Source organism: Piscicoccus intestinalis NBRC 104926 (assembly GCF_001515525.1).
Taxonomy (GTDB): domain Bacteria; phylum Actinomycetota; class Actinomycetes; order Actinomycetales; family Dermatophilaceae; genus Kineosphaera; species Kineosphaera intestinalis.
On record NZ_BCNQ01000015.1, the window covers coordinates 1 to 57,671 of the forward strand.

The window sequence follows — 57,671 nt, forward strand, 5'->3', positions numbered from 1 at the left end:
GCACTTCACCCCGACCTCCGCGTCCTGGCTCAACCTCGTCGAACGCTGGTTCGCCGAGCTGACCCGCCGCAAACTCCAACGCTCGACCCACCGATCCGTCGTCGACCTCGAACGCGACATCGTCGCCTGGACCCAAGGCTGGAATGAGAACCCCCGACCCTTCGTGTGGACCAAGACCGCCGACCAGATCCTCGAAACCCTCGCCGGCTACTGCCAACGAATTAACGCCTCACGACACTAGTTCGCGGGAGCGAATCGTCGCAGCGGCACTCGAGCACGCCGCCTCCCAGGGAGATGCAGACGTCAGTCTCGCCGCGTATGCGAAGGCGGCTGGGGTCACGAAACAGGGCTTGATTTATCACTTCCCGTCGAAACCTGCGCTGCGCGCCGCGACGCTCGACGCCGTGTTCTACCGCTGGGAGACGGCAATGGTCGAAACCCTGGGAAAGCCCCTGCGGGACGTCACCACGGGACAACGGATTCGCGCCCACGCGGCCGTCGCGGCACGCGGCGAAGTTGTCGCCGGGGAACGGTCGCTGTTCGCACAGCTGACGCTCACCGGAGAGGGCAACGACGACCACGCACGTTGGACAGAGCGCTGGTTCAGCCCCGATCCGGCGATGCCGTCCGTGGCGCGAGGGCGGGCACTCACCGCCTGGCTGGCCGCCAACAGCCTGTGGTCGGCACTCGCCACCGGCAAACGAGCTTTGAGCGAAGACGAAGTCACCGCAGTTCTCGAGACGATCTCGGAATTGACCACCCCGGACGCTTGAGCCATGCCGAGGTAATGGCCGATACCGCCACCACGGCGCCGGACACGTGTTTCGCTGAATTCTTCTCTGCGCTCACCACGGTCGCGCAGACGGGGACTACCGAATCTCGACCGGATCGCGCTCTCATATGGGTCTCAACGTGGATGTTGATGGTCAGCCCTGGTAGAGCCAGATCCAGTTGCCGTCGGGATCAGTGACCGCACTGGTGCGCGGCATACCTTCACCTTCCGTGGCCGGCAATTCTTCGCTTGCCCCGGCCGCCAGGGCTTGTTGGTGGGTGGCGTCGAGGTCAGGCACAAGCAGGCCGAAGGTGCTGCGGCCGGGGTGGTCGAAGTCGGTTTCGTCGACGAGGATCAGCAAGAAAAAGCCTGGTTGCCCGTAGTCGCCGAACTGAAACCCGCCGTAGTCGCCGGCGTCGGTGTGGCGAATCACCCGCTCGGCGAGTCCGAAGGCAGCCTCGTAGAAATGCTGCGCCCGGTCCTTGTCGGCGACACCGATCTTGAGTTGGACCGGCGCGGCAGTCGTCGTGATGGTCGGCATGGGTACTCCTTCAGAGGCGTAGGTAGTGCACTGGGCGATCTGCTCGTCGAGATGCCGGCGGGTGCGGACCAGACGATCAGCGTGCGTCTCAAGCAATGCTCGCGCCTGGTCCGAGGAGGGGTCCGCGACGATGTCGCGCACCTCGTGGAGAGGAACGTCGAGCCAACGAAGATCGGCGATGAGCCGCGCCATGGTGAGCAGGTTGGCCGAATAGCGGCGGTAGCCGGTAACCGGATCGACCTCGGTCGGTTTGAGCAGGCCGACCGCGTCATAGTGACGCAGCGCATGAACACTCAGCCCGGCGCGCCTGGCAAACGGCCCGACGTTGAGGAGATCGTCGCTCATTGATTCATGGTCAGGCGTCGGGTAGCCCGAGAGTCAACCCCTGCGGCCGGGAGCGCGAGCGTTGATGTCCGGTAGTCCGCACGTTTGGGCCACCGGCACCGACGAAGCTCGCCTCGGAGCAGACCGCATCGCCCTGCGCCTCACGGTCCTCGACGCACAGATGAACGCCAGCGGCATCGAGAATGACCCGGACGTCTAGCCACGACACTCGCCAGCACGGACGGCGCCGATTGCAGAACTCAAACGCTGACGTCGTCGGCTTGATGAACGACCTTCTGGTGGACGTGAAGGGACTCGAACCCCTGACCTTTCGCGTGTGAAGCGAACGCTCTAACCAACTGAGCTACACGTCCGTGCGACCGTCACCATACCTGGTCACCGGCCCGGCTCCCAAGTCGGCGACAGGGTTGGCAGACCGGCTTACAGGGCGAGGTAGGTGCGCAGGAACGCGGCCGCCTCCGGCGGCACAAATCCGGGCAGGCCGGTGACCTTGAAGAGCACCCAGAAGCAGGCGGCGACGAACAGGCCGGTGGCTGCGGCGACCGCGAGCCGCACCCCCATCGACTGGCGCATGATCCACTCGTTCCAGCGGTGCACGTGCCGGGCGACGAACCGGTGCATGCGTCGCGCCCAATGGAACTCGCTGGCGAGGATGCCGAAGCCGAGGAACACGATGAGCCAGCCCGGGCCGGGCAGCGGCACGAGCGCGAGCCCGACGATGACCACGCAGACGCCGAGCGTGCCGACGCCGATCCGGTACGCCTGATTCGTGGCGGGTCGTTCGCGCAGCCGGCGCCGCCAGGCCCAGTCGTGCCGATGGGGTCGCTCGGACGACGTCGCCCCCGACGCACTGTCCGATGCCTCCCCGGTCACCGCCTCGTCCACACCCCGGTCCCTTCGACGCCAGAGCCTCTCCGCACGCTCACGACTCACGATCCCACCCGACGCGACACGCCCGGATTCGAGCTGTCGCCATGTCCGATTCGAGTGCTTCTGACGCGCGCGTCCCGCACAACACCATTGTGTCCGGCCTGGCCAACGCCCGGGTAGATACAACAGTTCCGAGAAGGTGCTGATCAGCGACCTACACTCGCCGTCATGGGGAACATCCGCAATTTTTTTGCGGTGTTCGTGACCGGCTGCACACTAATTTCCGGGTGCAGCTCGGGGGGGATTGCGAGCACAGCTCGATCCGGGACCTCCGACGCGTCCGCGTCGGCTCAGTCCGCATCAGCCACTACCGCCTCGACGACCTCGTCCGCCCGCGGTGGGCAGGCCAGCGCGCCGGCGGGTCCGGCCACCATCACCCTGGCATTCGCCGGGGACGTCCACTTCGAACGGCAGGTCGCGGCGCTGTTGAAGGACTCCTCGCGAGTCTGGCGCAACCGGCTCCCCGAGCTGCGCGACGCCGACTTCTCCCTCGTCAACCTCGAGACCGCGATCACGACGCGCGGCCGCGCCGAACGCAAGCCGTACACCTTCCGCGCGCCGCCCAAGGCCCTCGAGGTCCTCAAGTGGGCCGGCATCGACGCGGTGAGCATGGCCAACAACCACGCCGCCGACTTCGGCGCGGCCGGGGTGCAGGACACGCTCAAGGTCAAGGCCTCCAACGTCATGCCGATCGTCGGCTTCGGCGCCGACGACACCCAGGCGTACGCGCCGCTGGAGGTCAACGTCAAGGGCGTCAAGGTCGGGGTGCTCGCCGCCTCCCAGGTCGCCGAGGAGACGGCCCGCAACTGGGCCGCCGGCCCGAACAAGCCGGGCATCGCCGTCGCCCTCGACCGCACCCGGCTGCGGGCCGCGGTGCAGGCCGCGGCCGCCAAGTACGACCTCGTCGTCGTCCAATTGCACTGGGGCACCGAGGGAACCACGTGCCCCAACGGCAACCAGGTGGAGACGGTCAAGGACCTGCGCGCCGCCGGCGCCGACGTCATCGTCGGCACCCACGCGCACCGGCCGCTGGGGTCGGGCTGGTCGGGGCGCACGTTCGTCGGATACGGCACCGGCAACTTCGTCTGGTACAACACGAGCGCGAGCTCCCGGCCCTCCGGCGTGTTGACCCTCACGGTCGACGCCAAGGCCGCGAAGGCGCGCGGCCAGGCGACCGGCTCCGCCCGGCAGACCGCCCGGAGCCTCGTCACGAGCTACACATGGTCGCCGAAATACATTTCGGGCCAAGGTGTTCCGCAGAACCCGACGGCCGGTGTGCGCAAGGGGCTCGACTCCCGCAACCGGGCGGCGATCAGCTGCTCCAAGCTGGCCCAGAAGCCCTGACGACACACCCGGCCTCACCTGGTACCAGACACCCGAATCGGCCCGGCGCACCACGCGCCGGGCCGATCCAGGTACCCGATGTCAGGTAGCCGACGGTCAGTTGCCGGCGATCCCCAGGCACTCGATGGCGCTGACCGTCACGGTGCGCGCGCCCTCGCGCGGCTCCCCCGCTTCGGCGGCGCTCCACAGCGAACCGCTGCGCACCCCGCGCAGCGCCGCGCTCAGGCTCGGTGCCGTGACCGTGTGCCACGTACCGCGGTCTTCGTGGGCCTCGGTGATGAGGACGCTGTAGCGACGTGCGGACTCGGCGGCCATGACGGACATGAGTGTCTACCCCTCCTGGGTGGTGGTTTCGTTCCCTCCGTCTCCTTGTCGGTCGGTCGCCCGGGAACGTGAGCACCGCAACCCGCGCCGACTGTGGCGCCTCTCACGTGCCATCGACTGTGACAGCACGTGGGCGCCCGCCTCGGGCCGAGCTCCCCCCTCGGTATCCGCCCCGCGAATGCCTGCCGCGACGCAGGCGAACGGGTGCGGACATGACCAAACCCCCGGACGCTTGGGCCCGGGGGTTCGCTCTCTTGTGGTGGTGGGCGATACAGGACTTGAACCTGTGACCTCTTCCGTGTCAAGGAAGCGCGCTAGCCAGACTGCGCCAATCGCCCGCGGAGAGACACCCGCTGCGCAGGTGCTCATGGAGGTGGAGACGGGATTTGAACCCGTGTAGACGGCTTTGCAGGCCGCTGCCTCGCCTCTCGGCCACTCCACCGAGGAAGTTGGTCGACCTTCTCCGGCGTGTTGTCGAGGAAGGCCTCGTTCCTCCGAGCGGACGACGGGACTCGAACCCGCGACCCTCACCTTGGCAAGGTGATGCTCTACCAACTGAGCCACGTCCGCATGTGCTGTTACCGGCGCTGCAACGGCCCCGGCGTGCTGCACGACAGTAACCGATCCCGGCACCCGGATTCAAACTCAGCGACGGCGAGTCCCAACCGACGGCCGGGCGCCGGCGCGCTCGTCGCGCGGCAGCCTCCGATCACAGCGCCTCGACCAGCGGAGACGGACTTTCGCGCACGGCCCGGACCGCCTCGTGAGGCCGACCCCGCGCGGCGGACGATAGGCTCGCGTCCTGTGACAACCCTGCAGAAACGACCCCGGCGCCGGTGAGAGGCGACGTTTTCGCCCCTCCGGCACACCCGGTGGCTCTGATGGGACGGCCACCGGCAGCCAAGGGGTCGGGCAGGTCCGTTCTGCTGCGTCGGCCCGGCCGACACGACCACAGAAGGAATCATGGATATCTGGCCTGGCAAGGCATACCCGCTCGGCTCGACCTACGACGGGGCGGGCGTGAACTTCGCCCTCTTCTCCGAGGTCGCCGACCGGGTCGAGCTCTGCCTCATCGACGATGACAACACCGAGACGCGCCTCGAACTGACCGAGGTCGACGGTTACGTCTGGCACGGCTACGTGCCCAACCTGCAGCCCGGCCAGCGTTATGGCTACCGCGTGCACGGCCCCCACGAGCCGGCCGCCGGTCACCGCTGCAACCCGCACAAGCTGCTGCTCGACCCCTACGCCAAGGCGATCGACGGGCAGGTCGACAGCGACGAGGCCCTGTTCGGCTACAAGTTCGGCGACGTGGAGTCGTTCAACGACGCCGACAGCCTCGCGCACACGATGCTCTCCGTCGTCATCAACCCCTACTTCGACTGGGGCCACGATCGCCCGCCGCGGTACGAGTACCACGAGAGCGTCATCTACGAGGCCCACGTCAAGGGCCTGACGATGACCCACCCCGATGTGCCGGAGGAGATCCGCGGCACCTACGCCGCGATCGCGCACCCGGCGATCATCGAGCACCTGACCAACCTCGGCATCACGGCCATCGAACTGCTCCCCGTGCATCAGTTCGTGCAGGACACCCACCTTCAGGAGAAGGGGCTGTCGAACTATTGGGGCTACAACACGATCGGCTTCCTCGCGCCGCACAACGGCTACGCCGCCTACGGCAGCCGCGGCCAGCAGGTGCCCGAGTTCAAGTCGATGGTCAAGACGCTGCACGCCAACGGCATCGAGGTCATCCTCGACGTCGTCTACAACCACACCGCCGAGGGCAACGAGTACGGCCCCACGATCGCGTTCCGCGGTCTCGACAACGCGGCCTACTACCGCCTCGTCGACGACGCCAAAGAGCACTACTACGACACGACGGGCACCGGCAACAGCCTGCTCATGCGCAACCCGCACGTGCTGCAGCTCATCATGGACTCCCTGCGCTACTGGGTCACCGAGATGCACGTCGACGGTTTCCGGTTCGACCTGGCCGCGACCCTGGCCCGCCAGTTCCACGAGGTCGACAAGCTGTCCGCGTTCTTCGACATCATCCAGCAGGACCCGGTGATCTCCCAGGTCAAGCTCATCGCCGAGCCCTGGGACCTCGGCGACGGCGGCTACCAGGTCGGCGGCTTCCCGCCCCTGTGGACCGAGTGGAACGGCCGTTACCGCGACACCGTGCGCGACTACTGGCGCGGGGAGGCGGCGGCGCTGTCCGAGTTCGCCTCGCGCCTGACCGGCTCCTCCGACTTGTACGCGCACTCGGGCCGGTGGCCGATCGCGTCGATCAACTTCATCATCGCCCACGACGGTTTCACGCTGCGCGACCTTGTCTCGTACAACGAGAAACACAACGATGCCAATGGCGAGGGCGGCAACGACGGTGAGAGCCACAACCGGTCGTGGAACTGTGGCGCCGAGGGGCCGACCACCGACCCGACGATTCGCGAGCTGCGGTTGCGGCAGATCCGCAACTTCCTCGCCACGCTCATGGTCAGCCAGGGCGTGCCGATGATCGCCCACGGCGACGAGTTGGGACGCACCCAGGGCGGCAACAACAACGTCTACTGCCAGGACAACGAGATCTCCTGGATCGACTGGAATCTCAGCCGCGAACAGCAGGACCTGCTGGAATTCGCGAGCCGCATCGTCGACCTGCGCAAGAATCACCCGGTGTTCCGGCGCCGCCGCTTTTTCCGCGGCAGCGCCGACCACGGCGGCATGTCCGACCTGCACGACATCGTGTGGTTGCGGGTCGACGGCACCCCGATGGTCGAGGAGGACTGGAAGACCGGGTATGCCCGCACGCTGTCGCTGTTCCTCAACGGCGAGGCGATCCAGGAGGTCGGTCCGCGGGGTCAGCGCGTGCGCGACGACCACTTCATCCTCATGTTCAACGCCCACAGCGAGACCGTCGATCACGCGATCCCGTCGATGGTCGAGGGCTTCGAGTGGGTCGAGGTGGTCAACACCGCCCTCGACACCGGGGGTCCGCACCCCGAAAGCCAGCCCCACCAGGCCGGTGACATCGTCTCGGTGACCGGCCGGTCCGTGATCATCCTGCGCAGCCAGCCGTTGCCCGAGGACGAGTTCGCCGTCGACGAGAAGGACGAGCGCGCCGAGGTCGCGGCCATCGAGAGCGCTGCCCAGCGTCCGTCCCCGGAGCGCAAGGAGCGCAGCGCCGAGCGGACCGCCCGCGCGAGCCGGGGCCGCGGCGGCGGCAAGGGCAAGTCCGCCAAGAAGGCTGCCTCCTCCGCCGCGAAGACCGGCACCTCCGAGCAGCCTTCCGCCGGAGAACCGAAGCCCGAGGAGGCTGAGGTCGACTCCGCGGAGATCGCCGTCGCCGCCGAGCCGACACCGGTGGCCGAGGCCGCCGAGCGCAGCGAGGAGGGCACCATCGACGACTCTGTCGACTCCGGTGACTCTGTCGAGGAGCCCACGGACTCCCAGGAGCACGTCGACGGAGCCGGCAGATCGGCCGAGGACGACCGCGAGGGCTGAACCACCGGGACCAGGTACGACGAGAACGGTGGATCTCACACACCAGTGTCAGATCCACCGTTCTTCGTGTCCGGGGCGGGGCTCAGGTCTCCGCGAGCCGCCGCTTCTCCTCCTCGACGTCGAAATCGGCCGGCGGCCACTGCGGGTCGAGCGCGCGCAGGTGTTCGAGCACGAGCCGCTGCACCGCCATCCGCGCGTACCACTTGCGGTCCGCGGGCACGACGTACCAGGGCGCCACGTCGGTGGAGGTGCGTTCGAGGGCCACCTGGTAGGCGACCTCGTAGTCCTCCCAGCGGGAGCGTTCGTCGACGTCGCCGGGGTTGTACTTCCAGTGCTTGTCGGGCCGCTCGAGCCGCTCCAGCAGCCGTTGCCCCTGCTCGGCCTTCGAGATGTGCAGCATCACCTTGATCATCGTGATGCCGTCCTTGGCCGCCGACGACTCGAACGTGTTGATCTGGGAGTAGCGCCGATTCCACGTCGAGGAGGGCACGAGGTTGCGCACGCGCACGATGAGCACGTCCTCGTAGTGGGAGCGGTCGAACACGCCGACCTGCCCGGGTTTGGGCAGCGCGCGTCGGATCCGCCACAGGAACGGGTGTTTCTTCTCCTCCGGCGTCGGCGCCTTGAAGGCCGTCAGATCGACGCCCTGCGGGTCCATCAGTCCGACGACGTGGCGCATGATGCCGCCCTTACCGGAGGTATCCATGCCCTGCACGACGAGCAACAGCCGCTCCTTCGAGCCGCCTCGGGCCTGGGCATACAGCCGCTCCTGCAGCGCGGAGATCTCGTCGACCCCCGCCGCCAACGCTCGCTCCCCGTCCTTCTTGGAGCCGGTGAACCCCGGGGTCGAGGCCGGGTCGAGGTCGGCGAGCACGAAGCCCTCCCCCACTCGCAACAGCTGCGAGAACGACACCCCGTCGAGGTCCGGCGCCGCGGCCGCTTCAGCCTGGACGTCGACGACGGACTCGACCGGCGCCTCGGCCGCGGCTTCGGCCGCTGCGATCTCGGCGGGAGCGGTCTGCGAGGCCACTTGGGCTGCAACCGAATCCGCAGCAGAGTCGCCCTTCTTGCCCGACTTCTTTCCGCTCTTCTTGGCGGCCTTCTTGTCGGCCTTCTTGTCGCTCTTCTTCTTCTCGGACTTCTTCTTCTCGGACTTCTTGCTCGACTTCTTCGTGCCCGAGGTCTTCTCCGACTCGGCGGGCGTGCTCGGCTCCTGGCCGGGCTGTGGTGACTCGGGCGCGGACTGCGTGGCCGAATCCTCGCGCCGGTCGTCCCGCTCGGTCGTCTCCGCTGACTTCTTGGCCATGCCACATGATGACCGATTCGCGCCGCGTTCGCCCCCTCGACGTGCGGATTCTCACCGAGCGAGGGTCGTCGCCGACCGCTGGAGGACGTCGACGAACCGCGTTCAGCGCGTGATCTCGTCGGTGACGACCCGCTCCCATCGGTGCGGGTCGACGTTCCACTCCTTGACGTGCCGGGCTTGGGTCCACTCCTCGTAGCGCACGAGGTCCTTGCGGCGCCGGGCGAGTTCTCGCGAGGGCCCGACGGGCACGAATTCGTCGTCGGCCGAATGCAACAGCAGGATGCGGTGACGCAGTTCGTCGGCGCGGTGCGGCCAGTCCGTGCGGGCCACGTCGAGCGGTTCGTGCACCCCGACGAGCCGGCGCGACCACCGGGCGCCGATGAGCCCCTGGGCCAGCTGCGCGAGCGGGGGCGGCACCCGGCGCAGGCGCGCGTGGTGGGCGATGACGTCGGCCCAGTCGATGACCGGGGAGTCGAGCACGGCGAGGCTCACGTGGCGGGCCAGCGGAGACAGGTCCAGGGTCTGCAGCACGATCGCACCGCCCATCGACCAGCCCACGAGCACGATGTCGGTGGCACCGTGCGCCATCGCGAACGACATCGCGGCCTCGGTGTCGCGCCATTCCGACAGGCCGAGGTTGTACAGCCCGTCGGGGCTGGGTGGTCCCTCGATGTCGTTGCGGTACGTCGGCACCAATGTGGTGAGGCCGAGCCGGTGCAGCGTCGGCACCGCCCGCAGGCATTCGTGCCGGGTGGCGCCGCGGCCGTGCACCAGCACCGCCCAGCGGCTGCCCCGTCCCTCCCGGGTGTCTCCCGCGCCGGGCACGAGCCACGCGGGATGGTCGCCGATCTCGCTGGGCACCACGACATGTCGCGTCGCAAGCCCGAAACTCACCTCCGGCGGGGAGGTGAACACGTAGCCGTCCCAGCGGGCCGGCCCGGGGCGAGGAATGCCCGCGTCGATGCTCTCGATGACCCGCGTGACGGTGGGCACCGGCTCGGTCGCCCGCCGGGTGGACGGCAAGCGCCCTTCGGGCGGAACCGGATCCAGGCGGTCGCTGGCGACGATGTCGCCGAGGCGAAGGTGCCCGCGGCCCTGGTCGAACCACAGGCCGTAGCGGCCGGGCACCACCGTCTCCTCGTCGGCGCGCAACGTGATCGTGCCGGAACCCACCGGATCGACGTCGAGGATCTCCTGCAACTCGGGGCGCTCGCGTTCGGGCGTGAGCAGCACGCGAGCGAGATACGCTCCCGCGCTGACCGATCCGGCCACCGATGCGAGTCCGACGCCGGCGCTGGTGATCCCCGCGATGCCGGCGACGCGAGCGACCCGGGCGGCCCCTGCCCTTCCGGCTGCGTCCATGAGCCCATGGTCGCAGGTCGAGGCGGCATCGGCGCGCACTCAGGTGACAATGGGCGGGTGCGACTGCCCATCGACCTGCCCGTCACCCCCATGCTCGCCAAGGCCACCGGCTCCGTGCCCGACGCCGACTCGGTGCCGGGTGGCCTTGCCTACGAACCGAAATGGGACGGTTTCCGGTGCATCGTGCTGCGCGACGGCGACGAGGTGGAGCTGGCCAGCCGCGGCGCCAAGCCGCTGACGCGCTACTTTCCCGAAGTCGTCGAGGCGGTGCGCGAACACCTGCCTGACCGCTGCGCGATCGACGCGGAGATCGTTGTGCGAGCGGGAGAACCGGGGGCGCAGCGGCTGCATTGGGAGGCGCTGAGCCAGCGCATCCACCCGGCCGCGAGCCGGGTCGAGAAGCTCTCGCGGGAGACGCCTGCCGAGGTCATCTGCTTCGACGTGCTCGCGCTCGGCGACGAGTCGCTCATGAACCTGCCGTTCGCGCAGCGACGCGCCCGACTGGAGTCGGCGCTCGCCGGACTCGCGCCCGACGCGCCCGTGCACCTGACCCGCACCACCGACGACACCGCGGTCGCCCGCGACTGGTTCGAGCGGTTCGAGGGGGCGGGGCTCGACGGCGTCGTCGCCAAGCCGAAAGAACGCCCCTACGAGCCCGGCAAGCGCACGATGCTCAAGGTCAAGCACAAGCGCACCGGGGAGGCGGTCGTCACCGGCTACCGGGTGCACAAGTCGGGTCAGGGAGTCGGCTCGCTGCTGCTCGGGCTCTACGGCGACGACGGGCGGCTCTTCAACGTCGGTGGGATCGCGGCCTTCACCACCAAGCGGCGCCTCGAGCTGGTCGACGAACTCGAGCCGCTCGTCGTGCGCGACGACGACGGGCAGATCGCCCACGCGGAGACCGACCGCTCCCGCTTCTCGAGCTCCAAGGACGTCAGCTACGTGCCGCTGCGACCCGAGCGCGTCGTCGAGGTCGCCTTCGACCAACTCGAGGGGTGGCGGTTCCGGCACGCGGTGACGTTCCTGCGCTGGCGCCCCGACCGGGAACCCGCCTCCTGCACCCTCGACCAGATCGAGCGCGCCCCCGCCTACGACCTCGGCGAGGTCCTCACCCGGTGAGGGCCTCCCGCCGTGGCTCGGCGGGAGGCGGGCCGGCTCCGACTCCGGCTGCGGTTCAGTAACGCTGCCGCGAGACGGCGAGCAGTTCGGCGTGCTGCGCGCTCATATCGCTCAGCACTCGTCCACCGAACGCAACATTCCAGTAGAGATCCTTGAAACCCCAGCGCCACATAGAGATTCGCTCCCTAACGGGCATGCTGAAGTGGCCGATGACGGCCAGGATGGTGATCGCCAGGAGGGCGAAGAGCAGAAAGATCACAACGCCACCTCCTTCCGAGCGACCGCGAGCCCGATGCCCGCGGACGATGACGTGACTGCCCTACTCCCACGGTAACGCCGCCCCACGCAGCGAAATGCCCGCTTCCCGATCCCCCACACTTCCCTGAGACCTGCGTGTCACGGTCGGGACTGCTGTCCGTGCCGCAGTCCCACCACGACACGCAGTTTTCGCGGACTCCGGGGTCGCTAGGTTGAGACGGTCGGCCGTCGACAACGCGGCGGCAGACGCCGAGGCGAAGGCGGGAGCAGGCATGCGCGTTCGATGGGGTATCGCGGGTCCGGGGCGTATGGCGGCGACGATGGCGCAGGCCTTCGCCGAGGTGACCAACGGCGAGTTGGTCGCCGTGGGCTCGCGCGCGAAGGAGCGGGCGCGCAGCTTCGCCGACGAGCACGGCATCCCCCGCACCCACGGCTCCTACACACAGTTGTGTGCGGACCCCGGCGTCGACGCGGTCTACATCGCGACGCCGCACCCGCAGCACACCGACATCGCGCTGACGGCGATCGCCGCGGGCAAGCCGATCCTCGTGGAGAAGGCGTTCACCAGCACGGTCGCCGACACCGAGCGCATCGTGGCGGCGGCCCGCGAGGCGGGCGTGTTCGCGATGGAGGCGATGTGGACGCGGTTCAACCCGGCGATCGAACGCGTCCGCGAACTCATCGCGCAGGGCGCGATCGGGCAGGTCCCAGCGGTGCACGGCGACCTCACCGCCTACCGCGAATTCGACTCCCAGGACCGGCTGTTCAACCCCGACCTCGGCGGCGGGGCCGTACTCGACCTCGGCGTCTATGTCATGTCGTTCGCGCAGCATTTCCTCGGCACCCCCGACACCGTGCACGTCGCCGGCGGGCGCTTTGACTCCGGCGTCGAGGGCGAGTTCTCGGTGCTGTGGGGTTACGACGACGGGCGCAGCTCGACGCTGTCGGGGTCGTTTCGCACGTACGGGCCCGGTCGGATGGCGCTGCTGGGCACGCAGGGCTGGATCGACGTGCACCCGCGGTTCCACCGCTCGCCCTCGATCACGCTGTGGCGCGGCAAGGAGCCGGAGACCATGGAGTTCGCCTCCGGGTACCAGTTCGAGGTCATCCACGTCGGCGAGTGCCTGGCCGCCGGGTTGACGCAGAGCCCGATCATGCCGCTGGACGACACCCTCGCGGTGCAGCGGCTCATGGCGGAGGCGCTGCGCCAGCTCGGCCGCTAGGGTCGGGCCATGCCCGGCTCCTTGTTGATCGTGCACGTGGACATCGCGGTCGTCCCCCACCGGGTCGACGACTTTCTCGCGGCCACGCAGGCCAATGCGACCGCCAGCCGCCAGGAGCCGGGCGTCGTGCGCTTCGATGTGCTCACCGACCGCGCCGACCCCGGCCACGTCGTGCTCGTGGAGATCTACCGCGACGAGGCGGCCGCCGTGGCGCACAAGCAGCCCGACCACTACGCGGTGTGGCGCGACACGGTCGAGCCGATGATGGGCCGGCCCCGCACGTCGGCGAAGTTCGTCAACGTCTCCCCCGACGACTCCGGGTGGTGAACCCCGTGTCCACGCGCTTCGACCTGGCGCTGCCCACCGACATCCGGTTCGGAGCCGGTCGCGTCGCCCAGGTGCCCGGCATCCTCGCCGGTCTGCACGTGCGGCGGGCCCTCGTCGTCACGGGCGCAGCGACGTCGCGGGCCGACGGGGTGCGGGCCGCGCTCCAGGCCGAGGGCATCGACGTCGAGACCTTCGCCGTGCCGGGCGAGCCGACCGTCGAACTCGTGCGGGAGGCGGTGGCGGCGGCGACCGCCTCCGGGCGCGACGGGGTGCTCGGGTACGGCGGCGGCAGCGCGCTCGACGCGGCGAAGGCGATCGCGGCGCTGACCGCCTCCGGCACCGACCCGCTGGACCACCTCGAGGTCGTCGGGCAGAGGCGGCCCCTGGAGACGCGGCCGCTGCCGTGCGTGGCGGTGCCGACGACGGCCGGCACCGGCTCGGAGGTGACGCGCAACGCGGTGCTGTCGGCCGGTGACGTCAAGGCGAGCCTGCGCAGCCCGCTCATGGTGCCCGACGCGGCGGTCGTCGACCCGGATCTGCTCGCCGGACTGCCGGCGGCGACGATCGCGGCCAGCGGGTCGGACGCGCTCTCGCAGCTCATCGAGCCGTACCTGTCGGCGGAGGCCAACCCGTTCACCGACGCACTGGCCCGCGAGGGCATCCGCCGATCGGCCCGCTCGCTGGCACGGGCGGCTGCGCAGGGGCTCGCCGACGACGCGGCCGCGCGCGACGACCTCGCCGTGGCGAGCCTGTTCGGCGGCCTGTGCCTGGCCAACTCCGGCCTCGGCGCTGTGCACGGCTTCGCCGCCGTACTCGGCGCCCGGTACGGCGCACCGCACGGAGAAGTGTGTGGTGCGTTGCTCCCGGCGGCCGTCGCGACGAACCTGTCGGCCCTGCGAGCCCGGGAGCCCGAACATCCCGCCCTGGCTCGGATGAGCGAGGTCGCGGGGCTGCTCGCCGGGTCGGCCGACGCGCGCGCCGACGACGCCGCGCCCTGGCTGCAGCGGCTGCGCTCAGATCTCGGCGTGCCCGGCCTGGCCACCTACGGCGTGGACGAGGGCGACATCCCCACGCTCGTCGAGCAAGGCCGCAAAGCCAGCAGCATGAAGGGCAACCCGCTCGTGCTCCAGGACGACGAGCTAGCCGCGATCCTCACCGCCTCCCTCTAGCCTCACGCCCGCGCGAAGTCCCGCGAACGTCCCGCGCGTCCGCGTGAACGTCCCTGCGAACGCCCCCGTGAACGCCCGCCCAAACTTCCCTGAGAACTGCGTGTCACGATCGAAACTGCTGTCCGTGTCGCAGGCGTGACCACGACACGCAGTTCTCAGCGTCGCTAATCGTGAGCCGGGTACGGGGCCGCGGGTCGCCGGGGTCTCGCGGGCGATCAGCCAGGTCGCGGGCGCTCAGCGGTTCTGGTCGCGGGCGCGGTCGACGAGGTCGGCGTGCCGGGCGCTCAGGCTGCCCATGACGCGAGCGCCGATAGCCAGGTTGGCGGCCAGGTCGCGAAAGCCCCAGCTCCACACCGGGATCCGTTCGGCGCGTGGCACCCCGTTGCGGCCCAGCGCGGCGAGGAAGGCGACGACGAGGACGACGAAAAGCAGCAGCGGGATCATGTCGAAACCTCCTGTCGGCCTCGAGGCGCTGGGGTCGACGATGAGAGGGCTCCCCGTCGTCACGACGAGTATGCCGATTCCGACCAGCCCGCCGAAACCCCCGTCGACCCCCCACGCTCGAAACTGCGTGTCGTGGTGAGGACTGCGGCACGAACAGCAGTCCTCACCACGACACGCAGTTTCGAGGGACGTTGAGGGGCGGGTGAGGGACGTTGAAGCGGCGGGCGGTGAGACGTCGGGCGGCGGGTGAGGACGTTCAGGCGGAGCGGCGGGCGGCGAGACGTCGTGCGGCGGCGAGGGACGTAACGGGACGAGCCTGGGGCAGTACGCGGGTTAGCGGATGCCGGTGACGCCGGCGTACGGGAAGCGGCTGCGCAGCAGGCGGCCCTCGGCGAACCGGTCGAGGTCGAAGTCCCGGGGGTCGACCCCCGGGATCGACGGCGGCGCGCCCGTAACGAGGTCGGCCATGAGCTGCCCGACCGCCGGGGAGATCTTGAAGCCGTGCCCGGAGAAGCCAGCGGCCACGAACAGGCCCGCACAGTCAGTGGCGGACATGACCGGATTCTGATCCGGCGTCTCGTCGATGACACCCGTCCACGTGCCGGCGACCCTCGGCTGCGGCAACCCGGGAAAGCGGTGCCCCACGCGCTCGACGGTCTCCTCGACCATCCGCGCCGTGGCGTGCCGGGAGAACACGTCGGGGTCGTCGATGCCGACGCGGGCCTGGGGTGAGCTGGCGCCGACGAGGAGCTCGGCGCCGCGCATGTGGACGTACTGCCCGGACACGACATCGGAGAACACCGGCGGATCGCCCAGCCTCCCGCCCGGATCGATGAGCACCTCCTGCACCCAGGTCGGGCGGATGTCGACCTCGATGCCGAGCGGCCGCAGCAACGGCGCCGTCTACGGACCAGTCGCCAGCACCACGGCGCTCGCGCCGATCACGGTCCCGTCGACCAGCCGCACGCCGCGGACCGCGCCGTTGCTCACCTCGACGGCGGCCACCGGGCAGCTGTGGCGCGTGGACGCCCCGTGCCGACGGGCCGCCGCGGCGAAGGCCTGCGCGGTGGCATGTCCGTCCGCGTACCCGCCACCCGGCTCGAGGCAGAACGCCGCGACGTCGTCGAGCCGCGCCGTCGGCCACAGTCGCGCGACGGTCGCGACGTCGACGATCTCGGTGTCGATCCCCAGCGCTTGCTGCGCGGCCACGGAGGCGGTGAACGGCTCCACGTTGTCGGCGCCCACGGCCACGAGGTAACCGACTCGGTGGAATCCGACGTCGGCGCCGAGGATCTCGGGCGCGTCGTGGAAGATCGGCAGCCCCCACTGGGCCATCGCCGCGAGCTGCGGCACCCCGTAGTGACATCGCACGATACCGGCCGTGCGGCCGGTGCCTCCGGAGGCGATCGTGTCGCGCTCGATCACGACGACCGAGCCGGCGCCCCGGGCGGCGAGCGCGTAGGCGATGGAGCAACCCGCCACTCCGCCTCCGACGATGGCGACGTCCGCGCCCATGGGTCCTCCCGCGCCGCACGTTGATACGTTCCGGCTCGTGCCATCGCTCGGGCCCGGAACCCTCAGTGTCGCAGCGATACTCGTGCCCGCCCCGGCTATTTCTCCTTACGGGTAACCCCGTCGGCCTCCCAGTTGTCCGCGTTCTTCTTACTGGGCTGCACTCGGGGCGGCTCGCCGGGCATTTTGGGATAGTCGGGGGGAAAGTTCAGTTCGCCGCCCGGCAGCTCCTCCCACAGCCGCAGCAGCGGTTCGAGGCTGAACGCGGTGTCGTCGATGCCCGCCCAGGGGTCGCCGTCGGCGAGACGCTCCGGCACGGTGAAGAGGTTGAACGCGCGGGGGTCGCTCACCTCGGCGAGTTCGTCCCACGTCAGCGGCGTGGAGACCGGCGCGCCGGGCAGCGGGCGAAGCGAGTAGGCCGAGGCGATCGTGCGGTCGCGGTTGTTCTGGTTGAAGTCGACGAAGATGCGCTCGCCGCGTTCCTCCTTCCACCAGTTCACGGTGACGCCCTCGTCGCGCCGAGCCAATTCGCGGCCGAACCCGATCGCCGCGTGCCGCACGTCGGTGAACTCCCAGCGCGGCTCGATGCGCACGTAGATGTGCACTCCGCGGTTGCCGGAGGTCTTCAAGTAGCCGGTGATGCCCAGCTCCTCCAGCAGCTCCCGCGCCACGCCGGCGACGCGGCGGGCGTCGGCGAAGGTCGTGCCCGGCTGCGGGTCGAGGTCGAGGCGCAGCTCGTCGGGCCGGTCGACGTCGGCGCGACGCACCGGCCACGGGTGGAACGTCAACGCCCCCATCTGCGCACACCACACCGGCACCGCCACCTGCGTCGGGCAGATCTCCGAGGCGGTGCGGCCCGAGGGGAACGTGATCGACACCGTCTCCACGAAGTCGGGGGCGCCCTTGGGAACCCGCTTCTGGTAGAACGCGTCCGCGTTGCGGTCGGCCGGGCCGGTGGCGAGTTTCATGCCCTCGCGCACGCCGTTCGGCCAGCGCTCCAGCGCCGTCGGGCGCTCCCGCAACGCCCGCATGAGACCGTCTCCGACGTCGGCGAAGAACTGCGCGACCCCCAGCTTGGTGACCTGCGGGCTCGTCTCCGTGGCCTCGTAGATCACCCGCTCGGGGCTCGAGATGCGCACCTCACGGTCTCCGGCCTGCACGTACGCCTCGGAGGTCTTCGCCATGAGGGTCAACCTACGCACTGGACACCGTTCGGGGAACCGGGCACCGGCGCGGAGACGGGACACCTGCCTGGCGACGGGACCCCTGCGATCGGCAGTGTCCCGTCCGGGTCGTGCGTGTCCCGTCGAGGAGCCGGTGTCCAGTGCCTCGTCGAGCCCTCCACGAGCGCCGACGCAGCCCGAGCGGCCCGCGGGAACCTTGCCGGGCCTCGCGGTGTTGCACGAGCTATGGACCACACCGACAGCACCTACCCCGTGCAGCGCAGCGACGCCGAATGGCGCGAGCTGCTCTCCCCCGCCGAGTACCAGGTGCTCCGGCAGGCCGGCACCGAGCGCCCGTTCGTCGGCGAGTACACCGACACCACCGAGGAGGGCGTCTACAGCTGCCGCGCCTGCGGCGCCGAGTTGTTCCGCAGCGAACACAAATTCGCCAGCCACTGCGGTTGGCCGTCGTTCTACGTGCCGTCGGCCGAAGACGGCGTCGAGTACATCGAGGACAACAGCCTCGGCATGCGCCGCGTCGAGGTGCGCTGCTCCAACTGCGGCTCCCACCTCGGGCACGTCTTCGAGGGCGAGGGCTACCCCACGCCCACCGACCAGCGGTACTGCATCAACTCGATCTCGATGCGCTTCGAGCCCAAGCAGTAGACCCGCCTCCGTCCTGAAAACTGCGTGTCACGGTGAGGACTGCGATACGAACCGCAGTCCCGACCACGACACGCAGTTTTCAGGGAAGTTGGGTCAGGCGACCTCGTCGCGCACGTAGGCGCCGGGGGCGGCGCCGAGGGTGGGCTCGCCGCCGCCGAGTTCGGTCGGGGCGTCGACGAGGTCGCCGCTGTGGTCGGCCGACCACTTCGTCCACTCGGTCCACCACGAACCGGACTGCTTGGTGGCCTGCGCGCGCCACGTCTCGGCGTCGACGTCACCGGCCCCACCGCCCGTGAAGTAGCTCGCCTTCGGGTTGCTCGGCGGGTTGACCAGGCTCGCGATGTGACCGGCGTTGCTCAGCACGTAGGTGACGTCGTCGCTGCCGACGAGTTCGGTCGTGCGGTAGGTGCCCTGCCACGGCGTGAGGTGGTCGGTCACCGCGCCCTGCACGAACACGGGCACGTCGATCTTCGACGCGTCGAACGGGGAGCCGAGGTAGCTCGCTTCGCCCCGGCCCGCCATCGGGCTCGTCTTGAACAGGTCGAGGAACTCGCTGTGCAGCGTCGCCGGCAGCCGGGTGCCGTCGGCGTTCCACGCGAGGATGTCGAAGGCCGGCGGGTCCTGACCCATGAGGTAGTTGTTCACCCAGTAGTTCCACACCAGGTCGTCCGGGCGAAGCCAGGTGAAGGCCGACCCCATCTGCTTGGCGCCGAACACGCCCTTGCTCTTCGACAGTCGCCGGGCCAGGCCGAGAACCGCGTCGTTGGAGAACGAGTTCATCGGGTACGGCCCGCGCCAGTCGAGCAGCGTGACCGCGAAGGCCGCGGCGTTGACCGAGTCCCCGCCGGTGTCCGCGAGACGGTTGAGCACCGTGGACTCGACGAGCCCGCCCGCGCAGAACCCGATGACGTTGACCTTCGGCGCGCCGGTCGCCGCCCGGATCTCGTCGATCGCCGCCAGGACCCGCTCGCCGTAGGTGTCCAGGCCCCACGAGGCGTGCTGCTTCTCGGGGTTGCGCCAGCTGAGCATGAAGGTCTGCAGCTCCTGGGAGACCGCGTACTCCACGAAGCTGCGGCCCGGCGCGAGGTCGAGGAAGTAGTACCGCCCGATCGGCGGGGGAACGACCAGCGTCGGGATCTCGCGGACCTTCTCGGTGGCCGGCGTGTACTGGATGACCTCGGCGACCTCGTCGCGGGCGATGACGGCCCCCGCCGTGACGGCCAGGTCCTGCCCGACGGTGAACGCGCCGCGCTTGACCTGCGACGGCATCGCGCCGTTGCGCACGAGGTCGTCGGCCCAGTGGGTCAGGCCCGTGACGACGCTGCGGCCGCCGGTCTCGTAGGCGCGCTTGAGCGCGGCCGGGTTCGACCAGAAGAAGTTCGTCGGAGCCAGCGCGCTGGTCGCGATCCCGGTCGCGAACCGCAGCGCGGGCAGCTGCTTCACGCCCGCCTTGTCGAGGCGGTCGGTGATGCGGTCGGCCATGGCGCACCAGGCGAGGTAACCCTGCGCCCAGGCGCGGTAGACGGCGTTCTCACGCCAGGTCGGGTCCTTGAAACGGGCGTCCTTGGGGTGGGGCTCGATCGGCGAGGTGCCCGAGCCGACTCGCAGCAGGTCGACCCACAGGCCGACGACCTCCTGCCCGGCTCCCGGCACCTGCCGCAGCAGGCGACCCGCATCGTCGAGGTTTTCGCGCAACATGAACGCACATGTTATCGGCACCGTGCTCGGCTCCGCAGACACCGCGCGCGATTCGGACATGTCGCGCGCCGACCCGGAACACCGCCTCCCCACGCGTGTCGGGCGGGAGCCGGTCGGGAGCCAGCCCGGAGCCAGCCCGGAGCCGGGCCCAACGACCCGAACGACCCCGGGCCGAAGCCCCAGCGCCCGTTACGGCAGCTCGGCGACCGCCTGGGCCAGCTCGACGCGGGGTCCGGTGTAGAACGGGATCTCCTCGCGCACGTGCAGCCGGGCGCGGCTGGCGCGCAGCTCACGCATGAGGTCGACGATGCGGTGCAGCTCGTCGGCCTCGAACGCCAGCACCCACTCGTAGTCGCCGAGTGCGAAGCTGGCGATCGTGTTGGCGCGCACGTCGGGGTAGTCCCGGGCCATCTGCCCGTGCTCGCGCAGCATGTCGCGGCGCTCGGCGTCGTCGAGCACGTACCAGTCGTAGGAGCGCACGAACGGGTAGACGCACACGTAGTCGCGGGCCCGCTCGCCGGCGAGGAAGGCCGGCAGGTGGCTCTTGTTGAACTCGGCGGGGCGGTGCAGCGCGACGACCGACCACACCGGCTCCAGGTGCGCCCCGAGGCGGGTACGGCGCAACCCGCGGTAGGCGGCCTGGGCGGCCTCGATCGTCGGCGCGTGCCACCAGAACATGAGGTCGGCGTCGGCGCGCAGGCCGGCGACGTCGTAGACGCCGCGCACGACGAGATCCTGATCGGCCAGCCCGGCGAGCAGCTCCTCGACCTCGGCGGCCATCCGCGCGCGCTCCGCCTCGTCGCGCGGTAGCGGCGTAGAGACCTTGAACACCGACCACATCGCGTAGCGGATCGTGGCGTTGAGCTCCTTGATGCGGCGGGCGTTGGGGTTCTCGGGCGTCGTCGGCGTCGCGTCGGTCATGGCCTCATTCTCGCGATGCCGGCTCGAGATCGTGACGGGCCCCCTCCAACCAGCGCATCGCCGCGGTCGCGGTCGCGCCATGGACCAGCACCGAGACGAGGATCGTGAAGGCCACCGTCGCCCACAGCTGCTCCGCGCCGGCGAAGTCGGTCTGGCCGAACGCGTACGCGACGTAGTAGATCGAGCCGACCCCGCGGACCCCGAAGAAGGCGGTGACCAGGCGCTCCCGCGGTCCGAGTTCGCCGGCGTTGTGGGTGTCGTGCCGGCGGCCGCGCCCGAGGGCGATCAGCCCGCACACCGGGCGCACGAGGAGCACGAGCGCGAGCCCGACCGCGGCGCCCTGCCACGACAGATGGGCGAGCAGGCCGTCGGCGAGGGCCACGCCGACGAGCATGAGCAGCAGCAGCGTCAGCAGCAGCTCGAAGTACTCGATGACCTCGTGCATGTGCCCGTGGTAGTGGTGATGCCGCTCCTGGGCCCGCAGCACGAGCGCGCTGACGAAGACGGCGAGAAAGCCCCAGCCGTGCAGCACCTCGGTGAGGCCGTAGATCGCCAGCGTCGCCGCGAGCGCCAGCAGCGGCTGCCCGCGTTCGGCGAGCCGCAGCGACTGCAACCGGCTCCGAAACGCGATCTGTCCCAGCGCCCATCCGCCGACCGCGCCGACGAGCACCCCGATGACGGTCTTGAGCAACACCTCGCTCAGGAGCCAGCCCGCGGCCCACTGCGTCGGGGAACCCTGCGTGGCCAGGTAGATCGCCGCGTACACGAACGGGAAGGCGAACGCGTCGTTGAGCCCGGCCTCGCTGGTCAGCGCGAAGCGCACCTCGTCGTGCTCGTCGACGAGTTCGTCGGTCTCGTCGTGCTCCAGGGTCGGGCCCGCGACCTGCACGTCGGCGGCGAGCACCGGGTCGGTCGGGGCGAGCGCCGCGCCGAGCAGCAATGCCGTGGCGGGCGCCAACCCCATGGCCCACCAGCCGAGCAGCGCCACCGCCGCGATGCACAGCGGCATCGCGATCACGAGCAACCGCCACGTCGAGCCCACCGCCTCCAGGAGCTCCAGCAGCGCGGGTCCAGGGGCCGGTCGAGCGCCAGCCCGACGCCCATGAGCGCGACGATGACCGTCAGCTCGGCGAGGTGCTCGGTGGCCGAGTCGTGCGCCAGCGGGCTGATCGGCACCCCGCCGGTCCACGGCAGCACCCCGACGACGACGCCGACGAGGATGAGCACGATCGGCGGCGAGGCGGGCAGCCGCTGCAGCATCGTCGGCAGCACCACGGCCAGCAGCAGCGCCAGCCCCACGACGAGATAGAGGACGTCGGCGTTCACCGCTGCATCGTGACAGCTACTGGCGGTGCCGGTGGAGCAGGGTTCACGGCCGCGTCACGGACTCGATCGGGGTGCGCAGCACGCCGAGCCGCTCGACCTCGACCTCGACTGTGTCGCCGTCGTTGAGCAGCCACTGCGGGGTGCGGGCGTACCCGACTCCGGACGGCGTGCCGGTGCACAGGATGTCGCCGGCGCGCAGCGTGAACGTGCGCGAGATGAGCGCGAGCGTCTCGCCGGCCTCGTAGATCTGCCGGTCGGTGCTGCTCTCCTGCACGGTCTGCCCGTTGACGCGGGTGCGGATCGCCAGCCCGTCGCGCAGGCCGCCCACCTCGTCGGCGGTGACCAGCGGGCCGATCGGCCCCGAGCGGTCGGCGTTCTTGCCGAGAATCCACTGGCTCGTCAGCTTCTGGGCGATGCGGGCGGTGAGGTCGTTGAACGTCGAGTAGCCCAGGATCGCCGCGCGCGCCTCGTCGGCGTCGACGTCGGTCAGATCGGCGCCGACCCAGGCCGCCACCTCCCCCTCCCAGTCGAGACCGTTCTCGTCCTGGGGCACCGGCACCGGCACCCCACCGACGACGAGCGAGCGCGTCCAGCGCGCGAACAGAGTGGGATACGGCGCCTGGTCCTGACCCGCGAACGAACCCTCCGCGATGTGGTCCCGGTAGTTCAGCCCGATGCAGATGACGCGGGCCTCGGGCAGCACCGGCGGCACGAGGTCACCCGCCTGCACATCGACCTCCCTGCCGTCGGGCGCCGCGAGCGCGCGCCTCGGGTCGCTCCAGAAGTCTCGAAGCGGCGCGACCAGCGTGGCCGGCCCGGTCGTCGGCGTGTCCAACGCCTGGGTGCTCGCCACCCACACCTGCTCACTCGTGTCACTGGTGGCTGCCGAACGCACCCCGATGAGTCGCATTCGCAATCTCCTCTCCCTAAACCCTTGTAAAGGTTGACATGTTTTATGCACACTAGCGCCTATGAGTCCGTCGAGCGCGTCGTCCGCACCGTCTCCCCGACCGGGTGGGGAGTCGCCGCTGGGGGCGTTGTCGATCCTGCCCGCCCGATCGCGGTCCGAACAGCTCGCCGACGTGCTCGCCGGGCACATCGACGGCAAGGGGCTGCGCGGAGGCGACCGCGTCGGCACCCTCGAGGACATCCGCGCCGAGACCGGCTTCGCGCGCGCCACGGTCAGCGAGGCGGTCCGCCTGCTGCGCGAGCGCGGCACGCTCGAGATCCGGCCCGGCCGCGGCGGCGGCATCTACGTCGCCGACCAGACGCCCGTCGTGCGGATGCGACACACGCTGCTGTCGGCGCAGGCCGGGGCCGACGATGTGGCCTACGCCATCGAGCTGCGCGAGGGACTCGAGGAGCCGGTCGCTCGCGCCGCCGCCCGCACGTGCACGCCGACCGACGCCCAGCACCTGCGTGACGCGGTGCGGGAGCTGGCCGACAGCGCCGACTACGAGACCTTCATCCGGCGCAACTGGGCCCTGCACGAGCAGATCGCCGCGCTGTGCCCCAACCCGATGATGGGCGCGGTCTACACGAGCTGCCTCGGCTACCTCGTGCGCACCAATCCCCGCTACGACGACGTCGAGGCCGACGCCTACATCGCGCAGCGGGCGGCCGTGCACGAACGACTCGTCGAGGCGATCATCGCGGCCGACGCCAGCGCCATCGCCGACGCGGTGCGCGAACACAACCTCACCGACCCAGAACTCGGCACCGCCCGCGGCGCCGGCGCGCCCGCGCAGGAAGGACCGGTCCGATGACCCAGGCCAGCGGCGACTACCGCGCACACCTCTTCCCGCCGGGGCACCCGCGCATCGAGTCGCTGCGCGGCCTGGACGCCTGCGAGTACGCGCCGCGGGCCCGTCACGACGAGTTCACCGGCGGGCTCATCGACGGCTGGCGCCGCCTCTACAAGCAGCCGTTCGTCGGCGTGACCAGCGACGGGACGCTACGCGAGGGCCTGTACGACGGCGACCTCGACGTGCCGGAGGCCGACCGCGCGCCCGTCGCGGCGATGGTCGCCGCCGCCTCCGAACTGCTCGACATCACCACCGACGACGAGCGGGCGCGGCTGTGCCACGGCGTCGACGCCGTCGAATGGCAGACGTGGGCCAACCCCGAGTTCCTCCAGTTCGACACCGGCCTGCGGCTGGAGTTCAGCCGGCCCGAGGTCGTCGAGGCGTTTCTGCGGCTCGTGCAGGCGTCGACGAGCCCTCGCGGGTACGAGCTGATCCGCACGGCGATGCGCATCAACGGCTTCCTCGGCGACGTCGTCGGATTGCCCGGCATCATGAACGAACTCAGCTACAACGTCGCACTCTACGGCGAGCCGCACGCCACCGACCCCTGGGGCTGGCAGCTGTACGGGCACCACTGCGCGGTCAACTGCCTGGTCGCCGGCGGCGCGATGGTCGTCTCCCCCGTCTTCCTCGGCGCCGAGCCGAACGAGATCGACGCGGGACCGCACGCCGGCACGGTCGCCTTCACCGAGCGCATCGCGCTCGGCCGGGCGATCATGGCGCAGCTGACCGACTCCCAGCGCGGCCAGGCGATCACCTACGACGCGCTCGTCGATCCCGCGATGCCGCCGGGGCGGGTGCACCCCGGCGACGAACGGCACCTCGCGGGCGCCTTCCAGGACAACCGGGTGATCCCCTACGAGGGCGTGAAGGCCGCCGAACTCTCGCCCGCGGCACAGGACCTCGTCTGGGAACTGCTCGCGGACTTCTCCTGCCTCCTGCCCGCGGGGCCCGCCCGCCGCCGCGACGCGCAGGTGCGCGCCCACGTTGCGGACACCTGGCTGAGCTGGATCGGCGGCACCGGCGCGAACGAGCCCTACTACCTGCGCGTCCAGAGCCCGGTCGTCATCGCCGAACTCGACCACCACTGCGGGGTGTTCCTCACCAACGACACCCCCGCCCCGTTCCACATCCACACGGTGCTGCGCACCCCCAACGGCAACGACTACGGCCGCGCCCTCGTGCGCGCCCACGGGCGCGGCGCGCGCTGACGCCCGGCTGCGCCAGCCCGCCTCCGACTCATCGACCTGCGCTGAACCTGCGCTCGACCTGCCCCGAAGGAGTGGCCATGGAGTCCCCTGCCACGACGCACGACCGCCGTGACACCCGCACGGCCCCACGATCGGCCCTGCCGGTGTTCGTCACCTGCTGGCTGGCGCTGCTCGCCGACGGCTACGACCTGTACGTCTACGGCGCGACGCTGCCGGGTTTCATCGGCCCGCAGAACTGGGGGGTGACCCGCGAACAGGCCGGCCTGGTCGGCAGCCTCGCGCTCGTCGGCATGCTCATCGGCTCGCTGGCCGCGGGCGTGCTCACCGACCGGTTCGGGCGTCGGCGCATGTTCGCCGTCTCCGTCGCGACGTTCTCGACGTTCATGGTGGCCTGCGCCCTCGCACCGAACTTCGCGGTCTTCGGCGTCTTCCGGTTCCTCGCCTGCCTCGGTGTCGGCGGGCTGCTGCCGACCGCGGTCGCCGTCGCCAACGAGTTCGCCGGGGCCGCGCGCAAGTCGATCGTGCTCGGCGCCGTGCTCACCGGGCCCGCCGTCGGCACCGTCATCGCCTCGACGGCCGCCGCGACCCTCATCCCCGCGCACGGCGTGCGCCCGGTCTACGCGATCGGCGGGCTGGCGCTGCTGCTCATCCCCGTCGCGCTGCGCGTGCTGCCGGAGTCGCCCGCGTTCCTGCGGGTGCGCGGCCGCGACGACGAGGCCGACGCCATCGCCGGCCGCTACGGGTTGCCCGTGCCCGAACGCGCCCGTTGCGTCGGCAGCGCCACCCCCACCGCCGCCGGCGGGCTCTTCCAGGGCGGGCTGGCTCCGGCCACGCTCGGGATCTGGGCCATCTGCCTGCTGAGCCTGCTGACGATCTTCGGCCTGACGACGTGGCTGCCGCAGGTCATGCGGGAGGCGGGCTTCGGGACGAGCGCCGCGATCCGGTTCCTGCTGTGGTACTCCCTCGGCGCGATCGTCGGCACCCTCATCGCCTCCCGCGTGGGTCAGCGCACCTCCCCGAAGGTCGTGGTCGTCATCGGCTTCGCCAGCGCCGCCCTCGCCCTCGCGTTCGTCTCCACACAACCCACTGGGGTCGCGCTCATCGCGGCCGTCGTCGTCGCCGGCTTCGGCGGCCTCGGCACGCAGAACATGATCAACGACCACATCGCGCAGTTCTACCCGGCGCACCTGCGGGCCACCGGGCTCGGCTGGGCGCTGGCCGTCGGCCGGATCGGTGCGATCGCCGGACCGACCTACGGCGCCATGATGATCGGCGCGACCGGCGGCGTTCAGGCAGCAGCGATCGCCTTCGGCGTGCCGGCCGCGATCGGCGCCGTCATCGCGCTCGCCCTGCCGTCGATCGCCCGCCGCCACGGGGCGAACGAGCCCGGCGAGACCATGCTCGAGCCGACCAAGGCCGAGTCGTGACCCGCCGCTCCCCGGCGACCGTCGCGGACCTGCCCGAGCACGCCCCGGTCGTCATCGCCGGAGGCGGGCCGAGCGGCCTCATGGCCGCCCTCGACCTCGCGCGGCGCGGCGTCGCGTCGGTCGTCATCGAGCCGCGGCTCGACGTCGATCCCTACCGGCCGCGGGCCAAGACGACCAACGCCCGGACCATGACGATGCTGCGTGCGCTCGGTCTGGCCGACGAGATCCGCAGGGTCGCACCGCTGTCGGTCGACTACTCCGAGGACGTCGTCTTCTGCACCGGCGTCGACGGACACGAGCTGCGCCGCTTCCGCCACGCGTTCCAGCTCTACGCCGACGGCTTCGCGCACTCCCCCGAGATCGGCCAGCAGATCCCGCAGCCGCTCGTCGAACAGGTGCTGCGGGAGGCGGTCGCCCGGCACCCGCGGTGCCTGCTGCTGCTCGGCCCCCGGGTCGACGCGGTGGCCGACGCGGTGGCCGACGCCGACTCCGACCATCCGGTCGTGACGGTGAGCGACGGGTACGGCGGGTGTCGGCGGATCCGCGCCGACTACGTCATCGGCGCCGACGGCGGCGCGTCGGCGGTCCGCAAGAGCCTCGGAATCGCCATGGAGGGCACATCGGCGCCGCGCCCGAACTTCAACGTCGTGTTCCGCTCGCGCGAGCTCGCGGACCGGGTGAGCGTGCCTGCGGCCGTGCAGTACTGGATCGTCGGCGAGGTCAGCGGCATGCTCGGCCGGCTCGACCTGACCGACCGCTGGTGGACGATCGTGCAGGGCGTCGACCCCGCCCATTGCGACGACCCGGCCGGGCTCGTGCGACGCCTCGCGGGGGTCGGTGACGACGTCGACGTCGAGGTGCTCGGCAGCGACCCGTGGACCGCGCAGATGCTGCTGGCGACCGGCTACGGCCGGGGCCGGGTGTTCCTCGTGGGCGACGCCGCGCACCTCAATCCGCCGTGGGGCGGGCACGGCTTCAACACGTGCGCGGTCGACGCGCTCAACCTCACCTGGAAGATCGCGGCCGCCCTGCAGGGGTGGGCGGGACCGGCCCTGCTCGGCTCGTACGAGGCCGAGCGCCGGCCGGCCGCGCGACGCATGATCGACGTCGCGGCGAACAACGGCAACCAACTCGCGTACTCGTTCGCCGACCCGGCGCTGACCCGGGACGACGCGGCCGGGGGCGCGGCCCGCCGCGCGGCCCACGACCGGCTGGCGGTCAAGGACGCCGAGTTCCACGCCGAGGGAGTGGTGCTCGGCTACCGCTATCCCGACTCCGCACTGGTGACGCCCGACGGCAGCGCGCCCCCGCCGTTCGATCCGGTGGTCTACACGCCGTCGGCCCATCCCGGCTCGCTGCTCCCGCACCTGCCCCTACACGGCCGGGCGTCGGTCTACGACCTGCTCGGTGACGGGTTCACGCTCCTGCTGTGCCGGGACCGCACGGTCGTCGACCACACACTGTTGTGTGACGTCGACCGGCGTGGCGTGCCGCTGGAGGTCGTCGAGGTGACCGGCGCGAACGCGGCTCGCGCCCGCGAGCTGTGGGAGGCCGAGGCCGTGCTCGTGCGCCCCGATCAGCACGTCGCCTGGCGCGGCGACGACCTGACGGCGCTCCCGGCGGCCCTGCATCGGGCCGCCGGCCGGTAGTCGCGCACGCGCGCAGGCGAGCTGCTACTCCCCCAGGCTCTTGACGAGCTCGACGATGCGGGTCAGCACGTCGGGGTCGGTCTCGGGGGGCACGCCGTGGCCGAGGTTGAGGATGTGCCCGGCCGCGGCCCGGCCCTGGGTGACGATGCGGCGCACGTGCGCCTCGATGACCTCCCACGGCGCGAACAGCAGCGCCGGGTCGAGGTTGCCCTGCAGCGCGTAGCGCCCGCCGAGTCGCTCGTTGGCGTCGTCGAGGTCGACGCGGAAGTCGACACCCACGACCTCGGCGCCCGCCGCGCCCATCGACGCGAGCAGCTCACCGGTGCCGACGCCGAAGTGGATCCGCGGCACGTCGAGGTCGGCGACCGCACCGAGCGCCACCCGCGAGTGCGGCTGCACGAACTCCTCGTAGTCGCGCCGCGACAGCGCGCCCGCCCAGCTGTCGAACAGCTGCACCGCGCTCGCCCCCGCCTCCACCTGCACCCGCAGGAACTCCCCGGAGATCTGCGCGAGGCGGGCGCACAGGTCATGCCACAGCGCCGGGTCGGCGTGCATGAGCGCCTTCGTGCGCGCGTGCGTCTTGCTCGGGCCTCCCTCGACGAGGTAACTGGCCAGCGTGAACGGCGCCCCTGCGAAGCCGATGAGCGGGGTGTCGCCGAGCTCGGCGACGAGCAGGCGCACCGACTCCGTGATGTCGGGCACGTGCTCACCAGTCAGCTCGGGCAGCCGGTCGAGGTCGGCGCGCGTAGCCACGGGCTGGGCCACGACCGGGCCCACGCCGGGCACGATGTCGAGGTCGATCCCCACCGCACCGACGGGAACGACGATGTCGCTGAAGAAGATCGCCGCGTCGACGCCGTGTCGGCGCACCGGCTGCATCGTGATCTCGGTGACGAGGTCGGGGCGCCGGCACGACTCCAGCATGCCCACGCCCTCGCGGATCGCCCGGTACTCGGGCAGCGAGCGCCCGGCCTGCCGCATGAACCACACCGGGGGGCGGGCTCCGGGCTCGTGACGGGCGGCGCGCACGAGCAGGCTCTCGCGCGCGGGGCGGGGCGCATGGTCCATCCGCCGATCCTCGCACGCACGTTCGGCGTGGTGCCCACGGGGCGAGCCGGGAGCACCATAGATTCCTCGCGTGAGCCGCCGATCGGCACCACAGGTGTCCACCACATTCAACAGCGCCGTGGAGGCGCTGCGTGCGGTGCGGCTGCGCCCCGAGATCCACCTCGAGGAGGTTCCGGCGCCGCAGCGTATCGCGCCGCACTCCGCAGCCCTCGCCGGCGAGGTCGTGCGCGGACCCCGGGCCACCGACGACGTCCTCGCCAGCGGGCGATTCGTCGTGCTCTACGACCCCGCGGCCCCCGAGGCCTGGGAGGGTCCGTGGCGCGTCGTCACGTTCACGCGCGCCCACCTGGAGGCCGAGTTGGGCGCCGACGCCCTGCTCGGCGAGGTCGGCTGGTCGTGGCTGACCGACGCGATCCACGCCAACGGAGCCGGGTACGAGGCCCTCGGCGGCACCGTCACCCGGGTCGTCTCGGAGAGCTTCGGCGCCCTGGCCGACCGCGACGGCGAGGTCGAGATCGAGGTGCGCGCCAGCTGGTCGCCCACCGAGCCCGACCTCGTCGACCACCTGAAGATCTGGACCGACCTGCTGTGCACGGTCGCCGGCCTGCCGCCCCTGCCCGAGGGCGTCACCGCGCTCCCCGGGCAGCTGCGGTAGGAGCGTCGCGATGCCAGGACGCCCACCCACCCGGTCCGGCTCGCGCCGCACCTCGCCCCGCGAGACCCCACCCGCCGCTGTACCCGCCCAGGCCGAAGCCGCGCAGGCCGGACCCGCCCAGGGAGAACCCGCCCAGCCGAGCGAGACGCCGCCGGCGAAGCCGACGGCGGAGGCGGCGCTCGACCCGGGCCCGCAGCTCCCGCTCGTCAACGCGCCCGCCGACGGGGTGCCGCCGGTGGTCGTCGAGGAGCGCGACCTCGTGCGGGCGGCGGAGGCGCTCGCCGCGGGCACCGGCCCGGTGGGGGTCGACGCGGAACGCGCCTCGGGCTACCGCTACGGCCAGCGCGCGTACCTCGTGCAGCTGCGCCGGGAGAACGCCGGCACGTGGCTCATCGACCCGGTCGCCTGCCCCGACCTCGGGCCGATCGCCCGCGCCCTCGACTGCGTCGAGTGGATCCTGCACGCGGCGACGCAGGACCTGCCGTGCCTGGCCGAGGTCGGCATGCGCCCGCAGCGCCTGTTCGACACCGAGCTCGGGGCGCGGCTCGCGGGCCGCCCGCGGGTCGGGCTGTCCGCGGTGCTCGAGCACTACCTCGGCGTGCGGCTCGCCAAGGAGCACTCGGCCGTCGACTGGTCGACGCGCCCGCTGCCCGAACCGTGGCTGCGCTACGCCGCCCTCGACGTCGAACTGCTCGCGGCCGCGCGCGACGCCCTCGAGGCCGACCTGCGCGCCCAGGGCAAGCTCGAGTGGGCCCGGCAGGAATTCGACCACCTGCTCGACTTCACCGGCCCGCCCACCCGGCCCGATCCGTGGCGACGCACCTCCGGGATCCACCGCCTGCGCGGCCGCCGCGCGATCGCCCTCGTGCGCGAACTGTGGTGGGCCCGCGACGAGATCGCCCGCGCCCGCGACGTCTCCCCCGGCCGCGTGCTCCCCGACGCCGCGCTGCTCGACATCGCTCGCGCCGCCCCGCGCACCGGCGCCGCGCTGGCCCAGGCCACCCGGCACAAGGGCGCGACCCGCAACGTCTCGACGTGGCTGGCCGCGGTCGAGCGAGGGCTCGCGGTGCCCGACTCCGAACTGCCTCCGGCCAGCCTGCCCACAGACGCGCCGCCCCCGGTGCGCGCCTGGGCCGACCGCGACCCCATCGCCGCCGCCCGGTTCGCCCAGGTGCGCGACGATCTCGCCGCGTTCTCCGAAGAGCACAGCGTGCCCGTGGAGAACGTCCTCACCCCGGACATCCTGCGCCGGGTCGTCTGGGAGCCGCCCGCTCCCGGGGGCGTGGCCGAGGCCCTCGCCGCCCGCGGCGCCCGGCCCTGGCAGGTGGAGACGGTGGCCCCCATGATCGAGGCCGCCCTGCGCGATCACCCCGACGATTCGACGCCGTCCGACTGACCGACTCCCGCCGAGGCGGCCCTGGACGCACGCCGGCGATCGCTCGCGACTCGCCAGCGGTCTGCCGATCAGTGCAGTGTCCACACCTCGGCGTGACAGCCGTAGCTACCGGCCGGTAACATAGCCGCATCGAAGGCACCGCCGCATGTCCGCGGCCCGGATCAAGGGAGACACCGTGCCCGCAAGCCGTCCCGACGTCGTCTTCGTCGACGGGGTGCGCACCCCGTTCGGCAAGGCATCGGACAAGGGGTTGTACGCGCAGACGCGCGCCGACGACCTCGTCGTCGCGTGCATCCGCGAACTGATGCGCCGCAACCCCACCCTGCCCCCCGAGCGCGTGGGCGACGTGGCGATCGCCGCCACCACCCAGATCGGCGACCAGGGCCTGACGATCGGGCGCCTGGCCGGCCTCCTCGCCGGACTCCCCCGCAGCGTGCCCGGCTACTCGATCGACCGCATGTGCGCCGGCGCCCTGACCGCCGTCACCAGCGTCGCCGGCGAGATCGCCCTCGGCGCCGCCGACGTCGCGATCGCCGGTGGCGTCGAGCACATGGGCCGGCACCCGATGGGCGAGGGCATCGACCCCAACCCGCGGCTGCTCGCCGAGAAGCTCGTCGACCCCTCGGCGCTCGTCATGGGCTCGACCGCCGAGAACCTGCACGACCGCTACCCCACGCTGACCCGCGAGCGCGCCGACGCGTACGCGATGGCCAGCCAGCACAAGTTCGCCGCCGCCATGGAGGCGGGCCACATCCAGCCCGACCTCGTGCCGGTGGCCATCCGCCACGAGGAGCTCGGCTACGGCGTGGCGACCACCGACGAGCCGCCGCGCGCCGGGGTGACGATGGAGGGCCTCGCCGAGCTGAAGACCCCCTTCCGCCCGCACGGCCGCGTGACCGCCGGCAACTCCGCCGGGCTCAACGACGGCGCCACCGCCTGCCTCATCGCCTCCGCCGACGCCGCGGCCGAACTCGGCCTCACCCCGCGCATGCGGCTGGTGTCGTTCGCGTTCGCCGGGGTCGAGCCCGAGGTCATGGGCATCGGGCCGGTCCCCGCCGCCGAGAAGGCGCTCGCCAGCGCCGGGCTGGGCATCGACGACATCGACATCTTCGAGATCAACGAGGCGTTCGCCGTGCAGGTGCTCGCCTTCCTCGAGCACTTCGGCATCGCCGACGACGACGAGCGCGTCAACCCGTGGGGCGGCGCGATCGCCGTCGGCCACCCGCTGGCCTCCTCCGGGGTGCGCCTGATCAACCAGCTCTCCCGCGAGTTCGAGCAGCGCCCGCAGGCCCGCTACGGCATGACCGCCATGTGCATCGGCATCGGCATGGGCGCGGCCGTCATCTGGGAGAACCTGACCGGCTCCGAGACCGAGACCGAGACCGACAGCGACACGACGGAGGCGGCGCGATGAGCGCGCAGGACCAGACCCAGCCGGCCGACGCGGCCGCGCAGACCGACCTCTTGTCGGTCTTCGACGACGAGATCGTCACCCGGGCGCTGGCGCGCGACGTGCAGCTGCCCGGCGGCGGCACGCTCGTGCTCGTCACCCTCGACAACGGGCACGACCACACCAAGCCGAACACCCTCGGCCCGGGCGGCATGACGAGCCTGCGCGAGGCCGTCCGCGAGTGCGAGCGGCGCGCCGCGGCCGGCGAGATCGCGGCCGTCGCCTTCACCGGTAAGCCGTTCATCTTCGCCGTCGGCGCCGACCTGACCGGGGTCGCCAAGCTGCGCGGCCGCGACGACGCCCTGGCCATCGCCCGCCTCGGGCACGAGGTCTACACGGCGATCGCCGACCTGCCGGTGCCGACGTTCGCGTTCGTCAACGGCGCGGCGATGGGCGGCGCCGTCGAGCTGGCGCTCGCGTGCGACTACCGCACGATGTCCGCCTCCGTGCCCGCGGTCGCGCTGCCCGAGTGCTTCCTCGGTCTCGTGCCCGGATGGGGCGGCTGCTGGTGGCTGCCGAACCTCGTCGGCGTCGAGGCCGCGCTCAAGGTCATCATCGAGAACCCGCTGAACCAGAACCGCATGCTCAAGGGGCCGCAGGCCGCCGCGCTCGGGCTGGCCGACGTGCTGCTCGAGCCCGCCGACTTCCTCGTGCAGTCGGTGCGCTGGGCGGCCGGCGTGCTCGGCGGCGAGATCACCGTCGAGCGCCCCGAGGTCGACCGCGACGAGGAGCGCTGGGAGCGTTCGGTCGCCGCGGCCCGCGAGCTCGTGCAGGCCAAGACCGGCGGGGCCGCACCGGCTCCGCTGCGGGCGCTGGAGCTGATCTCGGCCGCGCGCACCGTCGACCGGGCCACCGGCTTCGCCGCGGAGGACGAGGCGATCGCCGACTCGCTGATGAGCCCGCAGCTGCGGGCCGGGCTGTACGCCTTCGACCTCGTGCAGAAGCGGGCCCGGCGGCCCGCGGGCGCGCCCGACAAGTCGTTGGCGCGCAAGGTCACCAAGGTCGGGATCATCGGCGCCGGCCTCATGGCCTCCCAGCTGGCGCTGCTGTTCCTGCGGCGCCTCGAGGTGCCGGTCGTGCTCACCGACCTCGACGCCGAGCGCGCCGCCAAGGGCGTAAAATATGTCACGGACGAGATCGACAAGCTCGCCGCGAAGGGGCGGCTCTCCGGCGACCAGGGCAACCGGTACAAGGCCTTGGTGAGCGGCGAGACCGACCCGAGCGCGTACGCCGACGCCGACTTCGTCATCGAGGCGGTCTTCGAGGAGCTGTCGGTCAAGAAGCAGGTGCTCGCCGCCGCCGAGGCCGTCGTCTCGCCGGAGACGGTGCTGGCCACCAACACCTCCTCGCTGTCGATCACCGCGATGGCGCAGGAGCTGGCCCACCCCGAGCGGGTCGTCGGCTTCCACTTCTTCAACCCGGTCGCGGTCATGCCGCTGCTGGAGATCGTGCGCGGCGAACGCACCGACGACGCGACGCTGGCGACGGCGTTCGCGACGGCGAAGACCCTGAAGAAGACCGCGATCCTCGTGCAGGACTCGCCGAGCTTCATCGTCAACCGGTTGCTCGGTCGGTTCATGTCGCAGGTCGGCACGATCGTCGACGAGGGCACCCCGATCGAGGTCGTCGAGCGGGCGTTCGCCGGCGTCACCCCGATGAGCCCGTTCGTGCTCATTGAGCTGGTCGGCCCGGCAATCGCGCTGCACAACAACGAAACTCTCGCGGCGGCGTTCCCCGACCGGTTCGTCGCGCCCGAGGGCCTGCGACGGCTCGTGGAGTCGGGCCGGCGCGGGGTCTACCGGCACGACGAGACCGGCTCCCACCTCGACGAGGAGGCGCTGGCCCTGCTGCCGACACCCGAGGAGCCGGTCGTGCTCGATGAGTCGGCGGTGCGCGAGCAGACGCTGGAGGCGCTGGCCGACGAGGCGCGGCGCATGCTCGACGAGGGCGTCGTCGCCGCCCCGATGGACCTCGACCTGGCGATGATCACCGGGGCCGGTTTCGCGTTCTGGAACGGTGGGCTGACTCCACTCCTCGACCGCACCGGGGTCTCCGAGCGCGCCGCGGGCGGCCGGTTCCTGCCGGTGGGAGTGGCCGAGCCGGCCTCGTGAACGCGCAGCCGGCGCCAAGTGAATAGGCCTCGATAGTTACGGCCGCGACGGCGCCACGCCCGGGATGTCCCCGGGCGTGGCGCCGTTCCGTGCCACTATGAGTCGACCGTCCAGGTCGCGGGCGCGCCCCGCGCTGCTCCGTGACGTGCTGCCGTGAGACAGAGCAAAACACGCCGTCGTGCGACTCGCGATATCTCACATATGAGCTACCATCGGAGGCATGAATGACTCTTACCTCTCTCGCATCGGCACCCTCATCCGTGATGCGCGGAGGCATCAGGGGATGACTCAGAGCGAGCTCGCCGAGTTGCTCGGCACGAGTCAGAGCGCCGTCGCCCGCATCGAGCAGGGCAAACAGAACCTCAGCCTCGAGATGCTCTCGCGGATCGGCGAGAACCTCGACAGCCAGTTCGTCTCGCTGGGCACGTCCGGCCCGCAGCACCTGCGCATCGAGGGCGGCACCAAGCTGTCCGGCTCCATCGACGTCAAGACCAGCAAGAACGCCGCGGTCGCCCTGCTGTGTGCGTCGCTGCTCAACCGGGGTCGGACGACGCTGCGCAACCTGGCCCGCATCGAGGAGGTCAACCGCATCCTCGAGGTGCTCAACTCCATCGGGGTGCGCACCCGCTGGCTGCCGGTGAGCAACGACCTGGAGATCACGCCGCCGGCCAAGGTCGACCTGCACGCGATGGACGAGGAGGCGGCCCGCCGCACCCGCACGATCATCATGTTCTTCGGGCCGCTGCTGCACGAGTTCGACAGCTTCCAGCTGCCCTACGCCGGCGGTTGCGATCTCGGCTCCCGCACGATCGAGCCGCACATGACCGCGCTGCGACACTTCGGCCTGCACGTCGAGGCGACCACCGGCTTCTACCACGCGACCGTCGACCGCTCGGTCACCCCGACCCGCGCGATCGTGCTCACCGAGCGCGGCGACACGGTCACCGAGAACGCGCTGATGGCCGCGGCCCGGCACGAGGGCGAGACCGTCATCCGCAACGCCAGCCCGAACTACATGGTGCAGGACCTGTGCTTCTTCCTGACTCGGCTCGGCGTGCGCATCGACGGGATCGGCACGACCACGCTGACCGTGCACGGCCTGGCGGACATCGACGTCGACGTCGACTACGCGCCGAGCGAAGACCCGATCGAGGCGATGAGCCTGCTCGCGGCCGCGGTCGTCACCGAATCGCAGATCACGATCCGGCGCGTGCCGATCGAGTTCATGGAGATCGAGCTCGCGCTGCTGACCGAGATGGGCATGCAGTACGAGCTGAGCGACGAGTACACCTCGGCCAACGGCAAGACGCGCCTCGTCGACATGACGACGGTGCCGGGGCCGCTGCGGGCGCCGATCGACAAGATCCACCCGATGCCGTTCCCCGGGTTGAACATCGACAACCTGCCGTTCTTCGCGCTCATCGCCGCGTGCGCGCAGGGGCGCACGATGATCCACGACTGGGTGTACGAGAACCGGGCGATCTACCTGACGGAGCTGACGAAGGTCGGCGCCAAGGTGCAGCTGCTCGACCCGCACCGGGTGCTCATCGACGGCCCCACCCGCTGGCGCGCCGCCGAGGTCATCTGCCCGCCCGCGCTGCGCCCCGGCGTCGTCGTGCTCATCGCGATGCTCGCCGCGCCCGGCACGTCGGTGCTGCGCAACGTGTACGTCATCAACCGCGGCTACGAAGACCTGGCGCGGCGACTCAACGCCCTCGGCGCCACCGTCGAGACCTTCCGGGACATCTGAGGTCGTTCGGTGCTCCGGGCTCCGGGCCCGGCTCCGCTCGTCGTGCATCGGAGAGCCGGTGCTCGTGGAGTCGGCTCGATCGCGACTGTGTGACGGCACCGTATTGCCGGCTGTCCCGGTCGAGGCGCCCAGTGGCCGTCCCTGGGAACTGCGTGTCGCGAACTGCGGTCCGCGCACGTAGTTCTCAGGGACGTGGGCCGATGGTTGGGCGATCCGGAGCTAGGAGGCGGTGACGCGCACGACGGCGTCGCGGATGATGCCGGTGCCGGCGGGCTCGAAGATCACGCTGTAGTGGTTGACGTCGGGCACGGCGGTGACCGACACCTGCGTCGGGAGCTGCAGGGCGGCGACGCTGTCCTCGGAGTACAGTCCCGGGGTCTGGTTGAGCAGCCCGCGCTCGGCCCACACGAACGCCAGCGGCACGCCCGCGTCGGCCGCGACGCGCACGCCCGCGTGGGTCGTCTCGTCGGCGAGCACGTCGCGGCCGTCGGCGCGGATCGCGTCGATCTGGCACGACGACGCCTTCTCGCTCGGGCTGTCGGGTGCCTCGACGAGGTCGTGCAGCAGGTAGGCGGTGACCGCCGGGGCGTGCGGGCCCTCCAGCTCGGGCCCGACCGCGGGGTGCTGCCGCCAGAAGTCCAGGTACGCCTCGTCGTTCGCGAAGCGCATCGAGAGCCGGGCCATCGCCGGGCCGATGACGGCCTGCAGGGCGGCGTCGACGTCGAGGTCCGCGGGAGGCGGGAACGCCGGGCCGCCGTCGACGAGCACGACCCCGTACAGCCGGGCGGGGATCGTCACCGCGGCGAGGGCCCCGATGAAGGCGCCCATGGAGTGCCCAACGAGCACGAAGCGCTCGGCGCCGGCGTGGTCGGCGATCGCGACGAGGTCTTGCACGTGCGCGGCGAGTCCGTACGGTCCGGAGACGTCGCGGCTGCCGGCGCGGCCGCGCAGGTCGGGGGCCCAGATGCGCGAACCGGTCATCGCCTGCGAGAGCGAGTGGGCCGTCTCCAGCCAGGACAGGCCGTTGGCGGTGATGCCGTGCACGAGCACGACGAGCGGAGCGTCGGCGGAGGCGTCGGGGCCGGACAGGTCGTGGACCAGCAGGTCGCCGCCGGTCACGGGCACGGTGAAGGTCGTGGGCGCGGGCGCAGTCATGCCTCTTGCTTACCTCACCGGGCGTGGCCCGCGCAGCCCGACGGGGGCGAGCCCGGCTCCGGACGGGCTCAGGCCAGCCGCAGCGTGTCGCGCCGGGGCGCCGGGCCGACGCTGTGGGCGAGTTCGGCGATGAGCCGGTCGGCGATGTCGTCGCCGGTCAGGCCCGCGTCGGCGAGCACCTGACCGCGGGAGGCGTGGTCGATGAACTCGTCCGGCAGGCCGAAGCGATGCACCGGCGTGTGCTGCCCGGCGGCGGCCAGGGCCGTGGCCACGCAGTCGCCGACGCCCCCGACGCTCACGCCGTCTTCGACGACCGCGACGGTGGCGGCGCGCGCGGCCCGCGCGACGAGCTCCGCGGGCACCGGCAGCACCCAGCGCGGGTCGACGACCTCGACCCGGTAGCCCTGGGCGGCGAGCTTCTCCCCCGCGGCCAGCGTCTGCGGGGCCATCGCGCCGACGGCCACGAGCAGCGCGTCGATCGGACCCTCGGAGTCGGTGTGCCGCGCCAGCACGTCGACCTCGCCGTCGCGCTCGAGCGCCGTCACCGGCTCCGGCTCGCTGCCCTTCGGGAAGCGCACGACGGTCGGGGCGTCGTCGACCTCGACGGCCTCGAGGAACAGCTCCCGCAGACGCAGCCCGTCGCGGGGCGCCGCGAGCCGCAGCCCGGGCACGACCGACAGCAGCGACATGTCCCACATGCCGTTGTGCGACGGCCCGTCGTTGCCGGTGGCGCCGGCGCGGTCGAGCACGAACGTCACCCCGGCGTGATGCAGCGCGCAGTCCATGAGCACCTGGTCGAAGGCGCGGTTGAGGAACGTGGAGTAGACGGCGACGACCGGGTGCATGCCGCTGAACGCGAGACCGGCGGCCATCGTCACCGCGTGCTGCTCGGCGATGCCCACGTCGAAGACCCGCTCCGGGTGGGCCTGGGCGAACTCACGCAGCCCGACCGGGATGAGCATCGCGGCCGTCAGCGCGACGATGTCGTCGCGCTCGGTGCCGACCTCCAGCAGCGTCTCGGAGAAGTTCTCGGTCCAGCTGCGGCCGGCGATCTCCAGCGGCAGGCCCGTCTCCGGGTTGATGACGCCGACGGCGTGGAACTGGTCGTCGACGTGGTTGCGGGCCGGCTCGTACCCGTGCCCCTTCTCGGTGAGCACGTGCACGATGACCGGGCCGCCGAAGTCGCGGGCGCGGCGCAGCGCGGTCTGCACCTGCTCGACGTCGTGGCCGTCGACCGGCCCGACGTACTTCAGACCGAGATCCTCGAACATCACCTGCGGCGCGACGATGTCTTTGAGGCCCTTCTTGATGCCGTGCAACGCCTCGAACGCGCGCTGCCCGACGACGGGGGTGCCGGTGATGGCCTTCTTGCCCCAGGTCAGCACCTCCTCGTAGCTGCGGGTGGTGCGCAGCAGCCCGAGGTGCTCGGCGAGCCCGCCGCCGGTCGCGGCGTAGGAGCGGGCGTTGTCGTTGACGACGATCGTCAGCGGCAGGTCCTTGTCGGTGGCGATGTCGTTGAGGGCCTCCCAGGCCATGCCGCCGGTCAGCGCGCCGTCGCCGATGACCGCCACCGTGTGCCGGTCTCGTTCGCCCCGCAGCCGCCGGCCGCGCGCGATGCCGGCCGCCCACGACAGGGAGCCCGAGGCGTGCGAATTCTCGATGACGTCGTGCTCGGACTCCGCGCGGCTCGGGTAGCCCGACAGCCCGCCGCGCGAACGCAGCGCGGAGAAATCCTGCCGGCCGGTGAGCAGCTTGTGCACGTAGCCGATGTGGCCCGTGTCGAACAGCACGGTGTCGCGCGGGGAGGCGAACACGCGGTGCAGGCCGATCGTCAGCTCGACGACGCCGAGGTTCGGCCCGAGATGCCCGCCGGTGCGGGAGACCTGATCGACGAGGAAGGCCCGGATCTCGGAGGCGAGCTCCCCCAGTTGCTCTCGGGTGAGGGCTCGCACGTCGGCGGGCCCGGTGATGGAGGCCAGCACACTCACGTCGGGCAGATCCTTCCGTTCGACTTCACGATGCCGCCGGGAACGACCCGACCGCACCGACGCCGGCCGGCGGCGCAGGGCACGGACCGTGGCCGACCGGCGCGGGCAACTACCTGAGACTACGCGGTCGACCCGCCACCGGCATGCCGCGGTCACGCCCCGAGCACGCCGAGTCGCCGATTGTGGGCCACGTCACCGGCCGATCACAGGCGGTCGCGCGCCGGGGTGCGGTGGCGGTCTCGACGGAGGCCGGAACGTGTTGCGCCGGGGCTGGACGCGGGCTCCGGCCAGTCTCGGGAGGCGGGCCGGAGGCGGACTCAAGGCGGGCTCAAAGCCGGCTCAGGGCGGTCGGCGCCCCTGGGGCACAGGCGGTGCCGGGCCGCCTGGCGGCCCCTCTAGGCTTTCGCCATGTCTTTGGCCATGGACTCCGACGACGAGCTGACCGGCTCGCGCGCCGCCCAGACCCTCACCGACGATCTCGCGTTTCTCAACTCGCTGCACGAGCAGGTGCTCACCGAGGGCGGCAACGCCGATCTCGTCGAGGTGCTCGCGGCGCTCGTCGCGGCCTGCCGGGAGCCGGGCAACGGCGAGAACGGCTCGCGCGCCGACGAGATCGTCGCCTCCCTCGACACGGAGACGACCGCGCGGCTGACCCGGGCAGTCACCGTGCATCTGCACCTGACGAACCTCGCCGAGGAACGGCAACGCTCGCGGTCGTTGCGGGTCGAGGACGGCGAGTTCACCGGCGGCGTCGACGCCGGCGGTGTCGGGGACGCGATCGAGGAGGTCGCCGACGCGTTCGACGTGCGCGACCGGCTCGCGCGGATGCGCATCCACCCGGTGCTCACGGCGCACCCCACCGAGGCTCGGCGGCGGGCGGTCACCAGCGCACTGCTGCGGATCGCCGCGCAGCTCGACCGCTACGACGACCCGCTCAACGGCTCGGCCGAGAAGGCCGTCGCGCGCCGCCGGCTCCTGGAGGACATCGACATCCTGCAGCGCACCTCGACGCTGCGCAGCACGCAGCCGGAGCCGCGCGACGAGGTGAAGACCGTGCTGACGGTCTTCGACCAGACGCTGTTCCGGGCCGTGCCGCGGCTCTACCGCAGCGTCGAGGCCGCCCTCCCGCAGGCGGAGCCGGGCCGTGCCGACGCGGGGGTGCCGGCCTTCGTGCGGTTCGGCTCCTGGGTCGGCGGCGACCGCGACGGCAACCCGCACGTCACCTCCGCCGTGACACGGGAGGCGATGTCGCAGCAGGCGGACCAGGCGCTCGCGCAGCTGCACACGACCGTGCAGCGGGTGGCCCGGACGATGACGATGGACTCGATGTGGACCCGCCCCAGCGACGAGTTGCTCGCGTCGCTGGCCATCGACGCCGTGGCCCTGCCGGAGGAGTTCGCGCGCTTCGCGAAGGACTCCCCCGACGAGCCGCACCGACAGAAGATGCTCGTCATCGGAGCCCGCGTGGCCGCGACGCGCGCCCAACGCGCCGACCTGACCTACCACGAGCCCGCCGACATGCTCGCCGACCTGCGGCTCGTGCAGGCCAGTCTCATCGCCGCCGGTGACGAGCGCACGGCCCGCGGCGAGTTGCAGCACCTCATCTGGCTCGTCGAGACGTTCGGGTTCCACCTCGCCGAGCTCGAAGTGCGTCAGCACAGCGCGGTCCACGAGGCGGCGCTGACCGAGCTCATCGGGCAGCTCGGCGACGTGCCGGACGCGGCCCAGGCCGCGACCGACCCGGTCTACCTCGACCGGCTCGCCACGCAGGGCTGGCCGCGATCGGTCTCGCCGACGTCGGAGCGCACCGCCGAGGTGCTCGACACGATCCGCGTCATGGCGTGGCTGCAGCAGCGGTGGGGCGCCACGTGCTGCGGGCGCTACATCATCAGCTTCACGCGCAGCGCCGCCGACCTCACGGCGGTCCGCGCGCTGGCCCGGCTCGCCGTCGGTGACCGGCCGCTGCGGCTCGACGTCGTTCCGCTGTTCGAGACCGGCGCCGACCTGGCCAACGCGCCGACGATCCTGCGCTCCTGGGCCGAGCAGGAGTCGACCCGCGCGTGGCTGGCCGCCCAGCAGCAGAGCGCGGGTGAGCGGTCGGTCGAGGTCATGGTGGGCTACTCCGACTCCGCGAAGGACGTCGGGCCCGCGAGCGCGACGCTGACGCTGGACCGGGCCGAGCGCGAGCTCGTGCAGTGGGCGCGGGAGGCCGACATCCGGCTCACGCTCTTCCACGGCCGAGGCGGGTCGCTGGGCCGCGGCGGCGGGCCGCTGCACCGCGCGATCCTGGCCCAGCCGTCGGGCTCGGTCGACGGCCGGTTCAAGGTGACCGAGCAGGGCGAGGTGATCTTCGCCCGGTACGCCGACGTGATGATCGCCCAGCGGCACCTGGAGCGGCTGACCTCGGCGGTGCTGCTCTCGGAGGCGCCGGGACGCGCCACCGCGCGCGAGGAGGCCGGCGACCGGTACGCCGCGCTTGCCCGCACGATCGACGTGCAGTCCCGCGGCTGCTACCGCGCGCTCGTCGATTCCGACGGCTTCGCCGACCTCATCGCGGCGATCAGCCCGCTCGACGAGATCGGCGAGCTGCGGATGGGGTCGCGGCCGGCCCGGCGCAGCGGCGCGTCCCGGGGCCGGTCGCTGGACGACCTGCGGGCGATCCCGTGGGTGTTCTCGTGGGCCCAGACCCGCGTCAACCTGCCCGGCTGGTACGGCCTGGGCTCCGGCCTGTCGGCCGTCGGCGACCTGCCGCTGTTGCGCGAGGCCTACGCGCGCTGGCCGCTGTTCACCTCGATGATCGACGTCGCCGAGATGTCGCTGGCCAAGACCGACCGGCCGCTGGCGGCGCAGTACCTGTCGCTGGGCAACCGGCCGGACCTGTCGGCGCAGATCCTCACCGAATACGACCTCGCGCGGCGCCTCGTGCTCGACGTGCTGGGTCAGAATGAGTTGCTGGAGCGCAAGCCGCACCTGCACACGGCGATCACGCTGCGGATGCCGTATGTCGACGCGCTGAGTCACCTGCAGCTGCGTGCCCTGCGCATGCTGCGCACGCCGCACGACCCGCGCAACGGCTCGCGCCCGGACGAGCAGGCCTGGAGCCAGATCCTGCTGCTCACCGTCAACGGCGCCGCCGCAGGACTGCAGAACACCGGCTGACCAGGAGCGATCGCGATGCAGGCGACACCAAGCCCGGCGAGCCCTGCGAGTGTGCCCAGTGCCTCGAGTGTGCCCAGTGCCCCGGGTGCTCCGGACGCGCGGGGCGGCCCCGGCTACCCGGCGCATTGGGAGGCCGACGTGCTCCTGCTCGACGGGCGCACGGCGCGGATTCGACCGACCCGGTCCACCGACGCTGACGGCCTCGTGGCGTTCTACGCGCGGGTGTCGCCGAACTCGAAGTACCTGCGCTACTTCGCCCCGCATCCGGAGCTCACCGAGAGCGAGCTGACGCGCTGGACCACCCTGGACTACGACACCCATGTGGCGTTGGTGCTGGAGTCCGGGGATCGCATCCTCGCGCTGGGCACGTACGACCGGACGAGGATCCCCGGGGAGGCGGAGATGGCGTTCCTCGTCGACGACGCCCATCACGGCCGCGGCATCGGCACGATCCTGCTGGAGCACCTCGCGCAGACCGCCCGGGAGCGCGGCGTCACGAAGTTCGTCGCGGAGATCATGCCCGAGAACGGCGACATGATCAGCACCCTGCGCGCCGCCGGCTATCAGATGCGGATGAGCCGGGAGGACGGCTTCCTGTGGTTCGAGTGCTCCGTCGAGCCGACCGAACGCGCGGTCGGCGTCATGCTCGCCCGCGAGCACCGCGCCGAGGCGGTGTCGATGCAGCGCTGCTTCGAGCCGGCGTCGGTCGCGGTCATCGGAGCGAGCCCGAAGCCCGGCACCGTGGGGCGGATCCTGCTGCACAACCTCATCACCGGCGACTTCGGCGGGCGGGTGTTCGCGGTCAACCCGAACGTGTCGGCGGTGCTCGGGATGCCCACCTACGCCAGCGTGCGGGACGTGCCGCAGGACGTCGACCTGGCGGTCGTCGCGGTGCGGGCGGACCTGGTGCCCGCGGTCGTCGAAGACTGCGCGGCCAAGGGGGTGCACGGCCTCATCGTCGTCTCCAGCGGGTTCGCCGAGACCGACGCAGCGGGCCGCGAGCAACAGCAACTGCTGCTGCAGCGGGTGCGCGGCGCCGGGATGCGGATGATCGGGCCGAACTGCCTCGGGATCGTCAACACCCTCGACGGCCTGCGTCTCAACGCCTCCCTGTCGACCGTCATGCCGGCCACCGGCCGGGTCGGATTCTTCTGCCAGACCGGGGCGCTCGGCGTGACGATCCTGGAGACCGTGGCCCGCCGCGGGCTGGGCCTGTCGACCTTCGTGTCGGCCGGCAACCGGGCCGACGTCTCCGGCAACGACCTGCTCCACTACTGGGAGGAGGACAAGGCGACCGACGTCGTGCTGCTGTACCTGGAATCCCTCGGTAACGCACGCAAATTCAGCCGCATCGCGCGCCAGGTGGGGCGGCGCAAGCCGGTGGTCGCGGTGCGTTCGGGGCGCCGCTCGCTGCACGATTCGCCATCGGACCCGCACTCGCCGGTGACCACGCGGCCGCTGCCCATCCTGCCCGCCCCGAGTGAGCAGGATCCCCAGCAGCCGGACGGTTCTCGCAGTTCTCAGGATCCCCAGGGTTCCGCGATTTCCCAGGACTCCCAGGATTCCCACGACTCCCCTGGTTCCGCGGGCCCGCAGCGACCCGGGGCGGCGCAGGAGTGCGTCCCGGCGCGTTCGCTGCGCGACGTGCCGAGCCCGCGGGTGCCGCAGGCTGCGGTCGATGCGATGTTCCGGCAGGCCGGCATCATCCAGGTCGACACGGTGGACGAGATGTTCGACGTCGCGCAGCTGCTCGCCCACCAGCCGCTGCCGCGAGGGCGGCGGGTCGCGATCGTCGGCAACTCCTACGGGTTGGAGATCCTCGCGGCCGAGGCGTCGTGGACGGCCGGGTTGGAGGTCGTCGAGGCCACCTCGCTGGGTGCGACGGCGAGCGCGCGCGACTACACCGAGGCCCTGGAGCGGCTCATGGCCGACGACCGGGTCGACGGTGTCGTGGCGCTCTACGCCAGCGTCGTGCCCACCGACGTCACCGAGGCGGCCGCCGCCCTGCGGGCCGCCGCGGCCACCGGGCGAAAACCGCTGGTGACGACGTTCCTCGGGATGGAGGGTGTGCCGGCGATCCTGCGCAACGACCCTCCCGGGCAGACGCACCAGCCGCAGGATCACCCCGACGGCGTCGCCAGCGCCGCCAGTGCCAGTGGTGCCGCCATTGTCGGCAGCGCCGCCGGTGCTGACGGTGCCGCCAGTGCCAGCGATGCCTTCAGTGCCAGGGGTACCCACGGTGCCGCCGGTGCCGCCGGCGCCGACGGTGCCGACACCCCGGACAGTCCGGACAGCCCGGGGGGTCTCGAACGCAGGGAGTCTCCCGTCTCCGGCTCGGTGCCGGCGTACCGCACGCCGGAGACGGCGGTGCGGGCGTTGGCCAAGGCGATCGAGTACTCGGAGTGGCTGCGCCGACCCGAACCGACGCTGCGCGTGTTCGGCGACGTGCGCGAGGAGGCGGCCCGCGCCTTCGTCGTCGAGGTGCTGCGCGAGCACCCGGACGGGGTCGTGCTCGACGACGACCAGACCGTGCGGCTGCTGGCGTGCTACGGCATCCGGCTGCTGCCGTCGCGGCCGGTGCGCACGCTCGAGGAGGCGGTGCAGGCCGGCACACAGCTGGGCTGGAACGTCGTGTTGCGTGCCACGGACCCGTCGGTGCGCCGGCGGATGGACATCGTGCACTCCCGGATGCACCTGGAGAACGCGGACGACCTGCGTCAGGCCTGGGCCGAGCTCGCCGGCGGCATCGACGACATGGCCGGCGCCGGTCTCGTCGTGCAGACGATGTCGCCCCCGGGGGTGCCGACGCAGATCACCTGCGCGGAGGATCCGTCGTTCGGGCCGGCCATCGCGTTCGGCGTGGCCCTCGGCAACCTCGACCTGCTCGGCGACATCGCCTACGGCATCCCGCCGCTCACCGAGTCGGACGTGTCCGCTCTCGTGCGGGAGGTGAAGGCGTCGAAGCTGCTGTTCAACCATCGCGGCAGCGGCTGGGCCGACGTGACCGCGCTGGAGGACCTCGTGCACCGGGTGAGCCAGCTCAAGGACGCCCTGCCGGATGTCGAGTATCTGCAGCTGGGCCGGGTGCTCGTCGGCACCCACGGCGCCAGCGTCGTCAGCGCGACGGTGCGGCTGCGGCCGGACCCCGCCTCCCGCAGCGACTGGTACACCCGCCGGCTGACCAGCGTCGACGACGGCATCGCCGAGGCGCTGCGGCCCTGAGAGCCCTGAGCGCTGCAGGAGCCATGAGAGCGCCGAGCGCTGCAAGAGCCTTGAGAGTTTCAAGAGCCCCAAGCGCCGCAAGGGCTGCAAGAGCTCCGAGATGGTGCCGGTCGCCCGACCTCGGCTCAGGCGTCGACGCGCTCCCGGGTGCCACGTGGGCGGGCGGCGCTCGGGTCGGTGAGCGCGGCGCGCGTCGCGAACAGCACCTGATGGAACAGCAGCGCGACCGTGGCCAGGGAGTACGCGACCCCGATGCCCGGCAGCACGTGCGTGGCCATGATGACGATCCCCAAGGCCAGCACCGTGGCGAGCAGCCCGACGGAGACGACGGCGTGCACCGTCAGCCCGGGCACCAGCCAGGCGCGCCGGCCCGCGACGAGGATCGCGGCGATCGCGGCGATCGCCAGTACCCAGCGGGTGACCTGCAGCGTCATCGAGCCGTCGGCCGCGACCAGCTGCCACACGGGCCAGCTCATGCAGCGGGTGTAGGAGCCGGGGCCGGCCGTGAAGAGGCCGACGAGGTGCATCGTCACGAGCAGCGCCACCGAACCCGCGGCGGCCGCGGCCACCGGGTTGGGCACGAAGCGGGCGTCCCCCCGTTCGAGGCGGACGGTCGCCACGGTCATCGCGGCCATCGCGCCGAGGGCACAGAACAGGTCGATGGCCCCCGCCCACGTGGGGATGCCGCCGAGCACGACCGCGCGGCCGAAGGCCCCGGCCGCGATCGCACCGGCCACGCCCAGCCACGGCAGCCCGCGGGTCAACCGAGACAGGTCCGACCGCCGCAGCACGACGAGTGCGCACGCCAGCACGAGCGGCCCGGCGACGATGGCCGACACCCGGTGGGTGATCTCGATGACGGGGTTCTGGTACAGCAGCGCCGCGATGTCGCTCTGCCCCGGCAGCGTGCGCCCCGGATAGCAGCCCGGCCAGGTGCTGCACTCGAACCCGGAGTCGGTGGCGCACACCACCGATCCCATGGCCACGGCCAGCACCGTGAACAGGGTGGCGATGCGGAACAGGCGCACGGTGGCCGGTGATGCCTTGGGCATGGGTTTCCTCGCTCCACGAAGCAGACGCGCCCGAGGCTAGACCCGGATGCGACAGGCGCGCTGCCCGGTCGGCGAGAACCGGCCGATGTGTCGCCGACTCGTGTCGAAGGTCCCGGCTCGTGCCCGACAGCAAGGCATCCCCGACGCCCGACGTGGCGCCGTCCGTGACGCCCGACGAGGCGACCGCGAGCCCGGATCGTGCGTTGATGCGGGGCGCTCGCTTGCCGCGGGGCGCCCGGTGGCGTAGGCAGGAGGCATGCCGACCCTGTTCAGCAAGATCATCGCCGGGGACATCCCCGGCCGGTTCGTCTGGAGCGACGACCGCTGCGTCGCCTTTCTCACCATCGAGCCCCTGACACCCGGCCACGTGCTCGTCGTGCCGCGCGAGGAAGCGCCGGTGTGGACCGACGTCGAGCCGGCGCTCATGGCGCACCTCACCGGGGTGGCGCAGACGATCGGCCGGGCCCAGCGCGCCGAGTGGGAGTCGCCGTTCGTCGGCCTGCTCGTCGCCGGGTTCGACGTGCCGCACGTGCACCTGCACGTCTGGCCGACGTGGACCGCCCGCGACCACGACATGCGCAACGCCGAGCGCGACCCCTCGCCGCAGGCGATGGACGAGGCGGCGCAGCGCCTGCGCGCCCGCCTGCGCGACCAGGGCGCCGGCGAGGCCGTGCCCGCCGACTGACCGCCCGATCGAGGCGAGGCCGCCGGCTCCGAGAGCCCCGAGGGCTCCAGAGACCCCGACGGCCCTAGAGGCGGGGCACATAGCGTTTCCCCGTCATGGCCTCCCACACGAGGGAGGCGGCGTGCGCCACCGCCCGCAACCGCAACCCCTCGGACTCCAGTGCGTCGATGACCTCCGGGAGCGCCTCGGGGGGCACCCGTTCGGCCAGGTCGATGCGGGCCACGCGGTACGCGGAGCGCATCGCCTCGACCTCGCCGGCCACGTGCCGGGCGGCGATCCACGCGAGCGCCTCGGGGTGGCGCCGCCACACGTCGTAGGCCCGGTAGTCGGCGGGGCATTGGTCGAGCAGCCACGGCACGGCGGCCTCCCGCCAGCCCGGGGTGTCCGGCGGCGGAACCTGCCGGGGCCAGCCCGGTGGCACGTGTACCTCGTTCATGTGTGTCAGTGTCACGCGGACCACCGACAAGACTCCGGCGTCCCGGGCCCGCGGCGCGAATTCGGCTGTGCCCCTGTGACCTCCCCGACAGCGGTCCGGCCGGGGTGCCACGCGGCATGGCTGGGAGACTTCGGCCATGGCGCGGATCAAGCTCGACTATCCCGACGAGACCTACACGTTCAGCACCGAGCTGCAGGTGCGCTTCGACGACATCAACGCCGGCATGCACCTGGCCCACGAGCGGGTGGTCAGCTTCGTCGGCGAGGCGCGGTCGCGGTTCCTGGAGAGCCTGGGCCTGTCCGAGATCGGCAGCGACACCCAGCCGGGCGTCATCGTCAGCGACCTCGCGGTCGTCTACAAGGCCGAGGCCCGGCTGCGCGACGTGCTGCGCCTCGACGTCGGCATCGCCGACCCCAACCGCTACGGCGGCGACGTCGTCTGCCGCGTCGTGCGCGCCGCCGACGACACGCTCGTCGCCGTCGCCAAGGTCAACCTCGTGTTCTTCGACTACCGCGGCGCGAAACGACCGGTTCCCGCGCCGACAGAGTTCACGCGCGCGATCACCAGCGAGTCCCGATCCGACTGAGCGAGCTGGCAAGGACGCGGAGCCACTCTCGCGTCGGCCCGCCGCCCCGATCGGCCCCCGGGAGCTAGTTGTCCAGCGGATCAGACCAGGTGGTTGCGGAAGAATCTGCTGACGTGGGCGACGGCCTCGTCCATCCGGTCCGGGGCGTCGTAGAAGTCGAAGTGGTTCCCTTCGGTCCAGACGAGCTCTTTCTCCCCCTGCACGGCGGCGTGCAGTCGCTTCGCCTTGTCGGGTGCGGCGCAACCGTCGGAGTGGACCACGATCGTGGGCACGGTGATCTGCGCTGCCCGGACCAGCGGGTCGAGCCCGAGCCAGCCGTCCCACGACCTCACGTCGAACGCGTTGACGTACTCGGGCACGTTCCCCCGCCGCGGGTTCGTGTAGTAGTCGTAGGCACCGGCCGTCGGGTTGTAGTTGACCGCGCTGGGGTCGGTCTCGCTGTAGACGGGGATGGTCGTCGCGGTGCCGCTGCGTTCGAAGGCGCGCCGAGCCGCGGCCGCCTCGTCGAGCCTGCGCGCGATGCCGTCCTCGCCGTAGGTGGCATGGAACAACCCGGCGTCGGCGAGGAACCCGGCGATGGTCGCGAGGCCCTTCAGACGCGCGTCCTCCGCGGCGAGATAGACCCCGTTGCTCGCGGACGTACACACGCCCACCATGCCGACCGCGGACACGAACGGCTGCGCCAGCAGGTAGGTCACCGCGGCCTTCAGGTCCTGCAGCTTCTCGTCCGGCGACTCGAACTGACGCGGCTGCCCGTCGCTCTGGCCGTAGTGCGCGTAGTCGAACGACAGGGCCAGGAACCCCTGCGCGGCGAACCGCGCGGCGTAGGAGTCGGGCATCTGCTCCTTCACCGAGGAGAACGAGCCCTGCACGACGACGGCCGGGTAGGAGCCGTCCTCGTCGAAGGCGTCCGGGACGAAGAGGTCGCCGACCAGAGTCAGTCCGTCGCGGTCGATGTGGATCCTGCGCTTCATGGTGGCTTCCTTGCTGGCGGTGAACAGAGCGACGGCCCACCGGGCTCCGGCTCCGCGCGCAACAGTGTGACGCAGCAACAAGACCGGCCACCGGAGACGGCGCCGGCACGTCCGTTGGCGGGCCTTCAGCCTGACGACGGGCTCGTCGCAGGCCTGCTTGAATGCGCTTGGCTGTCGGCTCTGGCTTGCCCTCATGCTCAGGGGTGCGGGCGACGCGCAGGGCCTGCCGGGCGCGGTGCTCGCGCCGGTGGAGGCGGTCGGTCCCCTATCGTCTGCGGCTGGGCCTTGTCGACGGGCTCGAGGTCGGGCTCGGGCTGCCGCGCGGGCGTAATCGCCTGTTCCAGCACGGCGGCGAGGCGCTCGTTGCTGCCGGAGTCCTGGCTGTGGAAGCGGGCCGCGACGAAGTCGTCGCGCAGCGGTGCCCCGGGCGCGAACTTGCTCGTGTCGATCGTGAAGCCGGCCTGCTCGGCCAGCTGATGGAAGAACGCGAACTGCGTGCGGGTGTTGCCCTCACGGAAGCTGTGGATCACGTTGAGCTCGCCCCAGCTCTCGGCGAGGCCACGGACGAATCCCTTCTGGTCGAGCCCACGCAGGTGGTCCTTCGCGACGAGTTTGCGGAACTCGGCCTCCGCAGCCTCCGTCAGCGCCGGGCCCGCCGGGTAGTAGCTGTGGCCCTCCTTCGACATGAAGCCTGCGGGGCCGACCCGCTCCTCGCCCGCCCAGTCGTAGACGTCCTGGAAAACGTGGCGGTGGATCGCCTTCATGTGGTCATAATCGAACCGGCCCTGGATCGGGTCGTCGAACAACTCCTGGAGCCGGACGGCGGTGGCGACCTCCTCCAGCTGCTTAAGCCTGCCGGGGTCGGGCTCTCCGTACGGCGTGCCGGGGCCGGTGAACCTGTTCCTGAGGACGGTGGTTCCGGGGATGTAGTAGTCGTCCCAGGTGCGGAACGCATGCCTCGTCGAATCAGTTGCCATCACCCTGGACGCGGCGACGGGCTTCCGCGATCGCCTCGTCGGCGGTGAGGTCGCCGCGGGCCGCCCGCTCGGTGATGGAGCGCAGTGCGGGGTCGGAGACCTCGTGCCCAGCCAGCGCGAGGGCGGCGTCTGAGAACGCGAGCCGGTCCTCTGCCCGGGTGGACGCGGGTCGGCGGGACGCGGTGACGGTCATGTCGTCGCTCCCCTCGTCGATGACGGAAGAGATGCCGAGGGCCTCGAGCACGGCCAGCGCCTTGCCCAGCTCGGCGCGGGGGTGCCCCGCTTCGAGGTCGATCACGAACATCCGGCTGACGTGGGCCCGGTGCGCCAGCTCGGCCTGGGTGAGGTTCTGCCGCTTACGCACGTCGCGGACGGCCCTGCCGAGGCGGTAAACGCTGTCTGCGACTGGAATCGTGGTCACGGACCCATCCTACGCCGATGTCAACGTACGGGAACATCTCCAGTCCGGGGCTCGGGCCTCCAAGTCGTCTGGACCGGAGGGCAATCCTCAGACGCAGAGGAACCCCGCACCTCACGGCGCGGGGTTCCTCCACGTCGTCGACCGGACGGAGCCCGGTGCGGCGCTCAGGCCTTGGCCAGGCTCCGCAGCACGTACTGCAGGATGCCGTCGTTGCGGTAGTAGTCGGCCTCACCGGGGGTGTCGATGCGCACGACCGCGTCGAACTCGACGGCCTCGCCACCCTCCTTGGACGCCTTGACGTGCACCGTCTTCGGCGTCGAGCCCTCGTTGATGGCCTCGATGCCGGTGATGTCGAACGTCTCGGTGCCGTCCAGACCCAGGGACTGCGCGTTCTCGCCCTGCGGGTACTGCAGCGGCAGCACACCCATGCCGATGAGGTTCGAGCGGTGGATCCGCTCGTAGCTCTCGGCGATGACGGCCTTGACGCCGAGCAGCCGGGTGCCCTTGGCCGCCCAGTCGCGCGACGAGCCCGAGCCGTACTCCTTGCCCGCGAGGATGACGAGCGGCACGCCCGCCTCCTGGTAGGCCTGCGCGGCTTCGTAGATCGTCGTCTGCTCGCCGCCGGCCAGGAAGTTGCGGGTGAAGCCGCCCTCGACGCCGTCGAGCAGCTGGTTGCGCAGGCGGATGTTCGCGAACGTGCCGCGGATCATCACCTCGTGGTTGCCGCGCCGCGAGCCGTAGGAGTTGAAGTCCTTCTTGTCGACCCCGTGCTCGGACAGGTAGACACCCGCCGGGCTGTCGGCCTTGATGGACCCCGCCGGGCTGATGTGGTCGGTGGTCACCGAGTCACCCAGCTTGGCCAGCACCCGCGCGCCGGAGACGTCCGAGGCCGGGGTGAGCTCCATGGTCATGCCCTCGAAGTACGGGGGCTTGCGCACGTACGTCGACTGCTGGTCCCACTCGAACGTGTTACCGGCGGGCGTGTCCAGGCCGCGCCAGCGCTCGTCGCCCTTGAAGACGTCCGCGTACTGGCTCGTGAACATGTCCCGGTCGATCGAGGAGTCGATCGTGGCCTGCACGTCGTCGGCGCTGGGCCAGATGTCCTTGAGGAAGACGTCCTTGCCGTCGGAGTCCTGCCCGAGGGCCTCGGACTCGAAGTCGAAGTCCATCGTGCCGGCGAGCGCGTACGCGACGACCAGCGGCGGGCTGGCCAGGTAGTTCATCTTCACGTCGGGGTTGATGCGGCCCTCGAAGTTGCGGTTGCCGGAGAGCACCGAGGTGACCGCGAGGTCGTTCTCGTTGACCGCCGCGGAGATGTCCTCGGGCAGCGGGCCGGAGTTGCCGATGCACGTCGTGCAGCCGTAACCGACGAGGTAGTAGCCGAGCTGCTCCAGCGCGGGCCACAGGCCGGCCTTCTCGTAGTACTCGGTGACGACCTTGGAGCCGGGCGCCATCGATGTCTTGACCCACGGCTTGACCTTCAGGCCCTTCTCCGCGGCGTTCTTGGCGAGCAGGCCCGCCGCGAGCATCACCGAGGGGTTGGAGGTGTTCGTGCAGCTGGTGATCGAGGCGATCGAGACGATGCCGTGGTCGATGTCGAACGAGTCGCCGTTGCGGCTGATCGTCACCTTCTTGTGCGGGCGGCCGTCGCCGTTGCCGGACTCGGCCGGCGCCTCGATGCCGGCCTCGGAGTCGTCGGAGCCGGGCGGGTCGCTGGCCGGGAACGAGCCGTTGTCCTCGCCGACGACCTCGGTGTTGTCGTCCTCGGCGTAGTCGGGCAGCACCTTGCGGAAGGAGGTCTTGGCCTCCGAGAGCAGGATCCGGTCCTGCGGGCGCTTCGGGCCGGCGATCGAGGGCACGACCGTCGACAGGTCGAGCTCGAGGTGCTCGGAGAAGCGCAGCTCGCGGCTCGGGTCGTGCCACATGCCCTGTTCCTTGGCGTACGCCTCGACGAGCGCGACCTGCTCGTCGGAGCGCCCGGTCAGGCGCAGGTACTCCATCGTCACGTCGTCGATCGGGAAGATCGCACAGGTGGAGCCGAACTCGGGGCTCATGTTGCCGATCGTGGCGCGGTTGGCCAGCGGGATCGAGGCGACGCCCTCGCCGTGGAACTCGACGAACTTGCCGACGACCCCGTGCTCGCGCAGCATCTGCGTCACGGTCAGCACGACGTCGGTGGCGGTCACGCCCGCCGGGATCTCCCCGGTGATCTTGAAGCCGACCACGCGCGGGATGAGCATGGAGACGGGCTGGCCGAGCATCGCGGCCTCGGCCTCGATGCCGCCGACGCCCCAGCCGAGCACGCCGAGACCGTTCTCCATCGTCGTGTGGGAGTCGGTGCCGATGCAGGTGTCGGGGTAGGCGACGCCGTCGCGCTCCATGACGACGCGCGCGAGGTGCTCGATGTTGACCTGGTGCACGATGCCGGTGCCGGGCGGCACGACCTTGAAGTCGGCGAAGGCGCCCTGGCCCCAGCGCAGGAACTGGTACCGCTCGCCGTTGCGCTGGTACTCGAACTCGACGTTCTTCTCGAACGCGTCGCGCTGGCCGAAGACGTCGATCTGCACCGAGTGGTCGATGACGAGCTCGGCCGGCGAGAGCGGGTTGACCTTCTCGGCGTCGCCGCCGAGGTCGACCGCGGCCTCCCGCATCGTCGCGAGGTCGACGATGCACGGCACGCCGGTGAAGTCCTGCATGAGCACCCGCGCCGGGGTGAACTGGATCTCGGTGTCGGGCTCGGCGTTCTCGTCCCAACTCCCGAGCGCCCGGATGTGGTCGGCGGTGATGTTCGCGCCGTCCTCGGTGCGCAGCAGGTTCTCCAGGAGCACCTTGAGGCTGTACGGCAGCGTGGCCGATCCCTCGACCTTGTCGATCCGGTAGATGTCGTAGGACTTGTCCCCGACCTGCAGGGTGTCCTTGGCCTGGAAACTGTCGGGTGCGTTGCTCACGACGTGGGGCTCCTTCGCTGCTGTCGGTGTTGCGGGCGATTTTCGCTGATCTCGCCGGACGTCACTGTCGATCCCGCGGGTCTGCCCCCATCCTGGTGTGTCGCAGGCCCGGAATAGCGCGGATCAAGTGGCCATCTTCGCGCACGGGGCGTGGTCGGCGCGAGACCTGGCGTCGAGACCTGCGATAGCGAGATATCTCGACATCGAGATAAAAGTAGCACAGGGGCAGCTCCCCGAAAAGGGGTGACGGAAACGGAACGGCGGCGATCGACCGGCCGCGCACGTTCGGCGGTCGACGTGCGGGGCGGCCCCACCGAGTGGGGAGCGCCGACCGGGGCGTCAGCGCGGCCGACCGCCGCTCGGCACGCACACCGCGATGCACTCCACGTGGTGGGTCATCGGAAAGGCGTCGTAGGCGCGCAGGTCGGCGAGCTCGTACCCGGAGTCGGTCAGCGCCCGCAGGTCGCGGGCCAGGGCGGCGGGGTCGCAGGCCACGTACGCCACGGCGCGCGGTCGCAGGGCCGCGACCTGGGCCATGACGCGGGCGCCGGCCCCGGTGCGCGGCGGGTCGAGCACGACGAGATCGGCCCGCTGTCCCGCCTCCACCCGGGGTGCCAGCGCGCCCGAGACGTCGCCCGCGACCCACTCCAGCTGCCGCACGGAGGCGGTGTCGCGACGGCCGTAGTCGACGGCCTCCCGGTCGCCCTCCACGGCGGTGACGCGACCGCCAGGCCCGACGAGGTCGGCCAGGGCTCTCGCGAACAGCCCGACGCCGGCGTACAGGTCGAGCGCCGACTCCCCCGGGCGTGGCTCGAGCGCATCGAGCACGCGGGCGAGGAACGTCGAGGCCGCTCCGGGGTGGACCTGCCAGAAACCGCGTGCGCCGACGGCCAACTGCCCCGACCAGCGCGGCGTCTCGACCCGCTCGAGCACCTCCGGCACCGGCTCCTCCGGCCGCGGCGGCACCACCCGCCCGCGCCGGCGCTCCCCGCCCGATCGGTCCGACCGGCCGGGGCGACGAGAACCCCGGGCCGCCTCCCTCGGCGGCACGCGCGGCACGAGCGGCACGAGCACCGGCTCACCGACGCTCGGGGCGACGGCGTCGACACCCGCCCGGCCGGGCCACGCACGCGACAGCACCCCGGTGTCGAGAATGTCGTGCCGGGCGATGAGGCAGTCGTCGATGGGCAGCACGTCGCGCGAGCGGAACGGGCGCAGCCCGGCCCGGCCCGCGGCGTCGACGGCGAACTCCACCCGGCTGCGCCACCGCAGCCCGTTCTCGTCGCCGGGCACCGGCTCGACGACGACGTCGCGGTCGAGGTCGGCCAGCCGCGACAGCTGCTCGCGCACGACCCCCGCCTTCAGTTCGCGCTGGGTGGCCACATCGGCGTGCTGCAGGTCGCAGCCGCCGCAGCCGCCCGGCCCCGCGTAGCGGCACGGCGGCGAGACCCGCCCCGGCGCGGCGCGTTCGATGCTCACGGCGTCGGCGAACCAGAACCGGTCGTCGGCGCCGCCGCGCGTGACCTGCGCGAGCACGACCTCCCCGGGCAGCGCGTGCCGCACGAACACGACGCGCCCCTCGTGGCGCGCGACCGCGTGGCCGCCGTGTGCGAAACCCGTCGTCTCCAGCCGCAACCGGGCCGATTCGGTCATCGGCGCGTCGGCAGGTCGGGGCCGGGACCGGCAGAGGACCGCCCCGCCGGGTTCGTGTCGGTGTACCACTGGTGCTGCTCCTGCCCCTTGGACGACGCCAGCTGCCAGGGCACGCTGACCATCATCACGCCCGGGGTGAACAGCAGCGCGGTCTTCAGGCGCAGCGCGCTCTGGTTGTGCAGAATGTGCTCCCACCAGTGCCCGACGACGTATTCGGGCACGTAGACCGTGAGCACGTCGCGCGGGTACCGAGCGCGCACGTCCTTGACGTAGGACAGGATCGGCCGGGTGATCTCCCGGTACGGCGAGTCGAGCGCCCGCAGCGGCACCGGGATGTCGCGGGCGTCCCACTCGTGCAGCAGCTCGCGCGTGCTCTCCGGGTCGACGTCGACGGTGATCGCCTCCAGATAGGAGGGGCGCGAGGCCCGGGCGTAGGCCAACGCCCGCATCGTCGGCTTGTGGATCTTGCTGACCAGCACGATCGCGTGCACCCGCGACGGAAGCGCCCGTTCCTCGCGGGGGTCGTCGGACAGCGCCAGCTCCGCGGAGACCGAGTCGTAGTGCCGCCGCACGGCCGCCATGAGGAAGTACAGCAGCACCATCGCGGCGACCGCGTAGCCGGCGCCGTGCACGAACTTCGTGGCGAGCACGACGATGAGCACGAGGCCGCTCATCGTGGCGCCGACGCCGTTGATGACGCGGGAGCGCTGCATGCGCCGTCGCGCGGTCGGGTCGCGCTCATCGGTCAGGTGCCGGTTCCAGTGCAGCACCATGCCGATCTGGCTCAGGGTGAACGAGACGAACACCCCGACGATGTAGAGCTGGATGAGCCGGGTCACCTGCGCGTCGTAGATGACGATGAGCACGATCGCGGCGCCGGCGAGGATGAGGATGCCGTTGCTGAACGCGAGCCGGTCGCCGCGCTGCGAGAGCTGCCGCGGCACGAACCCGTCTCTGGCGAGCACCGAGGCCAGCACGGGGAAGCCGTTGAAGGCGGTGTTCGCGGCGAGGATGAGGATGACGCCGGTGACCGCCGCGATGAAGAACACCCCCGGCGGGAAGTTGTCGAAGACCGTGTGCGCGAGCTGGCCGATGACCGTCTCCTGCACGTAGCCGGCGCCGACCGGCTCCCCGTCGCGGTAGAGCTGCGTGGCCGGGTCTTCGGCGAACTGCAGGCCGGTGGCCCGGGCGAGCAGGACCATCGACATGAGCATGGTCACGGAGATGGCACCCATGAGCAGCAGCGTCGTGGCGGCGTTGTGGCTCTTGGGTTTACGGAAGGCGGGCACGCCGTTGGAGATCGCCTCGACGCCGGTGAGGGCGGCGCAGCCGGAGGAGAACGCGCGCAGCAGCAGGAAGACGAACGCGAGAGCGGTCAGCTCGCCGTAGCCCGGTTCGGGCACGAGGTCGAGCTCGGCGCTCGGGGCCGCCGGCAGCGTGCCCATCGCCTGGCGCGCGAACCCCCACGCCGCCATGCCGACGATGCCGATCATGAACGCGTACGTGGGCACGGCGAAGGCGGTGCCGGATTCGCGCACGCCACGCAGGTTGATCGTCGTCAGGACGACGACGAGCAGCACCGCGATCGGCATCTCGTGGCCGCGCACCCAGGGCAGCGCGGCGCCCGCGTTCTGCA

Annotated in this window: 45 protein-coding genes, 4 tRNA genes and 2 pseudogenes (1 of these 51 running past the window's edge); 22 read left to right on the top strand and 29 right to left on the bottom strand. The window is 71.5% G+C overall.

The window, feature by feature from the left end:
• Window positions 1–241, top strand: a pseudogene (locus PINTE_RS04390) (IS630 family transposase); the annotation flags it as partial.
• Window positions 144–773: a TetR/AcrR family transcriptional regulator gene (locus PINTE_RS04395; RefSeq protein WP_084343227.1), complete on the top strand. Its 630-nt coding sequence runs from the start codon at window positions 144–146 to the stop codon at window positions 771–773. The pseudogene PINTE_RS04390 and the gene PINTE_RS04395, both read left to right, overlap by 98 nt.
• A 153-nt stretch (window positions 774–926) precedes the next feature.
• Here the strand turns inward: PINTE_RS04395 and PINTE_RS04400 are convergent, their stop codons facing one another.
• From PINTE_RS04400 to PINTE_RS04410, 3 genes are all read right to left on the bottom strand, one after another.
• Window positions 927–1,658 carry a MerR family transcriptional regulator gene (locus tag PINTE_RS04400; protein WP_068426874.1) on the bottom strand — a complete coding sequence of 244 codons (732 nt, stop codon included), beginning with the start codon at window positions 1,656–1,658 and terminating at the stop codon, window positions 927–929.
• 276 nt (window positions 1,659–1,934) lie between these two features.
• Window positions 1,935–2,011 (bottom strand) — tRNA-Val (locus PINTE_RS04405).
• A gap of 67 nt (window positions 2,012–2,078) precedes the next feature.
• Entirely contained in the window at window positions 2,079–2,543 is a 465-nt protein-coding gene (locus PINTE_RS04410) for a TIGR02611 family protein (RefSeq protein ID WP_068426877.1), read from the bottom strand.
• 288 nt (window positions 2,544–2,831) lie between these two features.
• Here PINTE_RS04410 and PINTE_RS04415 point away from each other — a divergent pair, with 288 nt between their 5' ends.
• Window positions 2,832–3,932 carry a CapA family protein gene (locus PINTE_RS04415; RefSeq protein WP_373280138.1) on the top strand — a complete coding sequence of 367 codons (1,101 nt, stop codon included), beginning with the start codon at window positions 2,832–2,834 and terminating at the stop codon, window positions 3,930–3,932.
• Window positions 3,933–4,028: 96 nt separating this feature from the next.
• Here the strand turns inward: PINTE_RS04415 and PINTE_RS04420 are convergent, their stop codons facing one another.
• The 4 genes from PINTE_RS04420 to PINTE_RS04435 all read right to left on the bottom strand — a co-directional run bounded on the left by PINTE_RS04420 (window position 4,029) and on the right by PINTE_RS04435 (window position 4,826).
• Entirely contained in the window at window positions 4,029–4,247 is a 219-nt protein-coding gene (locus tag PINTE_RS04420) for a hypothetical protein (RefSeq protein ID WP_169798454.1), read from the bottom strand.
• A gap of 269 nt (window positions 4,248–4,516) precedes the next feature.
• Window positions 4,517–4,594: transfer RNA gene (locus tag PINTE_RS04425), tRNA-Val, on the bottom strand.
• A gap of 30 nt (window positions 4,595–4,624) precedes the next feature.
• Window positions 4,625–4,698, bottom strand: a tRNA-Cys gene (locus tag PINTE_RS04430).
• A gap of 55 nt (window positions 4,699–4,753) precedes the next feature.
• Window positions 4,754–4,826, bottom strand: a tRNA-Gly gene (locus PINTE_RS04435).
• Window positions 4,827–5,219: 393 nt separating this feature from the next.
• On the opposite strand from PINTE_RS04435, the gene glgX reads away from it, so the two are divergent.
• Complete coding sequence (gene glgX, locus PINTE_RS04440; RefSeq protein WP_169798455.1) at window positions 5,220–7,763, top strand: glycogen debranching protein GlgX; 2,544 nt, start codon at window positions 5,220–5,222, stop codon at window positions 7,761–7,763.
• A gap of 82 nt (window positions 7,764–7,845) precedes the next feature.
• Here glgX and PINTE_RS04445 read toward each other — a convergent pair whose 3' ends face one another.
• A complete protein-coding gene (locus tag PINTE_RS04445) occupies window positions 7,846–9,069 on the bottom strand; it encodes a PPK2 family polyphosphate kinase (RefSeq protein ID WP_084343230.1) in 1,224 nt (407 codons plus the stop codon).
• A 102-nt stretch (window positions 9,070–9,171) separates the two neighbouring features.
• Complete coding sequence (locus tag PINTE_RS04450; RefSeq protein WP_068426970.1) at window positions 9,172–10,431, bottom strand: alpha/beta hydrolase family protein; 1,260 nt, start codon at window positions 10,429–10,431, stop codon at window positions 9,172–9,174.
• Between the two features lie 63 nt (window positions 10,432–10,494).
• On the opposite strand from PINTE_RS04450, the gene PINTE_RS04455 reads away from it, so the two are divergent.
• Window positions 10,495–11,550 carry an ATP-dependent DNA ligase gene (locus tag PINTE_RS04455; protein WP_444543858.1) on the top strand — a complete coding sequence of 352 codons (1,056 nt, stop codon included), beginning with the start codon at window positions 10,495–10,497 and terminating at the stop codon, window positions 11,548–11,550.
• A gap of 55 nt (window positions 11,551–11,605) precedes the next feature.
• Here the strand turns inward: PINTE_RS04455 and PINTE_RS04460 are convergent, their stop codons facing one another.
• The gene (locus PINTE_RS04460) at window positions 11,606–11,809 is read right to left on the bottom strand and encodes a hypothetical protein (protein ID WP_068426883.1); all 204 of its coding nucleotides are present in this window, start codon (window positions 11,807–11,809) and stop codon (window positions 11,606–11,608) included.
• A 271-nt stretch (window positions 11,810–12,080) separates the two neighbouring features.
• Here PINTE_RS04460 and PINTE_RS04465 point away from each other — a divergent pair, with 271 nt between their 5' ends.
• The 3 genes from PINTE_RS04465 to PINTE_RS04475 are packed head-to-tail and all read left to right on the top strand — an operon-like array spanning window position 12,081 to window position 14,527.
• Complete coding sequence (locus PINTE_RS04465; RefSeq protein ID WP_068426887.1) at window positions 12,081–13,031, top strand: Gfo/Idh/MocA family protein; 951 nt, start codon at window positions 12,081–12,083, stop codon at window positions 13,029–13,031.
• A 9-nt stretch (window positions 13,032–13,040) separates the two neighbouring features.
• The gene (locus PINTE_RS04470) at window positions 13,041–13,358 is read left to right on the top strand and encodes a putative quinol monooxygenase (RefSeq protein WP_068426889.1); all 318 of its coding nucleotides are present in this window, start codon (window positions 13,041–13,043) and stop codon (window positions 13,356–13,358) included.
• A gap of 5 nt (window positions 13,359–13,363) precedes the next feature.
• Window positions 13,364–14,527, top strand: a complete 1,164-nt coding sequence (locus PINTE_RS04475; protein WP_245642798.1) for an iron-containing alcohol dehydrogenase — start codon at window positions 13,364–13,366, stop codon at window positions 14,525–14,527.
• Window positions 14,528–14,761: 234 nt separating this feature from the next.
• Here the strand turns inward: PINTE_RS04475 and PINTE_RS04480 are convergent, their stop codons facing one another.
• The 3 genes and pseudogenes from PINTE_RS04480 to PINTE_RS04490 form a co-directional block, all read right to left on the bottom strand.
• Window positions 14,762–14,971, bottom strand: coding sequence for a hypothetical protein (locus PINTE_RS04480; protein ID WP_068426900.1), 210 nt, complete (start codon window positions 14,969–14,971; stop codon window positions 14,762–14,764).
• 333 nt (window positions 14,972–15,304) lie between these two features.
• Window positions 15,305–16,486: pseudogene (locus PINTE_RS24150) on the bottom strand (NAD(P)/FAD-dependent oxidoreductase).
• A gap of 95 nt (window positions 16,487–16,581) precedes the next feature.
• On the bottom strand, window positions 16,582–17,667 hold the full coding sequence (locus PINTE_RS04490; protein ID WP_068426902.1) for a DNA polymerase domain-containing protein: 1,086 nt from the start codon (window positions 17,665–17,667) through the stop codon (window positions 16,582–16,584).
• 225 nt (window positions 17,668–17,892) lie between these two features.
• Here PINTE_RS04490 and msrB point away from each other — a divergent pair, with 225 nt between their 5' ends.
• Window positions 17,893–18,312, top strand: coding sequence for a peptide-methionine (R)-S-oxide reductase MsrB (gene msrB / locus PINTE_RS04495; RefSeq protein WP_068426907.1), 420 nt, complete (start codon window positions 17,893–17,895; stop codon window positions 18,310–18,312).
• Window positions 18,313–18,405: 93 nt separating this feature from the next.
• On the opposite strand, the gene PINTE_RS04500 is transcribed toward msrB, so the two are convergent.
• The 5 genes from PINTE_RS04500 to PINTE_RS04515 form a co-directional block, all read right to left on the bottom strand.
• The gene (locus PINTE_RS04500) at window positions 18,406–20,010 is read right to left on the bottom strand and encodes a PHA/PHB synthase family protein (protein WP_245642799.1); all 1,605 of its coding nucleotides are present in this window, start codon (window positions 20,008–20,010) and stop codon (window positions 18,406–18,408) included.
• Between the two features lie 189 nt (window positions 20,011–20,199).
• Window positions 20,200–20,931, bottom strand: a complete 732-nt coding sequence (gene hemQ / locus PINTE_RS04505; protein ID WP_068426909.1) for a hydrogen peroxide-dependent heme synthase — start codon at window positions 20,929–20,931, stop codon at window positions 20,200–20,202.
• 4 nt (window positions 20,932–20,935) lie between these two features.
• The gene (locus tag PINTE_RS04510; RefSeq protein WP_245642803.1) at window positions 20,936–21,940 is read right to left on the bottom strand and encodes a cation:proton antiporter domain-containing protein; all 1,005 of its coding nucleotides are present in this window, start codon (window positions 21,938–21,940) and stop codon (window positions 20,936–20,938) included.
• A 5-nt stretch (window positions 21,941–21,945) separates the two neighbouring features.
• Window positions 21,946–22,257 carry a hypothetical protein gene (locus PINTE_RS24155; protein ID WP_245642800.1) on the bottom strand — a complete coding sequence of 104 codons (312 nt, stop codon included), beginning with the start codon at window positions 22,255–22,257 and terminating at the stop codon, window positions 21,946–21,948.
• A 43-nt stretch (window positions 22,258–22,300) separates the two neighbouring features.
• Complete coding sequence (locus tag PINTE_RS04515) at window positions 22,301–23,167, bottom strand: fumarylacetoacetate hydrolase family protein (protein ID WP_068426911.1); 867 nt, start codon at window positions 23,165–23,167, stop codon at window positions 22,301–22,303.
• Window positions 23,168–23,228: 61 nt separating this feature from the next.
• On the opposite strand from PINTE_RS04515, the gene PINTE_RS04520 reads away from it, so the two are divergent.
• The 4 genes from PINTE_RS04520 (at window position 23,229) to PINTE_RS04535 (ending at window position 28,349) form a co-directional block, all read left to right on the top strand.
• Complete coding sequence (locus PINTE_RS04520; protein ID WP_084343233.1) at window positions 23,229–24,023, top strand: FadR/GntR family transcriptional regulator; 795 nt, start codon at window positions 23,229–23,231, stop codon at window positions 24,021–24,023.
• A complete protein-coding gene (locus PINTE_RS04525) occupies window positions 24,020–25,273 on the top strand; it encodes a DUF3500 domain-containing protein (protein ID WP_068426913.1) in 1,254 nt (417 codons plus the stop codon). Before PINTE_RS04520 ends, PINTE_RS04525 begins: the two co-directional genes overlap by 4 nt.
• A 77-nt stretch (window positions 25,274–25,350) precedes the next feature.
• The gene (locus PINTE_RS04530) at window positions 25,351–26,700 is read left to right on the top strand and encodes an MFS transporter (RefSeq protein WP_068426916.1); all 1,350 of its coding nucleotides are present in this window, start codon (window positions 25,351–25,353) and stop codon (window positions 26,698–26,700) included.
• Window positions 26,697–28,349 carry an FAD-dependent monooxygenase gene (locus tag PINTE_RS04535; protein ID WP_174523987.1) on the top strand — a complete coding sequence of 551 codons (1,653 nt, stop codon included), beginning with the start codon at window positions 26,697–26,699 and terminating at the stop codon, window positions 28,347–28,349. The genes PINTE_RS04530 and PINTE_RS04535 overlap by 4 nt, the downstream gene beginning before the upstream one ends.
• Before the next feature lie 24 nt (window positions 28,350–28,373).
• On the opposite strand, the gene hemE is transcribed toward PINTE_RS04535, so the two are convergent.
• On the bottom strand, window positions 28,374–29,417 hold the full coding sequence (gene hemE, locus PINTE_RS04540; protein WP_068426919.1) for a uroporphyrinogen decarboxylase: 1,044 nt from the start codon (window positions 29,415–29,417) through the stop codon (window positions 28,374–28,376).
• 94 nt (window positions 29,418–29,511) lie between these two features.
• Between hemE and PINTE_RS04545 the strand changes: the two genes are divergently transcribed.
• From PINTE_RS04545 to PINTE_RS04565, 5 genes are all read left to right on the top strand, one after another.
• Entirely contained in the window at window positions 29,512–30,072 is a 561-nt protein-coding gene (locus tag PINTE_RS04545) for a DUF3000 domain-containing protein (protein ID WP_245642801.1), read from the top strand.
• A 10-nt stretch (window positions 30,073–30,082) separates the two neighbouring features.
• The gene (locus PINTE_RS04550; RefSeq protein WP_084343234.1) at window positions 30,083–31,468 is read left to right on the top strand and encodes a ribonuclease D; all 1,386 of its coding nucleotides are present in this window, start codon (window positions 30,083–30,085) and stop codon (window positions 31,466–31,468) included.
• Window positions 31,469–31,613: 145 nt separating this feature from the next.
• Window positions 31,614–32,882: a thiolase family protein gene (locus PINTE_RS04555; protein WP_068426923.1), complete on the top strand. Its 1,269-nt coding sequence runs from the start codon at window positions 31,614–31,616 to the stop codon at window positions 32,880–32,882.
• Complete coding sequence (locus PINTE_RS04560; RefSeq protein WP_084343235.1) at window positions 32,879–35,029, top strand: 3-hydroxyacyl-CoA dehydrogenase NAD-binding domain-containing protein; 2,151 nt, start codon at window positions 32,879–32,881, stop codon at window positions 35,027–35,029. Before PINTE_RS04555 ends, PINTE_RS04560 begins: the two co-directional genes overlap by 4 nt.
• A 220-nt stretch (window positions 35,030–35,249) precedes the next feature.
• Window positions 35,250–36,779, top strand: coding sequence for a helix-turn-helix domain-containing protein (locus PINTE_RS04565; RefSeq protein ID WP_068426925.1), 1,530 nt, complete (start codon window positions 35,250–35,252; stop codon window positions 36,777–36,779).
• Window positions 36,780–36,998: 219 nt separating this feature from the next.
• Here the strand turns inward: PINTE_RS04565 and PINTE_RS04570 are convergent, their stop codons facing one another.
• Together PINTE_RS04570 and dxs are read right to left on the bottom strand one after the other, a co-directional pair.
• A complete protein-coding gene (locus tag PINTE_RS04570; protein ID WP_068426927.1) occupies window positions 36,999–37,934 on the bottom strand; it encodes an alpha/beta hydrolase in 936 nt (311 codons plus the stop codon).
• A gap of 68 nt (window positions 37,935–38,002) precedes the next feature.
• Window positions 38,003–39,922, bottom strand: coding sequence for a 1-deoxy-D-xylulose-5-phosphate synthase (gene dxs, locus PINTE_RS04575; protein ID WP_068426929.1), 1,920 nt, complete (start codon window positions 39,920–39,922; stop codon window positions 38,003–38,005).
• 408 nt (window positions 39,923–40,330) lie between these two features.
• On the opposite strand from dxs, the gene PINTE_RS04580 reads away from it, so the two are divergent.
• Window positions 40,331–43,081, top strand: a complete 2,751-nt coding sequence (locus PINTE_RS04580) for a phosphoenolpyruvate carboxylase (RefSeq protein WP_084343236.1) — start codon at window positions 40,331–40,333, stop codon at window positions 43,079–43,081.
• Between the two features lie 69 nt (window positions 43,082–43,150).
• Window positions 43,151–46,303 carry a bifunctional acetate--CoA ligase family protein/GNAT family N-acetyltransferase gene (locus PINTE_RS04585; RefSeq protein ID WP_217996494.1) on the top strand — a complete coding sequence of 1,051 codons (3,153 nt, stop codon included), beginning with the start codon at window positions 43,151–43,153 and terminating at the stop codon, window positions 46,301–46,303.
• A 125-nt stretch (window positions 46,304–46,428) separates the two neighbouring features.
• On the opposite strand, the gene PINTE_RS04590 is transcribed toward PINTE_RS04585, so the two are convergent.
• Window positions 46,429–47,355: a COX15/CtaA family protein gene (locus tag PINTE_RS04590; protein WP_068426936.1), complete on the bottom strand. Its 927-nt coding sequence runs from the start codon at window positions 47,353–47,355 to the stop codon at window positions 46,429–46,431.
• Window positions 47,356–47,611: 256 nt separating this feature from the next.
• Here PINTE_RS04590 and PINTE_RS04595 point away from each other — a divergent pair, with 256 nt between their 5' ends.
• A complete protein-coding gene (locus PINTE_RS04595; protein ID WP_068426937.1) occupies window positions 47,612–48,040 on the top strand; it encodes an HIT family protein in 429 nt (142 codons plus the stop codon).
• Between the two features lie 64 nt (window positions 48,041–48,104).
• On the opposite strand, the gene PINTE_RS04600 is transcribed toward PINTE_RS04595, so the two are convergent.
• The gene (locus tag PINTE_RS04600; protein ID WP_068426938.1) at window positions 48,105–48,476 is read right to left on the bottom strand and encodes a hypothetical protein; all 372 of its coding nucleotides are present in this window, start codon (window positions 48,474–48,476) and stop codon (window positions 48,105–48,107) included.
• 136 nt (window positions 48,477–48,612) lie between these two features.
• Between PINTE_RS04600 and PINTE_RS04605 the strand changes: the two genes are divergently transcribed.
• Window positions 48,613–49,062 (top strand): acyl-CoA thioesterase, encoded by a 450-nt coding sequence (locus PINTE_RS04605; RefSeq protein WP_068426940.1) that lies wholly within the window; start codon window positions 48,613–48,615, stop codon window positions 49,060–49,062.
• An 80-nt stretch (window positions 49,063–49,142) separates the two neighbouring features.
• Here the strand turns inward: PINTE_RS04605 and PINTE_RS04610 are convergent, their stop codons facing one another.
• The 6 genes from PINTE_RS04610 to PINTE_RS04640 form a co-directional block, all read right to left on the bottom strand.
• On the bottom strand, window positions 49,143–50,036 hold the full coding sequence (locus PINTE_RS04610) for an alpha/beta hydrolase (protein ID WP_068426942.1): 894 nt from the start codon (window positions 50,034–50,036) through the stop codon (window positions 49,143–49,145).
• Between the two features lie 197 nt (window positions 50,037–50,233).
• The gene (locus PINTE_RS04615; protein WP_068426943.1) at window positions 50,234–51,013 is read right to left on the bottom strand and encodes a Fic/DOC family protein; all 780 of its coding nucleotides are present in this window, start codon (window positions 51,011–51,013) and stop codon (window positions 50,234–50,236) included.
• Window positions 51,003–51,434, bottom strand: a complete 432-nt coding sequence (locus tag PINTE_RS23825; protein WP_217996495.1) for a helix-turn-helix domain-containing protein — start codon at window positions 51,432–51,434, stop codon at window positions 51,003–51,005. Before PINTE_RS23825 ends, PINTE_RS04615 begins: the two co-directional genes overlap by 11 nt.
• 164 nt (window positions 51,435–51,598) lie before the next feature.
• Complete coding sequence (gene acnA / locus PINTE_RS04630) at window positions 51,599–54,382, bottom strand: aconitate hydratase AcnA (RefSeq protein WP_068426945.1); 2,784 nt, start codon at window positions 54,380–54,382, stop codon at window positions 51,599–51,601.
• 339 nt (window positions 54,383–54,721) lie between these two features.
• Window positions 54,722–56,035 (bottom strand): class I SAM-dependent RNA methyltransferase, encoded by a 1,314-nt coding sequence (locus PINTE_RS04635; protein ID WP_068426946.1) that lies wholly within the window; start codon window positions 56,033–56,035, stop codon window positions 54,722–54,724.
• Window positions 56,032–57,671, bottom strand: the 3' portion of a protein-coding gene (locus PINTE_RS04640; RefSeq protein WP_068426947.1) for an APC family permease. It continues 400 nt past the right edge of the window; 1,640 of the gene's 2,040 nt are visible here — the last part of the coding sequence; the start codon falls outside the window, past its right edge; its stop codon occupies window positions 56,032–56,034. Before PINTE_RS04640 ends, PINTE_RS04635 begins: the two co-directional genes overlap by 4 nt.

Coding starts and splice junctions, on each gene's coding strand:
- PINTE_RS04395 (WP_084343227.1), top strand. CDS start 144: ATGAGAACCCCCGACCCTTCGTGTGGACCAAGACCGCCGACCAGATCC.
- PINTE_RS04400 (WP_068426874.1), bottom strand. CDS start 1,658: ATGAGCGACGATCTCCTCAACGTCGGGCCGTTTGCCAGGCGCGCCGGG.
- PINTE_RS04420 (WP_169798454.1), bottom strand. CDS start 4,247: ATGGCCGCCGAGTCCGCACGTCGCTACAGCGTCCTCATCACCGAGGCC.
- glgX (WP_169798455.1), top strand. CDS start 5,220: ATGGATATCTGGCCTGGCAAGGCATACCCGCTCGGCTCGACCTACGAC.
- PINTE_RS04445 (WP_084343230.1), bottom strand. CDS start 9,069: ATGGCCAAGAAGTCAGCGGAGACGACCGAGCGGGACGACCGGCGCGAG.
- PINTE_RS04450 (WP_068426970.1), bottom strand. CDS start 10,431: ATGGACGCAGCCGGAAGGGCAGGGGCCGCCCGGGTCGCTCGCGTCGCC.
- PINTE_RS04465 (WP_068426887.1), top strand. CDS start 12,081: ATGCGCGTTCGATGGGGTATCGCGGGTCCGGGGCGTATGGCGGCGACG.
- PINTE_RS04470 (WP_068426889.1), top strand. CDS start 13,041: ATGCCCGGCTCCTTGTTGATCGTGCACGTGGACATCGCGGTCGTCCCC.
- PINTE_RS04480 (WP_068426900.1), bottom strand. CDS start 14,971: ATGATCCCGCTGCTGCTTTTCGTCGTCCTCGTCGTCGCCTTCCTCGCC.
- PINTE_RS04490 (WP_068426902.1), bottom strand. CDS start 17,667: ATGGCGAAGACCTCCGAGGCGTACGTGCAGGCCGGAGACCGTGAGGTG.
- msrB (WP_068426907.1), top strand. CDS start 17,893: ATGGACCACACCGACAGCACCTACCCCGTGCAGCGCAGCGACGCCGAA.
- PINTE_RS04500 (WP_245642799.1), bottom strand. CDS start 20,010: ATGTTGCGCGAAAACCTCGACGATGCGGGTCGCCTGCTGCGGCAGGTG.
- hemQ (WP_068426909.1), bottom strand. CDS start 20,931: ATGACCGACGCGACGCCGACGACGCCCGAGAACCCCAACGCCCGCCGC.
- PINTE_RS04510 (WP_245642803.1), bottom strand. CDS start 21,940: ATGCCGCTGTGCATCGCGGCGGTGGCGCTGCTCGGCTGGTGGGCCATG.
- PINTE_RS04515 (WP_068426911.1), bottom strand. CDS start 23,167: ATGCGACTCATCGGGGTGCGTTCGGCAGCCACCAGTGACACGAGTGAG.
- PINTE_RS04520 (WP_084343233.1), top strand. CDS start 23,229: ATGAGTCCGTCGAGCGCGTCGTCCGCACCGTCTCCCCGACCGGGTGGG.
- PINTE_RS04525 (WP_068426913.1), top strand. CDS start 24,020: ATGACCCAGGCCAGCGGCGACTACCGCGCACACCTCTTCCCGCCGGGG.
- PINTE_RS04530 (WP_068426916.1), top strand. CDS start 25,351: ATGGAGTCCCCTGCCACGACGCACGACCGCCGTGACACCCGCACGGCC.
- hemE (WP_068426919.1), bottom strand. CDS start 29,417: ATGGACCATGCGCCCCGCCCCGCGCGCGAGAGCCTGCTCGTGCGCGCC.
- PINTE_RS04550 (WP_084343234.1), top strand. CDS start 30,083: ATGCCAGGACGCCCACCCACCCGGTCCGGCTCGCGCCGCACCTCGCCC.
- PINTE_RS04555 (WP_068426923.1), top strand. CDS start 31,614: ATGTCCGCGGCCCGGATCAAGGGAGACACCGTGCCCGCAAGCCGTCCC.
- PINTE_RS04560 (WP_084343235.1), top strand. CDS start 32,879: ATGAGCGCGCAGGACCAGACCCAGCCGGCCGACGCGGCCGCGCAGACC.
- PINTE_RS04565 (WP_068426925.1), top strand. CDS start 35,250: ATGAATGACTCTTACCTCTCTCGCATCGGCACCCTCATCCGTGATGCG.
- PINTE_RS04570 (WP_068426927.1), bottom strand. CDS start 37,934: ATGACTGCGCCCGCGCCCACGACCTTCACCGTGCCCGTGACCGGCGGC.
- PINTE_RS04580 (WP_084343236.1), top strand. CDS start 40,331: ATGTCTTTGGCCATGGACTCCGACGACGAGCTGACCGGCTCGCGCGCC.
- PINTE_RS04590 (WP_068426936.1), bottom strand. CDS start 47,355: ATGCCCAAGGCATCACCGGCCACCGTGCGCCTGTTCCGCATCGCCACC.
- PINTE_RS04595 (WP_068426937.1), top strand. CDS start 47,612: ATGCCGACCCTGTTCAGCAAGATCATCGCCGGGGACATCCCCGGCCGG.
- PINTE_RS04600 (WP_068426938.1), bottom strand. CDS start 48,476: ATGAACGAGGTACACGTGCCACCGGGCTGGCCCCGGCAGGTTCCGCCG.
- PINTE_RS04605 (WP_068426940.1), top strand. CDS start 48,613: ATGGCGCGGATCAAGCTCGACTATCCCGACGAGACCTACACGTTCAGC.
- PINTE_RS04610 (WP_068426942.1), bottom strand. CDS start 50,036: ATGAAGCGCAGGATCCACATCGACCGCGACGGACTGACTCTGGTCGGC.
- PINTE_RS04615 (WP_068426943.1), bottom strand. CDS start 51,013: ATGGCAACTGATTCGACGAGGCATGCGTTCCGCACCTGGGACGACTAC.
- PINTE_RS04635 (WP_068426946.1), bottom strand. CDS start 56,035: ATGACCGAATCGGCCCGGTTGCGGCTGGAGACGACGGGTTTCGCACAC.